This window comes from Vibrio sp. 10N.247.311.47, from assembly GCF_041467535.1.
GTDB lineage: Bacteria > Pseudomonadota > Gammaproteobacteria > Enterobacterales > Vibrionaceae > Vibrio > Vibrio crassostreae_C.
Window position 1 is genome coordinate 57,672 of sequence record NZ_JBFSUR010000010.1, and the last position, 57,671, is coordinate 115,342.

A 57,671-nucleotide genomic window follows, 5' to 3' on the forward strand; every position below is an offset into this window, starting at 1 on the left:
CCATCACAGAGGTTAACGGAACATTGAACGCATCAGCCGCCGCAATGGCATTTGGGTTAGGCGACATGACATTACCTGCTTTACCGCCGCCCACCATCGCCAAAAGGATCGCGGTTTTAGAAAGGTCTGCGCGGCGAGCAATAGCCAGTGCAATAGGAGAAACCGTGATAACGGCCACATCAACGAAAACGCCAACAGCGGTTAAAATCATGGTCGCAATGGCAAGAGCAAGTAAGGCGCGAGTTTCGCCTACTTTTTTGATGATGGATTCTGCAATCGAGGTAGCCGCCCCTGATTCAATTAGTACGCCGGCCAACACACCAGCGGCGAGAATTCGCATCACTGAAGTGACGATCCCTTGGGCACCACCTATCATTAACTCAACGGTTTCGGTGAGAGAAACGCCGCCAACCACGCCGCCAACCAAAGCACCGATGATCATGCCGTAGGTGGGTGGCACTTTTTTAAGAATGAGCGCGATAGCAACAATCAATGCTGAAAGTGCGCCAAGAGTTGAAACTTCAATCATGTTCTATTTCCCAGATAACGATGTGTCATTTTCGGCAAATATAAAGATATAGGGTTGGTAAGTCTTTGTCATTCTCTACAAATAAGTGCTCAAATCGGTCCTTTTAAATTGTGCAGTTGCACATTTTTTAGCTCGACCAGTGGAATAGATTTATTGCAATGTAGAGTTGAAATAGATCGTCTATATTGTTGATATTTAATGATGTTATTTGGTTTATCTTGTCTGTTCGATAGCGTAGCGTATTGCGATGGATATGTAGTTCGTTACAGGTGAGAGCTGAATCACAGTTCTGCTTTAAATATGTCTTCAAAGTTTTGATCAGTATCCCTTTACTGTCCTGTTGTTGAAGATGTAGGTAAGACTGCTCCAGTTGCTCACGAATCCATGGATCTTGTAACAGGCTACTCATAATGGCCGGCAGTCGATAGTCTTGATAGAAAAACATGTCTCCGGGGCGGTTACCGACACTGCGCATAGTGAGCTCAGCGGTATCATATGAGCGTGCTAAACCAGAAAGTCCGGTAAAGTAATCCCCAAGCGCAATCTTGATTTGAAACTTAGCTTCTTTCTTTATTCTTTTGAGTAGCAATTTCACGCGCTTGGCTTCTGCATCCTTGGACCAGCTGTTCCCTATCAGGGTTATAGGCTTGAGTACCACCACTTCGTTTTGTGAAACAGACAAGATACCGACTAAATTATCGCGCTCGGGATATTCAAGTAAATGTACTAATTGCTGTAAGTTTTCCAATGAAGGCGCAGTGTCTCCTATCGGTAACACCTTGACGATGGCGGCAATCCGCGGTTGTGCAAGGTCGAGATCCAGACGCTGTGCGATGGATTGCAGTTGCATGTCATTAAGCGTGCTACCTCGGATTAATTGCAATACCAATTCTTCACGATGCCTCTTATTCCATTCTACTTGAGACATAAGTACAGCTTGTTCAACAATAAGCTCAGCGGTCATCTTCACCAGCTCACCAAAATGATGAACTTGCTGCAGTGTCCCAGAAACCCCAATCGCCCCAATGACATTATCCTGAAATAGAATCGGTAAATTAACTCCAGGCTTAACCCCTTTTAGGTGTTCGGCAGTGGCTTCGTCAATATTAACGACTCGTGATTCGGTGATGGCAAGTACCGCTCCTTCATGTTTTTGGTATAAGCGAGTAGGATCACTGGATCCAATAATGCGACCTTTATTATCCATCACATTAATCGAGTGTGGGATGATCTTCATGGTTCGTTCGACAATTTGTTTGGCAATCATTTCGTTCAACTGCATAGAGCCCTCCTCTTCATTGACTGTGTAGGTTGGATCGTAACGATAAATTCGTCAATACGCTCGTTTCTGACAAGACAATGGTATACTCAGAAATAGTATCGCTTGAGTATTAATGCAGTATAGGTTGAGTTATGGAGTTTGAATTTACTAGAAACACTCTAATGGGTGAATACTATGTGAAATGCAGCATGGGCCATGAGATTGTTGGCCGTTGGCTTCAAGAAGAGATCGGTAAAGATAAGCAAAAATTAGATCATGTGATGGCGTTGATTGAGCAATCTCGACAGGACTTGAGCAATGAAGTGACGTTGCTTGGCAAAGAGATTAGCCTTGCGATTAATGAAGACGAAGTAACGATTCAAGAAAACGTGTTAGCGCATGAGCAAGAGATGGAAGAGGGCAGTGAGTTCGACTTCTATAACTGTGAAAGCCAAGCAAGCTGTGGAATCGACGATTTCGAACTGCTCATCGAACGCTGGATGGATTTTTTAGGTTACTAGTCCTAAGACCTATTTGTTAGTCATTCAGAGCTTTGAAGGCTCCGTTGCCCAAAACTGGAGCAATAAGAGCATCGCGCATTAAGATAGTGAAAAGGCTGCACCATGTTGGTGCGGCCTTTTTCGTTATTACGACCTTATTATCTTCATCTTATTTAAAATCAAGCACTTAACTTTTTGGCACGCTACTTGGATTGTAATAAGAGAATTAACGGATTAAGTAAGAATTTAAGGAACGAATATGAAATTAATAAATGCCATTGTTAAGCCATTCAAATTAGACGATGTACGCGAAGCGCTCTCTGATGTGGGTATTGAAGGTATGACTGTTTCTGAAGTGAAAGGCTTTGGTCGTCAGAAGGGACACACTGAATTGTATCGTGGTGCAGAGTACCAAGTGGATTTCCTACCAAAGGTGAAGCTAGAGATTGCTACCCAAGCTGAGAATGTTGACCGAGTTGTTGAAGCGATTAGCCAAGCGGCACACACCGGAAAAATCGGCGACGGCAAAATTTTTGTGTATGACCTAAGCCAAGCCGTACGAATTCGTACTGGTGAAATGGATGCTGAAGCACTTTAAAGAATTACAAGGACTGGAGACTTTAATATGGAACTTACAACAACAGTAACGGAACTACGTTACGCACTAGACACTTTTTTCTTCCTCATTTCAGGTGCGTTGGTAATGTGGATGGCAGCAGGCTTCGCGATGTTAGAAGCTGGCCTAGTTCGTTCAAAGAACACCACAGAAATTTTAACTAAGAACATCTGTTTGTACGCAATTGCTTGTACAGCTTTCTTAGTGGTTGGTTACAACATCATGTATGTCGACAACGGTGAAGGCGGTTGGTTGCCATCATTTGGTACTCTAATTGGTACACAAGGTGAAGGCGCAGATCACTCTCTAGAATCAGACTTCTTCTTCCAGGTAGTATTCGTTGCAACAGCAATGTCTGTAGTATCTGGTGCGGTTGCTGAGCGTATGAAGCTTTGGTCATTCCTAATCTTCTCTGTAGTACTAACAGCGTTCATTTACCCTGTTGAAGGTTATTGGACTTGGGGCGGTGGTTTCCTATCAGAAGCGGGTTTCAGTGACTTCGCAGGTTCAGGTATCGTACACATGGCTGGTGCAGCAGCAGCGTTAGCTGGTGTTCTACTACTCGGTGCTCGTAAAGGTAAATACGGTAAGAACGGTGAAATCTACCCGATTCCTGGTTCAAACATGCCACTTGCAACGCTAGGTACATTTATCCTTTGGTTCGGTTGGTTCGGTTTCAACGGCGGTTCTCAACTGATGGTTTCGGATTTTGAGAACGCAACAGCAGTAGGTCAAATCTTCCTTAACACCAACGCAGCAGCAGCAGCAGGCGCAATTGCAGCACTACTAGTATGTAAAACAACTTGGGGTAAAGCAGACCTAACAATGATTCTTAACGGCGCGTTAGCTGGCCTAGTAGCAATCACTGCAGACCCTCTATCACCATCACCTCTATTTGCTGTAGCGATTGGTTCGGTATCTGGTGCATTGGTTGTATTCAGCATTATCGCTCTAGACAAAGCTAAGATTGATGATCCAGTAGGTGCTATCTCTGTACACGGTGTATGTGGTTTCTTCGGTCTAATGGCTGTGCCACTAAGCAACGCTGATGCAACGTTTGGTGCTCAGCTAATGGGTGCAGCAGTCATCTTTGCATGGGTATTCGGTGCTAGCCTAGCAGTATGGGCGGTGCTTAAAGCAACAATCGGTATCCGAGTAACGGAAGATGAAGAACTTGAAGGTATGGACATGCACGATTGTGGTGTCGGCGCTTACCCTGAGTTTGTATCAGTAAAATAATCAACAGTCGTCGCCTAATCTGAATGGGTTAGGTTGGACAAAGAAAGCCCCGCAACTCTTGTTGCGGGGCTTTGTTGTATTTACGGTTGCACAATATATAAACACGAACGTTGAAGTTAGGCTCATTGTTTAAGGGGGAACGACAAGACACAAAGTTGAAATGGTTTGTTACAAAAGTGAGAGTTTGAATGGTCTGAGTAGACGGATTTTTTGTTGGTCGTCATTGTAATTATGTTAATGATGAATATAATAACGCAACTGATAGACATTATCATTTCGATATAAAGGATTTTACAATGAAGAAACTGCTAACACTTTCAGCTCTAGCGTGTGGTGTAATTGCTCCGACAGCAATGGCTGCGGAAGAAGTAAACGTATACTCTTACCGTCAACCTTTCCTTGTTGAGCCAATGTTCAAAGAGTTCACAAAAGAGACTGGTATTAAAGTAAACGTTAAGTTTGCTAAAAAAGGTTTAGCAGAGAAGTTAGCTCAAGAGGGTGAATACAGCCCAGCTGACGTTGTCTTAACTGTAGATATCAGCCGTCTATCTGAATTAACTAAACAAGGTCTAGTTCAATCTGTAGAGAGCGATGTACTTGAAAAGAACATCCCAGCTCAATACCAAGATACAGATAACGAGTGGTTCGCTCTAACAACTCGTACACGTAGCGTTTATTCTTCACGTGACCGTGTTGGTCGTCTAGGTGAAGAGTTCACTTACGAAGATCTAACTAAGCCTGAATTTAAAGGCAAAATCTGTACTCGTAGTGGTAAGCACCCATACAATGTTTCTCTAGTATCTTCGATGATTGCTCACAAAGGTGAAGCTGAAACGAAAGAATGGCTAGAAGGCGTAAAAGCAAACCTAGCACGTAAGCCTCAAGGTAACGACCGCGCGCAAGTTAAAGCGATTAAAGAAGGTCTATGTGATGTTGCTCTTGGTAACAGCTACTACCTAGGTAAGATGGTTAATGATAAAGAGCAAAAAGCTTGGGCTGACTCTGTTTACATTAACTTCCCTAACCAAGAGACTACAGGTACTCACGTAAACATCTCTGGTATGGCAATGGCTAAATACTCTCCAAATGAAGAGAATGCCGTTAAGCTGATGGAATTCCTATCTGGTGACACAGCACAAAGCATGTACGCAGAAGTGAACTACGAATACCCAGTGAAAGCAGACGTTAAACCTTCTGAGCTTGTTGCTTCATGGGGCGAGTTCAAAGCGGATACTATTTCTCTAGACGAAATTGCAAACCACCACGCGGCTGCAATCAAGCTATTAGACGAAGTTAAGTTCGATCTATAATTTATTACGGTAGGCTTCGGCCTAAGTAAAATGACAACCTCAAGTCGCCATTTTGGCTACTTGGGGTTGTTTGTTATTGGAAAATCACTTTTTGATACAAAGCACCCCGTTGATCCCTTGAGTTATTAGCATCTCACCTTGAAGTCATTAGAGTATATGGGTATAAATAACCCCACCATTAAAAGGATATGAGATGTATTTGCAAATGCATTTGTGTTTCATTAAGCCTCGTTGTAGTTAGGCGATGAAAGAAAAGAATTATTTATGGAACACCAGTAGCGGCATTATTGCTGTATTACTGGTTTTACCGATCTTAGCGATTTTTACGACGGCTGTTGGAGAAACAGATGAGCTATTTTCTCATCTGATGTCCACAGTGATGCCTACCTATGCCTACAATACGGTGGTTTTAGTCATAGGAACCATGTTCCTGTCTTTAGTTTTTGGTATTCCGTCGGCTTGGGTTATGGCAATGTGCCGTGTTCCGGGAGAGCGTGTTTTGCAGTGGGCACTCGTCCTGCCATTAGCAATGCCAGGCTATATTGTTGGCTATATCTTTACCGATTGGTTCGACTTTGCCGGCCCTGTTCAGGTTCTACTGCGAGATCTTACTGGGTGGGGACCCGGTGAGTATTGGTTCCCGGATATTAGAACCTTATCCGGCGCTATTATTGTTCTGTCTCTCGTTCTCTATCCTTATGTTTATTTGCTGTGCCGCGCGGCATTTATGGAGCAAAACGTCTCCTTATTACAATCTGCTCGTTTGCTAAAATGCTCGCCTTGGGAAAGCTTCCGTCGTATCTCCTTACCACTTGTTCGTCCATCAATGGCGGTCGGTTTATCGCTTGTTGCTATGGAGACCATCGGTGACTTTGGTACCGTGAGTTACTTTGCGGTAAATACTTTAACGACTGCGGTTTATGATACTTGGCTAGGCTACTCAAGCTTAACGGCAGCTGCGAAAATATCGGCAATCATGCTGGTTATCGTGATCCTACTGTTGAGCTCAGAGCGATACAGTCGCCGTAAGCAGAAGCTATTCCAGAATCAGTTCAGCAGCCGCGAAGATTTTCGTTACGACCTTTCTGGTTGGAAAAAATGGCTGGCACTATTCTGGTGCTGGGGATTAGTTTGCGTTGCGTTCTTATTCCCTCTTGGCCAGCTCATTATTTACGCCTACAAATATTTTGCTCAAAGCTGGACCCCTGAATTCAGAGAATATGCCATCAACAGCCTTTACGTTTCGGTAGCTGCTGCGATTATTGGCGTGATTATCGCGATGATTGTTAACTTTAATCAACGCGTTAGTCCGAGTAAGAAAAATCAGGCTTATATGCGTCTCGCTTCGATGGGCTATGCCGTTCCAGGCACCGTGTTAGCGATTGGGGTGATGGTACCTGTTTTGTTCATGGATCACTTGGTCAATGACATTGCGAAAGTGATGGAGTGGGGGCGACCTGGTTTGATCTTCTCTGGCTCCATGTTCGCGCTAATCTTTGCCATGGTCGTACGTTTCTCAGCAGTGGCAATTGGCAGTATTGAAAGCAGCTTGAGCAAAGTATCCCCTTCATTGGATATGGCTTCTAAAACCATGGGCTGCAATACCAACCAGATGTTACGTCGTGTTCATTTACCTTTGATTAAACGTGGCGCATTGATCGCTGGCTTACTGGTGTTTATCGAATCAATGAAAGAGTTGAATGCGGCATTGCTGCTGCGTCCTTTCAACTTCGAGACATTGGCGACTTATGTTTATAACTATGCCTCAGATGAGCACCTAGAATTGGCGGCGATGCCTGCTGTATTATTGGTGTTGGTGGGTTTAATTCCTCTGATCATCGTAAACCGTTCCTTGGAGCAGAAAAACTAATGAGTTGTGCATTATCAATTAAAGATCTGACTTGTAAGTATGAGTCGCAAACCATTTTGGAAGCGCTCTCGTTAGAAGTTGAGCATGGTGAAATTGTTTGTCTTCTTGGTGCGAGTGGCTGCGGTAAAACGACCTTACTGAAGGCGATTGCAGGCTTACTTCCATTAAGTAGCGGTGTGATGAGTTTGAACTGTCAAACCATTGATGATGGCGAGAATTGGTTGCCACCAGAGCAGCGTAACATTGGTATGATTTTCCAAGATTACGCCCTGTTTCCGCATCTGACGGTAAACCAGAATGTCGGCTTTGGCTTGAAAGACCTTTCTGAGCAGCAAAAGAAAGACAAAGTTCAAGAGATGCTGGAGCTGGTTCACTTAGGTGAGTTCGGTGACCGCTACCCACATCAACTTTCAGGTGGTCAACAGCAGCGTGTCGCTATTGCTCGTTCTTTGGCGTACAAGCCAGACTTGCTACTGTTAGATGAACCATTCTCAAACATCGATACTCAGGTTCGTCATGAGCTGATTTCTCAGATTCGCAAGATTTTTAAGAAGCAGGGTGTTACAGCTATCTTCGTAACTCACAGCCGTGAAGAAGCGTTCGCATTTGCAGATAAAATGGCAGTAATGAACCATGGTGTGATTGAGCAGTATGGTTCGGCATCTGAGTTGTATTTCCATCCTTCAAGTAAGTTTGTTGCAGACTTTTTGGGTGGCGGTAGCTACCTCAATGCACAGCGTATTTCGGAGCATGAATTTGAAACCAGTTTGGGTATGGTTGAAGCCAAACCGCAAACGGAGATTGAGTTCGGCAATACATGTGAGCTTCTGCTAAGGCCCCAGCATATCCAAGCAAGTTACGAGCAAGATAGTGCTATTTCGGTGCTAGAACAGCAATTTATGGGTGATCACTGTCGTTATGTAATCGAAGCGCATGGTCAGAAGTTATTAGCAACCTCGTCAGAAGCACTTGAAGTGGGTATGCCGGTCAACGTAAAAGTCGATACCAAAGGCGTATTGGCTTTTTAAAGAGATATAACGCGATACTAATCGTTACAAGAATCGCGATAAAAAAGCCCAGCACTTTAATCAAAGTACTGGGCAAGAGTTCTTCACTTATAGGCTTTAACAAGGCAGTGATTTGTTAAGTCCCATACAAAACTGCTGCACTCTATAAGCCTATAGAGAGAGGAAGTCTTTCACTTTTTGAAGAACACGTTCTGCAGTGTCTTTATCTTCCATTTCTGCGAAGATTCGTAGTAACGGCTCTGTTCCTGAGAAGCGAGCAATCACCCAGCCGCCATTCTTGAAGTACACCTTGGCACCATCTTCATAGCTTACTTTTTCAATTTCGTATTCAAATTCAGGCAGTTGCTTCTCGACGTAGATCTTAGTGTAAAGCGCTTCTTTCTCTGAAGGTTTAAACTTACAATCGCCTTCTGCGGTGTAGGCATAGCCATATTTAGAGTAAATCTCATCAAGTAATTCAGACAACTTCTTGCCTGTCACACTGATCATCTCAACCAGTAAGCTTGAAGCAAATACGCCATCCTTACCTTTGATGTGACCACGAATGGTTAAACCACCTGAACTTTCGCCACCAATCAGAGAGTCATCGGCCTCCATTTGTGAGCTGATATGCTTAAAGCCTACAGGAACCTCAAAGCTCTTCTCACCATGATCTGCCGCGACTTTATCCAGTAGATGTGTGGTTGCGATGTTACGAACGACAGAGCCCTTCCAACCTTTGTATTCCAGCAAGTAGTAGTAAAGTAGGAGTAGTACTTCGTTAGGGTGAATGAAGTGACCTTTCTCATCGATGATTCCCAAACGGTCGGCATCGCCATCAGTACCAATACCAATGTCATAGCCTTCTGCTGCAACTAAGTGCTTCAAGCGATAGAGCGTTGCTGCGCTAGGAGAAGGCATTAGGCCACCGAAGTCTGGGTTTTTACCATCGTTGATTACGTCGACATCACAACGACCGTTGATAAGAACCGTTTGCAGAGCGTTTTTCGCCACACCAAACATTGGGTCGATCAGCACGCGTAGATTCGCTTTCTTAATCGATTCAATATCGATGGCATTAATGATGGAATCAACAAAGGCGTTCATCGGGTTGATGATTTCGATCTCTTTGTCATTCAACGCTTGCTCGAAATCGACACGAATAATATCTTCGTTGGTCAGTGTTGCGATTTGCTGTTCGATCTTCTCTGTGATGATCTCATCAGCATCACGGCCACCTTCAATGAATACCTTGATGCCATTGTAATCGGCTGGGTTGTGAGAGGCGGTAATACACGCCGAGTAGGTGCATCCCATCTCTTTTGCTTGGAACATCACGATAGGTGTTGGAACAAACTTATCGATGAAGCTTACTTTGATGTTGTTCGCCGCAAGTACTTCTGCAAACCAACATGCGGCTTTATCGGAAAGGAAACGACGGTCATAGCCGATCACAAACCCATTCTTGGCTGCATCTTCGTTGTTGATGATGTTAGCGAGTGCTTGCGCTACCAAACGGACGTTTTCTCTAGTGAACTCCTCACCAATGAAAGCGCGCCAGCCACCTGTACCAAATTTAATCATTAGAAAATCCTTTTAGTCTCATTGTCTCAAGCCTGTAAAGACTTGAGACAAGAGCTGTTCGTTAAATTGCGTGACTAGCCTAGAACAACGACAACATCGTTCACGCTGCCTTCTGCTTGTACTGGGATTGCGCCTTCAACTGACTCACCATTGATAGTGATAGAGGCAACGCCTTTGCTTACTGCATTCGGGTTTTGCACTGTGATGTTGTAAGTAGCGCCACGCCATTGACGAGTAACCTCGAACTCTGGCCAATCCGTTGGGATACAAGGATCAACCGTTAATCCTTCGAAGCCAGTACGAACACCTAGAATGAAGTTGGTTACCGCAAAGTAAGCCCAACCAGAGGTGCCTGTTAACCATGGGTGGTTTGCACGGCCGTGGTCTTGGTGGTCTTTACCCATGATGAACTGCACGTACGAGTATGGTTCTGCGTAGCGTGTTTCAATCATGTCATTTTGGTTGTATGGGTTCAGTGCGTCGTAGAATTTCATCGCACGGTCACCACGGCCTAGCTTCGCTTCTGCCACCCAGGCCCATGGGTTAGGGTGAGAGAAGATTGCGCCGTTCTCTTTTACGCCTTGGTAAACGCGAGTTACGAAGCCGATATCATCGTTTGGTGTTGCAAATGATGGAGAATTTAGGTGTAGGCCGTATTCAGAGAATAGGTTCTCATCGACTGCGTCCATCGCTTTCTCACCGCGTTCTTGAGATACCGCACCAGATAGAACGGCTAGCGTGTTTGACTCAAGGTGTACACGACCTTCAGCTTGTTGAGCGGTACCGATCTTGTCGCCATTTTTAGTTAGACCACGGATGTACCAGCCGCCTTCGTCATCCCAAAGGTGCGTTTCACACGCTTCGCGAACGTTAGCTGCCATTTCAGTGTATTTCGCAACATCAGCATCGTTATTACGGAACTTAGCAAGATCTAGGAATTCTTGTAGCGCCCAGAAGTGTAGGAATGAAACCATTGAAGATTCACCACCACCTAGGTTCAAACAGTCATTCCAGTCAGCTCGAAGACCTTTACAGATACCCGTTTGACCCACGTATTCAGCAGAGAAGTTCAGTGCCGCTTTCATGTGTTCATAAACTGTCGCCTCGCCACCGTCTGCGTATGGAATCACTTCATCGAAGAAGTCGTGCTCACCGGTTTCCATTACGTATTTGATAATGGTCGGAACGATCCATAGGTGGTCATCAGAACATGTGTCTTCAATGCCGTGGATCTTGTCGTCATCTGACGGTGTTGGAACAACTGTTGGTGATTTTGATGGCTCAACGTCGGCTTTCTCTGGATCGAACCAGTCAGGATCGAACAAGTGTAGACCGTAGCCCGCTTTCACTTGGCCGCGAAGCAGGTCGATAATACGTTTCTTGGTCATTTGTGGGTTGGCATGGGGTACTGAAATAGCATCTTGAGCCGTATCACGGTAACCAAGACCAGTACGACCGCCAACTTCGATGAATGATGCAAAGCGTGACCAAACCACACAGGTTTCCGCTTGGTATAGCGTCCACGTGTTGATCATTGTGTCTAAGCCTTCGTTTGGCGACTTAACTTGGAATTTGTTGCAACGCTCGTCCCAGTGATCTTTGATGCCTTGGAAAGCGGCGTCTACGTTTGCTGTGTCTTGGTACTTCTCACGTAGGCGTTCACCGTTGCCTTTACCGATACCGAGTACATACGCAAAGCGAACTTCTTCACCGGGTTGAATCGTAAATTGCTTGTGCAGAGAACCACAATGGTTGTAACAAGTTTGAGCGCTGTTAGAACACTTACCGTTTTCAACCGCAATTGGATTTGCTTCATCACGGTACATACCAAGGAAGTTGTCACGTTGGCCATCGTAGCTGTCTGGTGAGAAAGTTGAAGCTAGGTAGTAGAAGCCTTCAAAGTCGTTAGTGTTGTAGTACAGGTCGTATTCCAGAACACCTTCTTGGTAAGACGTGCCCGCAGAGTACAAAGACATCTGATGGTTTTGATTGTCTGATTGAATATGGCTGAAAGAGAACTCAACAAACGAGAAAGTGCTGATAGTACGTGGCTTGTCAGTGTTGTTCTTTAATACAACGTCCCAAACTTCTGCATCTTCACCCTTAGGTACGAATAGCGTCTTGGTTGCGGTAATGCCGCTGTATTCACATTTGAACTTTGAGTATGACAGGCCGTGACGAACCTCGTAGTTCGCTTCATCTAGGCTCTTGGCCACTGGTTGCCAAGAGATAGACCAGTAATCACCCGTCTCATCATCACGCAAGTAAACATAGTGTCCAGGACGGTCAAAGGTGCCGTTTGGACGGAACTTAGTAACACGGTTGTATTCCGGAGAGTTGTAGAACGAGTAACCGCCCGCATTGTGCGAAATCACGGTACAAAACTTTTCAGTACCTAGGTAGTTGGTCCAAGGTGCTGGTACATCAGGGCGAGTGATGACGTATTCGCGATTGTCGTTATCGAAATAGCCGTATTTCATTGTCATTTCCTTTTTAACAAACTGCATCTATGCAGCTAATTTTTAAATAGTGATGCTGAGTCGTATCTAACTGAGCACCTTAATTTGAGTCAGCAACCACTCGATATGAGTGTCGCTTTGGTTTTGTTTTATTGAGCTTTCCAAGGGTTGCGATAGTCAACATTGAGTCTGTCGAGTAGCGGCAAGTGACCCTTTAGGCGAGACAGGTAATCTAGCCAGTTTCGGTTGTTTTTATGTGTCCAACATCCTTCAGCTAAAGCGCTAATTCTTGGAAATACCATGTAATCCATACGCTTTTGGTTGGTGACGATCTCACACCATAGAGCACACTGAATTCCGCGGATCCGCTTACGAATTGGGTCGGTGTCGGATATCTCAGCAAGTGCTTCGTAGGTATAAGCTTGTTCTAATGGGATAACGGCAGCCCAATCTACGCCCGGTTCTTCCGGTGCATAATCTTGGGTCATGTCGAGATAGGTAAACTGTGCAGGTTGCAACACCACATCAAAGCCTTGGCGAGCGCAATTGACAGCCGCTTCTTCACTGAGCCATGAGTAGATGATGGTCTCTTTACTCACTTTGTCGCCGTGCTGTGCTTCTTCCCAGCCGACCATGCGTTTGCCGAGTTGCTTAAGCTTGTTTTCGGCATAGCGGAATAGGTGACCTTGTAGGTCTTTGCTGTCTTGGTACTGGTGTTCTTTCATCAACGCTTGAGCAGCAGGGCTGTTGCTCCACACTCCCGGTGGCACTTCGTCTGCACCCATGTGAATTAATTCGCTCGGGAACAGCTCTGCGACTTCTTCAATAACTGCATCTAGAAATTGGTAAGTGCCTGGTAAACCTGGGTTTAGGACGTTGTCGTTGTAGTGCTGAATGCTTTTGTATTGAGTAGTGTCAGCTTGCTCTACCAACATGTCAGGCAGTGATTTGATTGCGGCACGGCAGTGTCCCGGAATATCGATCTCTGGGATCACCGTGATGCTGCGTTGCTCTGCATATTCAATGACTTCACGAATTTGTTGTTGCGTGTAGAAGCCGCCGTAGTTTTCCGCAATGTGGGTATATTGCGGCTCTAGTGCATGATCAGGGCCACGCCAAGCGCCAATTTCTGTTAGCTGTGGCAGGCTCTTTATCTCAATTCTCCAACCTTCATCGTCAGTTAGGTGCCAATGAAATACGTTGAACTTGTAGTGCGCCAGTTGATTGATTAAACGCTTCACTTGCTCTACTGAGTGGAAGTGACGAGCGCAGTCCAACATCATGCCGCGGTACTTAAAGCGCGGTTGGTCGGCTATCTTGCAACATGGTAGAGAGAAGTTCTCTGCGTCCAGTTGTTGAACTAGTTGAATCAAGCTTGCCACAGCGTGTGTAAAGCCCGACTGGCTGCCTGATTCAGCAATAATCTGTTGTGCAGTGATGGTCAGTTTGTATTCGGCTTCATCTAACGTCGGGTTGCTGCGAAATAGAATGTTGCCGCTTTCGTCTTTTGAAAGTTCAGCTGAAAGCGCGGTCGAAAGAGACAGCTCAAAGGTCGAGAGCAACTCTTGCTGGAACCAAGAGACTGCCTTATCAGCAAGATGAGATTGAACCTCAATTCTGCAGTCGTTATTTAGCGCGAAGTTACTTAGCGCGAAACTACCTTGCTGAAATTCGATCTGATTAGGCTGAGGAATCAATGCAATCTCAGCAGCGTTAACTTCAGGTATTTGATTGCGTTCACGGTATGGCGAAGCCAGTACTATGGGTGATATCGCGACAGGCAGTACCGATGTTTCTCCATCATTATGTGACTGGATAAAGGCATCGTTAAGGCCATCAGAATAGAAGCGGAATGGTGCGCTTTGAATACTGAATTCAAGGTAGTAATGGTTGTTGGCCTTTAACACTGACGAACTTGGTGTGAATGAGCAAAAGCTGCCAACTTGAGTCAGCTCTCCTTGCGATAAACTCTCTGGAAGGATGAAACGATCAAATGCAAAGTGCAGAGACCAATCTTTTACGTCGAGGTCACTTAAGTTATGTACCGTAAGGCCAAATCGGCAGTTATTTTTTTGTTCAGAAAGAACAGCTAAGTCGATGCGATAATTCATATAACTTCCCTGCTAAGCCTGTTGATACAAGTTGTGTTGTGGTTTTCCGGCAAACATCAATGCGCCTTCAATAGCGTCGAATTGAGGTTTAACGATCCATTGTTGTACTGGTGGTGATAGCCAGTTGAGAATACGCTCAGCGATACTTCCCATTAAGCACACCTTGTCAGCGCCTTTTCGATGCAGTGCTAAGACAAACATTTCGATATCAGCCGCGGTTTGCTTGAGCATATCGATAGCCAGTTCGTCACCTTCGTTAGCGAGTTGAAAAATAACTGGTGAGAATTGACCGTAATCCTTTGGAATAGCACCTTTTGACCATTCGACAATGGCATCCACATCATTATTAAAGTGATTCATCACATGTAGAGTCAGCGGGGTTTTGTTGCGAATACCGTCTTCTGCAAGCAAGACTTGTTGAATCAAACGTAAGCCCATGACTGCGCCGCCGCCTTGATCTGAAATCGGAAATTCACGACCGCCAACCACATGTTGCTCACCGTCTTTTAGGAAGATACCGCAAGAACCCGTACCACCGATCATGATTGCGCCGTCTTGGCCATTGTGAGCACCAATGCAAGCGCCATAAGCGTCGGTATTTAGTGTCATGCTTGCGAAAGGGTGTGGTTGAGCCATGAAGTCGAACCATGCTGATTTTTGCTCAGCGCCAGCCAGCGCTAGGCCAACATGCATATTTGAAAAATGGTCTGAGTTGAGTTGCCCTTGTTGTGCCGCTTTTGTGATGGCATCAATAATTGAGCTCATCGCAACATCAACACCCAAAAGGATGTTGCCACTGCCACTTTTCGCTTCACCAATCAGTTTGCCTTGAGCGTCACGAATACGAGCACGACAAGAAGTACCACCACCATCAATACCGACGTAGTAAAGAGTCATTATTATTGCTCCTTACGCTGAGCTAAGAAGTTGAACTGTGCAGCGGTTGCTAATAAGAACCACGCACCATGAGGGATCCATTGCTCACCCCAGCGCCAGTTTTGAAGCATGTCATCTTTTTGTGCTGGTGGATTGAACGCAATGTCTTGTTCATCTTCAAAACCAGCTGTGATGCCATTACAGATACCGCCTTTCGCATTGAAGAACCCAAGCTGAGGTAGGTAGTCTGGGTTGTTATGGCCATGACCATCGAGCATGCACATGTGGTATGGGTTGAGGCCCAAGATCCAATCAAGGCTATTTTGTGAAAGCTGGATTAAGCGCTCTTGAAGTTCGCTATCTTTAATGTGCGGTTGAACTAGGTAAGCCATGGTTGCGAGTGAGCCAAGGCGTGCGTTCTCGCCTTGCCACCAGTAACCGGTTTCGTTCTGTTGAGCGACGAAGAAGGCATCACGTTTATCACCATCGACAGATTTAACGTATTGTCTTGGATAGCCAAATGGGTTGGTGACTTTGTCGGTGATGTTGATTTCGAACTGACAAGCTTGTTCAACAACTGTGCGCGCCTGTTCTTTTAATTCAGCATCGGTTTCGTTGTCGATGTATTCACATAGTGCAATCACAGGAAGACCGGCTTCAGCTGCGTGAAAGTATGGACGAGAGCCATCAGAGTTTGCCGACCAGAAGTGCTCAAATGAATCATCGGATTGCTGACGAGAGATTAAACGAGTCGCCCAAGTTCTTGCTTCTGATAGGTATTGCTGGTCTTGTGTTACGCGATACAGCTCATTGGCTGCGAGTAGGGCGCAATACTCATCGATGATGTTCTCTTCACCATCGTTTAGATACTGGAGGTTATACTCTTTTAGATGCCAGTAACCCTTAACCGCCATTTCAAGGTATGTGTGGCTCGAGTAGCTACCAGAGATTTCAAGCTCAGAAGCTGCGGCTAATGCTGCGATAGCAACACCTGCACCTTGTCGGTAGCCCGCTTGTAAGTCCGTTGATTTATGACCTTCTTGAGTCGCATAAGCGCAGATATCGCGTTGGTTGATATCTTTGCTCCATTTGTCGAATACCGTCATATAGAAGTATCCGTCAGCGTCTTGCATACGCACTAAGAAGTCGGCACCGAACAGAGCCTCTTCCGTTAGACGAGTCATGGAGAATTTCGGGAAGTCTGGGTTATGGCCAGTCAAGCGTACGCTTTTTAGCATGTTCCAAACGACCATCGGAATTTGTTGTGGGTTTAGGTAGTTACCATAAGACAGGTGGCTAAAATACTTACTGACATCACCTGATGCGTCATACCATCCACCGTGGACATCGACGTATCGGTCGGTACCTAGAATTTGTGCTTGTCGATCTTTTTTGTCGAAAATCCCGCCACAGCGTTGTGACTTAAAGTAATGAAGCACATCAGAAAACGTGTGGTTCATTAATAGGTTGCTACCAATCTCAAATACTTCTGAACGCAGGTTGTCAAAACGTAGGTAGTAGTGACCAGATTCAGTGACTGAACTGAAATCAATAGTGAAGAATTGCCCTTGATGCCAATTTGCTACGCGGCCTTGTTTAACCACATCAAAATTTCCGACAGTCATATGGTTGTCAGCACAGACGAGTAGAGCCGTAGTGCTTGATAGGCGAGCTTTCTTAGTTTGTAGGATAGCTTGCTTCGGGCCTGTGGACTCATAGCCAATATGGTTGGTCAATAACAGCATCAATATTCTCCGACAGTCCTAGTTTCTATTGGCTAGGTACTTGAATGTTTTGGATATAAATAGTTAGGGTCCGAAGACCCTAACTTGGGTTTTATTGCTTAGCTTTCGTGTAGGTAACAGCGCACAAAGTGGTTATCAGCGAGCTGCGTAACCCCTGGTAGCTGCTCTTTGCACTTATCCATTGCGTGAGTACATCGGCCTGCAAATGGGCAGCCTGCTGATACTGGTGTCCACAGAGGAATCTCACCTTTGTTGCCTGCAAGTTGCTCGTGGATCGACTTCTTAGGATCTGGAACGGCCGAAACAAGCAATTGGGTGTATGGGTGCTGAGGGTTAGCAATCACGTCATCGGTATCGCCCCATTCCACCATGTGTCCCACGTACATCACCGAAAGGTCTTCAGCGATGTAACGAGCGGTTGCGATATCGTGAGTGATGTAAAGCAGAGACATTTGCTTCTCGAACTTCATCTCTTCCATCAGGTTCAAAACACCGGCACGAATCGATACATCAAGCATTGAAGTTGGCTCATCGGCTAGTACAACTTCGGCACCTACCGCGATGTTGCGGGCTAGGTTGACACGTTGACGTTGGCCGCCAGACAGTTGGTGAGGGTACTTCTTCGCCGTCTCTTTTGGTGGGATCAGGCCCACTTGCTCTAAAAGATCGTAAACACGTTCTTCTAGTTCTCTCTTATTGCCCGGGGTTACCTTCTTGTGGATCAACAGTGGTCGAGCAATGTGGTGGAAGATATTGTGTGTTGGGTTCAATGAACCAAACGGGTCTTGCCATACCATCTGCACACCTTCACGGTAGTGCATAAGATCTTTTCTGCTTGAGATCTCTTGGATATCACGACCTTTGTATTCGATCATGCCACCTGAAGGTGCGTACATTTTTGCGATCATTTTTGCGGTTGTTGATTTGCCTGAACCAGACTCACCAACCACTGCTAGGCCACGGCTTTTGTACATCTTGAATGACACGTCGTTAATCGCACGCATCATTGGGGTTTGAATGGTGGTACTGCTTATTGGGAAGTCTTTTACGACATTCTTGCCTTCTACCAATAATTGACCGAAATCTTTGCTCATAATTGTCTCCAGAATCCTTATTCGCTTTGCTTGTTTTTAGGCGGTCGAGCCGCCTTGTTCGTTATTCACGCTGAGTCAGCGTGCAAGCTATAGCTTCCTTTGTACTATTGGGTCACCGTACAGGTGGCAGTTAGACAAATGTCCCGGGTCGATAGAACGCAGCTTGGTTGGCACCTTGGTACACGTTTCATGTACACGGTCACAACGAGCTTGGAAACGACACCCTTCAGGGATCTCTAACAGGTTCAGAGGGTTACCCGGAATACCTGCTAACTTTGTCTTTGGCCCTGTCAGTGGAGGGAAAGAACTTCCCAACCCTTTGGTGTAAGGGTGGTAAGGGTTTTCTAGAATATCTTGAGAGTTAGCTACTTCGATTAGCTCACCTGAGTACATGATGCCGATGCGGTCAGAGAACTCGACCATCAATGACAAGTCATGGGTGATGAACAGAATCGAGAAGCCAAACTCTTCTTTCAGTGCATAGATCTTTTGTAGGATTTCGCGTTGCACAACCACATCAAGTGCGGTTGTCGGCTCATCCATAATGATCAGCTTTGGATTCAGTGCTAACGCGATAGCAATAACCAAGCGCTGACGCATGCCGCCAGAGAATTGGTGAGGATAGTCACTCAATCGGCTCGGGTGAATATCGACGATTTCAAGTAGACCTTCAGCACGCTGCTTAGCTTGCTCGCGAGTCATGTTGGTGTGACGCATGATTACGTCACAGAACTGCTCTTCCATCGGTAGTACTGGGTTGAGTGCGTTCATCGCGCTCTGGAATACCATCGACATCTCACTCCAACGGAACGACTGCATACGGTCATCACTGTATTCAAGGATGTTCTCACCGTTGAAGATAACCTCACCACCACTGATGTAAGCGGGCGGCTTATGAAGACGCATAAGAGAGAAAGCGACCGTTGATTTACCACAGCCAGATTCACCAGCTAGGCCGAATACTTCACCTGGAGCGATGTCGAAACTTACGTTGTTACACGCACGAACATCGCCTGACTCTGTGATGTAATCCACGCATAAGTTGCGGATAGAAATTAGTGGTTCAGACATGATTATTTATCTCCGCTCCAAAGTGCATTTTGTGGTGGTAGTTCTGGTTCACGTTCTTCTTTGTCTTGTGCTGCTAGTTTCTTCCAACGCTTCATGCCTTTGTGAGAACGCAGTTGCGGGTTAGCAATTTCATCGACCGCGAAGTTAAGTAGAGCAAGGCCAGTTACAAGTAGTGTCAGTGCGATACAAGGAGCCAGCAGTTCCCACCAAGCGCCAATCAGCATTGATGAAGAGGTTTGAACGTTGTAAAGCATGATGCCCCAGCTGATTGTGTTCGGGTCACCAAGACCTAGGAACGAGATGGTTGCTTCCATCATGATTGCGTACATCACCGAACCGATGAAGCTTGCGCCAACGATAGAGATAAGGTTTGGCAGAATCTCTACGAAGATGATGCGGAATGAAGATTCACCCAAAACTTCAGCGGCTTTTACAAACTCTTTTTCACGCAGTGCTAAGGTCTGGGAGCGAACAACACGGGCGCCCCAAGCCCAGGACATAAAGCCGATAACCAAGGTTATGGTGAGTGGCCCTGCCTCACCGATAAAGGCTGCTACTACGAACAGTAATGGGTATTGAGGGATTACCAGCATGATGTTCATTGCGGCTGTTAGAACGTCATCGACACGGCCACCGAAGTAACCTGCAGAAACACCAATAACAGTTGCGAGTAAACATACGGTTAGACCCGCACCAAAACCTACAGCAAGAGATACGCGTGCGCCGTATACCACTTGAGACCAAACGTCACGACCCATACGAGTTGTACCTAGTACGTGGTCTGCTTTTTTAGACATGATCAATGTACGACGGTCGTCTGCTAGATTTTGAGCAACCCAGCCATCAGGGTTAGTTTGTGCAGACTTCACCACGAAACCAGGATATTCGTGTGGGTTACCTGTACGCTTGTCTGGTACATGTTTGGTGATTAATGGAGCTGCAATCGCGCCAAGAATAAAAATACTTAGGATGATGACGCCTGTTAGGGCCATCGGGTTACGCCAAATGAGTTTTAGAAAGTCTTTCATGATTATTTACCACCCTTACGAAGACGAGGGTCAAGAACAACGTAAAGCATGTCTGCAACTAGGTTAAAGAACAGCATGAATAGCGTCATGATAAGCAGCTGACCTTGCAGTACTTGGTAGTCACGAGCGTTAATTGCGTTGAAAAGTACGCTGCCAAGACCCGGGTAGTTAAAGATGATTTCGATAATTAACTGACCACCGATTGCCATACCTAGCGACATTGAAAGGGCTGTCACACTAGGTAGCATCGCGTTACGAGCTGCGTAGTTGAATACCACTCGGTTTTCGCTCAGGCCTTTGCCTTTCGCCATGGTGATGTAGTCTTCGGCTAGTAGGTTGATCATGTTGTTACGCATGTTTACTAGGAAGCCACCAATTTGAACAACAGAAGCACAGAACAGTGGTAAGAAGGCGTGGTAAGCGACATCTTTAATGAATGCCCAGCTTGTCCAATCAGGTATAGTACCAGCGGTGTAGGCATACCCTGTTGGGAACCACTTCAAGCCAATTGCAAAGGTAAATAGTGCAATCATCGCGATAACAACTTGAGGAACGGCTTGTAGAATCAGCATCCCTGGCGTTACGAAGGCATCGTACTTACTGCCGCGTTTCCACGCTGCGAAAATACCTAGGATTGAACCAATCGAGAAAGAAAGAATAACTGCGGTGCCGGCTAAGAAAAGCGACCAACCGAATGCTCCACCCAACAGTGTGTTTACAGAAAGTGGGTAGAATTGAATTGATGTACCAAGTTCCCAGCTAAGAATGTTCTTCATGTACGCCACGTATTGAACTAAGTAGCCACCATCAACGAAGCCTAATAGTTCTTTCATTGCAGCAATACGCTCTGGAGTAACTTGTACAGAAGCGTTCGCAAACATCATGGTAACTGGGTCACCAGGCATTGCTCTTGGAATAATAAAGTTTAACGTCGCAGCAACTAATAGCGCGACAAAATAAAATGACAAACGTCTTAAAAAATAACCCATAACTCACACCTTACTCACCCAGATTGTTTCCCTGTTTCTGGATTCAGGTCGCTCCTAGCGAAATTTGGAACGAAAAATCCCCTGACGACTAGCGCCATACTTTCAATTGAGAGTGTGGGGATTTTTATAAGCGGCGTAAGAGGTTACGCCGCAAGGATTGAACGATTACTTATTTAACTGGTTTTAGGTCCAGTACATGAAGTAGACGCTCTGGAATACCAGCCCAAATGTTTGGACGGCCTTTTGGATTTTCTTCGTTCCACCAACCAGTGAAGCGAGTTGTGTTGTATTGGTACATGTAAGCACCAGACATCACAGGGATTGTCACTTGGTCTGCAGCGATGATTTGCTGGATACCGTGTGCAATATCTAGCTGTTCGTTCTTATCAGCTGTTTTGTAGAAGCTGTTTAGAAGACCATCTAGCTTGTCGTTTTTGTAGAAGTGCATTGCGAAACGAGGCATACCATCACCAGATTGTAGTGATGAGTTGTAAGCACTGTTCCAGTACGTGTATGGATCCGCACCGTGGAAGTAGTTTGTGTATGCTACGTCGTATGTACCTTCAAGCATTGCTTGGTTGTAAACAGAGAAGTCAGGTGTACGAGCTTTTGCTTTAATACCGATTTCGTTTAGCTGTTCTACCGCTAGTTGAACTGTGTTGTTGAAGTCAGTCCAGCCGTTTGGCGATTGAATCATTAGTTCGAAAGACTTGCCTGATGGAGTGTCAACAAAACCATCTTTGTTTACATCTTTGAAGCCAGCGTCAGCAAGAAGCTTCTTCGCGCCTTCAGCGTTGTAAGTGTTGAAGCCTTTGTACTTGTCATGAGTTTTTTCATCAGACCAAGCTTCAAACGCGTAGCCAAGACCCGATGCGAAATCGTTTACAGTACCGCCACCGTAGAATGCGATGTCGATGATAGTTTGACGGTCAAGAGCCATAGAGAAAGCACGACGGAAGTCAACGTTGCTCAATGCTTCATGCTTCGCAGCATCAGGGTGCTTGAAGTTAACGATGAATGCCTGTGTACCTGCTGGCGGGTACCAGTAGTGGTGTTTAGGGCTAGCTGCTGCGTATGTACGATCGATATCTGGAACGAAAGAAGACGTCCAGTCCATTTCACTGTTTACAACTTTACCTAGGAATTGGTCGTTGTTCGCAATTTGTGGAACACGTAGACAGTCAACATCTAGGTTGTCTGCATCCCAGTAGTTCGGGTTTGCACACTGGATGTATAGCTGCGCTGTAAACGTATCGATTTCTGTAAATGGACCAGAACCTACCGGGTTCTCATTGGTAAACGTTGATGGATCTTTAACGTCTTTCCAGATGTGCTTAGGTACTACAGGTACTTTAGCAATCTCGTAAGGTACGTTTGAGTTTGCTTCTGTTAGTGTGAACTTAACTTGGTTGTCGTTCAGTTTTTCTACAGAAGTTACCCAAGAGTTGATACCAGATTGGTCAAGCTCTGGCTTCTCTTTTACAAGGTTGAAAGAAAAAACAACATCATCAGCAGAGAAAGTTTCTCCGTCTGACCATTTAACACCCTTACGAATGTCGAAAACAACGCTCATCAGATCATCTGACATCTTGAAGTTTTCAGCTAGACGGAACACTGGAGTGTTACCGTGCATTTCGTTAAATACTACTAGCGGCTCATACATGAAGTCAGTTGTAGTATGTAGGTTAGTAGCACCAAGGTACGGGTTAAAGTTACGTACGAATGTAGTGTACTCTTTCGGGTGAACGGTCAGTTCACTGCGTTCTGCAGCGGTTGCTACTGATGCAAAACCTGTTGTAGCAGTTGCAATAATTGCTGTTGCTATTGCTGTTTTTTTTATATTGGCAAGCATAGCTGTTCCTTACTATTTGCTTTCATTTCACTAATGGATTGAATGTTATCTGTCGCTAAATTGTTTAGTAGATACACACTCTGGTTAAAGGCCTACCTCTTCTTCGTTGCTCCAGATTCATCGTTGATTCTGAGAAGTGGTAAGAGTGGCCTGTAGGCCTTTGGCAGGAGTAAGAAAACACCTTATCGATGAATTAATCAAACTCGTTTCCCGTCAAAAATGTTAAAAACACACAACCCCACGTCATTAACGTCAAAATAGGTTGCTTTGGTGGTTTTTCGTACGCAATTGTTAAAGTGATGTGACTCGCATTTGGTTTTGAGGTTCTTGCAGGTTGTAAGTGATCACTAACTTTAAAGGCTTTTTATTATAATGCCTTCCCCTACGTTGGTATAATTGTAGATCTCGGTCACTTGCCAGTTTTACGTTAAATTTCCCTAGAAAATTAAATCTGCCGTTCTGTTGTGACTCGCTTCTCAAACTGCAACAAAGAGTCAGATATGATTGAGAATAGAACGAAAAGTACTGACGGTTACGAGCTCACACTGTACGTAATTGGCGTGAATTCCTCCTTGTTTAAGGGCGTAAAAAAAGTGCGTTGCAAGCGATGGGATTCTACTTTTTGTGATTATTAGGCGTACAAAAAAGCCCACGCTAGGTGGGCTCCATTATTCAAAGTATCGTGATGTTGGTTCAGGGATTAACTGGTCAGTAGTTTCTGAAGTTTATCTCTTAGCATCTCAATATGGGTTCTTTCTGGCGTCTGTTCTTTACAGTGTTCCAGTATGAATTCGATTGAGCTCAGTACCGTTCGCCAGCGAGGGGTTTTCGGTAGGGTTTCTACGCGTAGGTATTTGTCTAGCGTTCGAGTTTGCAGCGTACTGCGGTCTAAGTAGACGCGCCACAAGCCACTCTTCTCGGCGAAAGCGAACTTGGTTTCACCAGTCACCGATTCCCAGTAGATGATGGCATTCGTCATCGCATCGACCAGTACCTCGCGCATTAACTCTTGCTTGTTTTTACCTTCACCGGTTGCCTTGTCAGCAAGACGAGTAAATTCTCCGCCAAGCTCCTTCAACTGTTGCAACTTATCTTTGTCGCCTTCAAAGGCATAACTAGAGAGAGCTTCAACCGCCGTTTCAAGGTTATTGATTCGGTTTGAGTTAACACCACCACCTACATTGAAGATATACATGGTGTCGAGCCCTGAGCCTTCAGGCAGCTTAAGGATGTCACTTGGTATGCGCTGACGTGTATCGTCTATATAGATATCAATATCACCGCAGTAGTGGGCTTGTTCTACCTTAAGGTATTTAGGCGCAATGATCTCGTCGGCCATTGAGCGTTTAAGTTGTTCTTGTCCGCGTCTGAATAGCTTCGCCGCAGCTTCGTTAGCAAAGCGAATACGTTGGTCGTCACGAATACAGATGATGGCTTCAGGTGCCGATTCTAGTTGCTCTAATAAGCGGCCTTGAGTTTCTAACAAGTTAGCCTCAACCATCGCTCTATGTTTGAGCTCGAGTTGCAGTTGGTCGTTTTCAAGGCGTCTTTGTTCAGCTTTGCTTGCTGATAGATGTGCTGTAATTCGAGCCGCTAGTTCTTGTTTGTTGAACGGTTTAGACAAGTAGTCATTGGCGCCAGCTTCGAAACCTCGAACACGGTCTTCTGCTTGGTTGAGTGCCGTTAGCATGATGATTGGCAACTGAGCATGATCGTATTGCTTACGCAGTGCTTCACAAACCTGATAGCCGCTCATTCCTGGCATCATGATGTCGAGTAGAAGCAGCTCTGGCTTCTCTTTCTCAATCAGTTCAATGGTTTCAGGGCCATCACATGCAGTACGTACTCGATAACCTTCTAACTTCAAGAAGCTGTCTAATACTCGCAGGTTAACCGGCTCATCATCGGCGATAACCAATAACGGGCCATCTGGGTTTTCACTGATAACACTGTTTTCTTGTTGGCTGTTATCAATTAAATCAGGCGCTTGGAAGTGCGAGTAGTGACCTGATTCGTTGTAACTGTCTAACTCATCTTGAGTAGCTAGGGGCAGGGTAAAGCTAAACGTAGTGCCGAGCATTGGTTGGCTACTAACGTACAGTGAACCGCCCATTAGCTCGATCAACTGACGACTGATCGATAATCCAAGCCCTGCACCTTGGCGGTAGTTACTCGCATCTTGGCCTGCTTGAATCAATGGCTCAAAGATGTGCTCAAGGTACTCGGCCGGTATACCTTGGCCAGTATCGACAACTTGTACACGAATGTTGTCATCGATAACGCTGGCAGAGATAACAATTTTACCTTCTGAGGTGTACTTGATGGCATTGCCGACCAAGTTATACATCACTTGCTCAAGTCGTTGAGGATCCGATGAAACCAGACCTAAATCACTTGGGACTTGGTTAATAATACGGATTGGCTTATTGCCCAATAGGTGATGAGACAACTCTAGGACCAAGCTGGTGGCTGCCGACAAATCAACGGCTGATTTCTTAATATCTAAGCTGCCATAGCGCATCTTGTGATAATCAAGCAGATCATCAACCAAGGTCGCCAATCTCTGACCGCTATTGATGATGATATCCAACTGATATTTCTGATTAGCAGGAATAGGGCCGTTCGCTCCAGATATCAACGCTTCAGCGATACCCACCATGCCATGCAGTGGTGTTCTCAATTCATGTGAAGTAGTCGCTAAGAACTCATCTTTGAGTTTATTTGCCAGTTGTAACTCTTCGTTTTGCTTTTGAATGGTCTTAAGGTTGTCCTCAAGCTCATCGTTTTGGCTTTTGATGAGCTGCATTTTTTCACGAATAGATCGCTGCATTCTTTCGAAGCTCACCGCGAGTCGGCCTATCTCATCTTTGCGCTCGGTATTGATCATGGTTTCATCGAGATCACCCGCCGATACTTTTTCGGCAGCCCACGTCAGTTTAAGCAGTGGGGATGTGATGAAGTTAGACAGATAGTGCGATGCAACGACTACCAGAATGATCGCCGTTAGCATCACGATCACGAAGATCTTTTCTAACTGATGAATACGGGCAAACGCCTCTTTCTCTGGCAGCTCTACGACAAGAGCCCATGTTGCGTATTTCAGCTCAATTGGCGTATATGCCGCGATGATCGCTTGATCTAGGGTGTTGTCGAAGGTGCCAACCGCTGTTTCGCCAGCCAATGCTTTATCGACAACATCTAGGCTCAAGTTGATAGATTCTTGTGAATGAGCAAGGCTACGCGGCAGGTGATCATCACCTACAAGCAGCGTTTGAATATTCGAACTCTTGTTGAGATCCGCAATCAACTTAGTAATGCCGTTGATTGGTAGCCTAAACATCGCGTAACTGTGTAGGTAGCCTTGTTGAACGATAGGTGCGCCTAGCCATGCGGTCTGTTTGCCATTCTCGTCTTTAAAGTCAGAAACGATAACCGGCGTGTAATCTTCGTTAGATTTGCGTCGGTCGGTTACGTCTTTGGCTAGTCGTTGAAAGGTAATACCTAGGTTGGAGTCCTTGTATTTTCCTGTCAGCAGATTGGTGCCGTAATCGTCATTTTTAAAGACGGAATAAGCGACGTTACCGTTGATATCAACTAAGAGAATATCGTCAAAATCAGAGCGTTTAAGCAGTTCTAGGTAAGCATTATGGTAGCGCTTGTGGAGCAGGCGATAACGCTCGCTGCCAATAAAGCTGCTGGATTCAGGGAGGATCGACGTTTTGATTTGATCGCCAGAGCCTTGAATATAGCGCTGCTGTGCATTACTGCGTGCCTCGTCAATATCTAACCCCAATCGTTGAAATGCATTGATCAAACCATAAAATCGCCCGCCACTGGCATTGGCCAATTCTGAGCGAACAAAGCCCATCACTTGGGATTCTTGAGCTTGTAGGTAATCGACAATTTGCTGCTGCTTAGTATCACGAACCGAAACAAGGTGTGAGGTGCTTTGTTCCTGGAGATCCTGACTGTGCGATTGGAGGAAAAATATCGCGATAAGTGTCACAGGGGTAATACTGAGGACAAGAAATGCCAGCATTAGGGTATTTTGAAGGCGCTTAAACTTCTGCTTACGATAGAATCTAAACATAAATTGGGTACTACTTTCCTTTGATGTACTGCTAAAAGGGGCGAAAACAAGTACAGAGAATAGAATTAACGGGTTCCAATTTAACGAAATTAACGAGTTTTTTTACTTTGACAAGTAAGTGGTATTTAAAGCGTGTGCAAAAGCTCATTTTTATAGAGTTTTGACAAAAATATGAACAGACAGCGCAGATAATGACCCTGCGCTGTGCTAGAGAGGTTATTTGTTTGCGTGATAGATCGCGAATTTAGTGGTCTTATTTAGAGTCGCGCATTTTCCAAACGCTTGTTCAATAATTGGAATGTATTTTAAGAAACTATTCGCAACAATAATCATCTCACCAGAACGCTTCAAATGCTTAGGAGCCTGAGAAAGTAAGGTCTCAGTCGCGCTGTAGCTAGTGTCTAAACCTGAATGGAATGGTGGGTTACTGATGATGAACTGATAGTCTTCTGCAGTATCAGAATAGACATCGGATGCGAAGACTTTACCCGTTAAACCATTCGCTTCTAGCGTTGCTTGGCTTGATGCCACGGCAAATGCACTGATGTCGCACATTTCTAGCTCGATATCTGGGTTACGAGATGCCATCACCGCGCCCAATACGCCTGCACCACAGCCAAAATCCAGTACCTTGCCTTTTAGTTTTGGCAGAGTATCCAACAGAAGTTGGCTACCGACATCGAATTGACCGTGACTGAAGACGCCAGGAAGGCTTTTTACCGTAAGTGATTGCTCACCAATGTTAACCGTGTAGGTCTTAAACCAGTCTTGCAGGTTGAACGCTTGTGGTTGCTCGAAGCATTGACCCCAATAGAAAGAGCAACGACGCGCTGAATCGTATTTAACAACTTTGCCGTAAGGAGCAAACATCTTCTCGATGCTTTTCACGCCTGAACGGTTTTCACCAACCACGACGATCTCGGTATCTTTGCCTAGCTTGGCAAATAGCATCGCCAACAAAAATTCCGCTTCCGCTTTGGCTTTTGGCCAGTACAACATCACTAAGTCGGCTTTGGTCTCTTCGGTAAACTCCGCACCATAGAAACGTTGGATGGTGTTGTAGCCTTCTAATTGACGGTAGTAGCTGTAATTAGAAGTAAACACAGAGACAGATTCACAATGCTTCGCTAACTCAACAGGGAACAAGTCTTCTGCCTCACCGGCAACTAAAACATGTTTGCCTTCAAAGTAGGCGAGTTGGCGTTGAGCAATCTGGCTTGGTGCAATATAAGCTGACATAGGACACTCTGTTGAATCGTTAGCAAAAAATGAGGGCGGATTTTCGCATAATCCGCCCAAAGCTTGAAGTGTTTAATACGGGTTCGCCAATCAAGTTGACGTCAAGTTCGTTAACTCTTGTCTTGCTGGTTTAAAAAGTCCTTAAACTCTTCATCGTAGATGTTGAATAGGACAATGGTAATCGCAAAAATCAATGGTCCGTAGATAAGACCAATTAGGCCAAACAGTTGAATACCACCCAATAGTGAGAAGAAGATCATCAGGGTATTCATGCCTGCACTGCCTTGCATTAGCAGCGGACGCAGAAGGTTATCAATTGAACCAACAATCGCTACACAGTAAACCGTTAGGAAAATCGCCCACGTGGTATCACCAGTTAGGAACAAGTAGGTTGCTGCTGGAATCCAGATTAATGCGGTACCCACAACTGGGATGAAAGAGGCAAAGCCCATCATAGTACCCCAGAATAGACCTGGGAAACCGGCAATCCACATACCTAAACCGCCGGCAAAACCTTGCGCGATTGCGGTTAAGAATGAGCCCATTACTGCTGATTTAGATACTTGTTCTATCTCTGTTAGAAGTTTGTCTTCTTGGCTACGAGACAGCGGCAGAATATGACGAACCACACTGATGATTTTGTCATGATCTCTTAATAAGAAGAACAAAACGAACAGCATCAAGAAGAAATCCATCAAGAAATTGGTTGCGTCACCTAAGATTTTGGCACTGATACCAACTAGCTTAGAACCAAAGCTGGTCGCAAACTCACCGACTTTTTGTGCGATGGCTTGGGGATCAATGTTGTCGAAAGGCAGGTAGTTATTCACAAATGACAGCGCTTTGACCACTAACGGATGAGCAAACAGAGTCTGAATGCCACCGTGGGTCACCCATTGGTAAGTATTCTGAGAGAACAGAGAACCTTGCTGAACAATTGCTGCGAATACTGCCAATAAAGGGATAACAATAATGAAGGTCAGTATGATACAAGACAGCAGAGAGACGATGTTTTCTTTATTCGGGAGCTTTTTTTCAAGCCACTCATGGATTGGGAACATCAATAGTGAAATGATAAAGGCCATCACGATAGAGTTAACGTATGGCTCGATAAGCAAGTAACAAGCATAAGCCGCCGCGAGTAGGGCAATGATGATCACCCAGTGGCTGGAATTGATTTTGAGTTTTTCTGACACGGTAATGGTCTCTATATTTGCGTTCTGAGTTTATAATGGCTGCAAAACAGAGAGTTAGCAATGAGGAGTTTTGATAATGGGATGCTGTAATAAAGATAAGAAATGCCAAGACGAAGAACAGCAAACAAAAAAAGAGATCCCTTGGTTCAGAATGTTCCTTGGTACCTTGATGTTGTTGGTTTTCCTTTTCTGGGAACGTTAATGCTTTTGGTTCAGCTTTAGCCTTAGTCGACGGCTAAATAAGCTGTCATATTTGTGGCTGGTGAGCGCGATATATAAAAAAGGGCTGCATTTAATGCAGCCCTAAATTCAATCGGTTAGCGACTTATAAAGTGCTTTCGATTATTTGCTTTCAGCAGCAATGATCGCAAGAGAGCGGTCAGCAGCTTCTAGTGTTGCATCAAGTTCTTTTGAACCATGAGCAAGAGAAGTAAAGCTTGCTTCGAATGCTGAAGGTGCAAGGTAAACACCGTGATCTAACATTAGGTGGAAGAAGCGCTTGAAGCGTTCTACATCACACTTAGTTACATCTTCGTAGCACGTCACAGTTTCTTGGTCAGTGAAGAAGAAACCAAACATACCGCCAACTTGATGAACTAGCATCGGGATGCCGTGCTTGTCAGCAAGTTGCTTGAAGCCTTTTGCCAACTGCTTAGTTTTTGAAGCTAGACGCTTTTCGTTGCCTTCTTCTCGTAGAAGGTTCAAACATGCGTAGCCAGCAGCCATTGCAACAGGGTTACCTGAAAGCGTACCCGCTTGGTAAACAGGGCCAGTTGGTGCGATGTATTGCATCACGTCTTTACGACCACCGAAAGCACCGACAGGCATGCCGCCGCCAATCACTTTACCAAGACACGTTAGGTCTGGCTTGATGTTGTAGTAAGCCTGAGCACAACCTTCAGCAACGCGGAAACCTGTCATTACTTCATCAAAGATTAGCAATGCACCTTCTTGATCACAGATTTCACGTAGACCTTCGTGGAAGCCTTCTACAGGAGGGATACAGTTCATGTTACCCGCTACTGGCTCAACGATGATACAAGCGATCTCGCCTTTGTTTGCTGCGAAGATTTCACGTACTGAATCTAGATTGTTGAAGGTTGCTGTTAGCGTTAGTTTCGCAAAATCAGCCGGTACGCCTGGAGAGCTTGGTTGACCTAAAGTCAGTGCGCCAGAACCAGCTTTTACAAGTAGGCTGTCTGCGTGGCCGTGGTAGCAGCCTTCAAACTTAAGAATTTTGTCACGACCAGTGAAGCCACGAGCTAGACGAATCGCGCTCATTGTTGCTTCTGTACCTGAGCTCACCATACGTAGCTGTTCCATTGATGGAACCATCTCAGATACCAGTTCAGCCATTTTGATTTCAGTTTCGGTTGGAGCACCGAAGCTAAGGCCGCGTTGAGCTGCTGCAATAACTGCGTCACGAATAACCGCGTGGTTGTGACCAAGGATCATTGGACCCCAAGAGCCAACGTAATCGATATACGCTTTACCATCAGCATCAAAAATAAGTGGGCCATCAGCGCGTTCAACGAAGATTGGAGAACCACCTACGCCATTGAATGCACGAACTGGAGAGTTTACGCCACCAGGAATGGTTTGCTGTGCTTTTTCGTACAGCTCTGCTGATTTGGTCATTGATATATCCTCTTTTGACTGTCGGACCAATTGGCACGCATTGTACCTATCCCTAATCCAACTAGGAATGCTTTCGCCCAGATAATCACCCGAATCTGGTTGTTTTGTGTGGTTACACGTTTTAATTGTTAGATATTGGCGAGTTTACAGCAGTAAAAGGACCGATCCTGTGGTGAATACTTGAACGTTTCAGTCAGGTATTAGATAATCACCAGAATATAAGAAAATACTCAACAACTATGGTCTCGAATTAGATTTGTATCATGTTGTTTTTGACACAGGTAAGAGAGGTTGTCGTGAGCGAAGTAAATATCCCATTGTCTTTTTCTGATGCAGCAGCTACACGCGTACAAACGCTAATTGCTGAAGAAGAAAACCCAGAACTAAAACTGCGTGTATACATTACAGGTGGCGGTTGTAGTGGTTTCCAATACGGCTTCACATTTGATGAAAAAGTAAATGATGGCGACACTACTATTGTAAACAGCGGTGTTACGCTGGTTGTTGACCCAATGAGCCTACAGTACTTAATGGGCGGCATGGTTGATTACACTGAAGGCCTAGAAGGCGCACGCTTCTTTGTGAACAACCCGAACGCGACAACAACATGTGGTTGTGGTGCATCATTTAGCGTCTAACGTGAACTGAAAGGTAGCTTGAACTGAGATCTACATTAGAAATATTTTAAACGCTGAGCTCATGCTCGGCGTTTTTGTTTTTAAGAAATACATCATATAAAACAGACAGTAACTCGACCTATTATAGCCATATACACCAAGAGGTATTTGGGCGGGGAATGTGTAATCTTTATTTCATCTACCTGGCTTATAGTAAACGCCATATTTTTTAAACTGTCGATAGAGTCCAACTTCGTTGGGTGTGGGTCTGTTAAGGTTACCGCTGTGCATCAGGATGTTGCATATGACAGTGTTAAGCTAATTAGCGCGCCTTAATAACATCGGACAAAAGGATTTGCTATGCCCACTCTATTTTCTAACTCTCCACTTTTTCAGAAACTGAAGCAGCCGTGGTTGGTTTCTCTGATTCTAGTTGTGCTGTTGTCGATTTGGCTTGGTTTAGGAGTGGGGCAAGCGGAAGAGTCGTCTGAGAAAAAAGTGACAGAAATTCCGTTGGCGAAGGTCTCTTTTCAAACATTTACTTCATCACCGACCTTTAAAACGATTGATCTCTATGGTCGAACGGCGCCCGATAGACATGCTCGTTTGGGGGCTGAAGTTGCGGGCAAGGTTGTTAGATTGAACGTTGTTAAGGGCGATGCGGTTAAAGTTGGACAAGCCATTGCTCAGATTGATAAAGGCGATTTAGAGATCCAGTTGGAGCGAGCATCTGCGTTATATCGTTTGAAGCAAAAAGAATTTAAAGCAGCACAGTCTTTGAAGAAAAGAGGGTTGCAAGGCGAGATAGCCTATACCATCGCAGAGGCTTCACTAACGGAAGCAAAGGCCATGAAGCGCAATGCGGAATTGGCTTTAAAGAATACTGTGATTACTTCGCCTTTTTCGGGTGTGGTTCAAGATTTGATGGTGGAGCTCGGTGATTTCGTTAGTGTTGGCGATCCTGTTGCTGGCGTGATTGACCTCGATCCTTTGGTTATTGAGGCGGATGTCAGTGAGCGTCATATCCAACATTTGCTAGTCAATCAATCTGCTTTGGTTCGTTTGTTAGGGCGAGAAGAAGCGGAAGGCCGTTTACGCTATGTTTCTCGTATCTCTTCTGTTGCTACTAATACCTTCCCAATAGAGATTGAAATCGATAATTCCAAAGGCCTATTACCTGCAGGTGTCAGTGCAGAAGTAACCCTCAACCTAGAAACAAGAGATGCAATCAAGATTACACCTGCCATGCTGGCACTGGATGAGGCAGGTAACCTTGGGGTCAAAACTTTGGTTTCAGTCGATGACTCACCAACCGTGAAATTTGTAGGCATTCAGCTAGTAAAGGCAGAGCAAGATGGAGTTTGGCTCACAGGACTTGGACAACGCGTCGATATCATCACAGTAGGCCAAGGGTTTGTGCGTGATGGTGATTCGGTGATTGCTGTTGAGCAAGGCGCTGCACTCTCTAACGCAGCCGCAGAGTAGGAGATAACCGATGTATTCTATTATTGATGCAGCCTTGTCTCGCGCTCGAACAATGCTCTCCCTTTTAGCGTTAATCCTTGTCGCCGGTGTCGTCACCTATATCACGATACCTAAGGAATCGAGCCCAGACATTACCATCCCAATTATCTATGTTTCGGTCGGGCACCAAGGGATCTCGCCAACGGATGCAGAACGTTTATTGGTTCGACCTATTGAGCAAGAGCTTAGGTCAATCGAAGGCGTAAAAGAGATGACAGCAACCGCAGCAGAAGGGCACGCCTCTGTGGTGTTAGAGTTTAATGTTGGCGTCGATCTTACTAAAGCGATGGCTGATGTTCGTGACGCTGTTGATCTGGCTAAGCCCAAATTGCCAGAAGATAGCGATGAGCCGACTGTAAATGAAGTTACCCTCGCTTCTGAGCAGCCTGTGTTGTCAGTGGTTCTGTTTGGTACCGTGCCTGAGCGTACCATAGTACAAATCGCTCGAGAGCTCGGAGATAAACTCGAAAGCTATCGCCAAATCCTTGAAGTCGATATTGCGGGCGATCGCGATGACATCGTCGAGATCATTGTCGATCCGCTGTTGATGGAGAGTTACAGCCTAGATCAAGCGGACATCTATAATCTGATTGCTTTGAATAACCGAGTGGTGGCCGCAGGCTTTGTTGATACAGGCTACGGGCGTTTTTCGGTCAAAGTCCCTTCTGTGTTTAACTCTTTAAAAGACGTACTAGAGTTGCCTATCAAAGTGGATGGTAAACAGGTAGTGACCTTTGGCGATGTGGCTACAGTTCGTCGAGCGTTTCGAGATCCTGAAAGCTTTGCCCGTTTAGATGGCAAATCCGCAGTTGTCTTGGATATCAAGAAACGTGCGGGTGAAAACATCATTGAAACCGTTGAGTTAGTCAAAGCGGTAATGGCTGGTGCTCAGCAGCAAGCCGAGTGGCCAAATAACCTATTGGTCAAATACACTTGGGATGAATCTAAAGATGTGAAGATCATGCTTAATGATCTGCAAAACAATATCTTATCCGCCATTATTCTGGTGGTGATCGTTATCATCGCGATTCTTGGTGTGCGTACCGCTTTGTTAGTGGGTATTTCCATTCCAGGCTCATTCCTAACCGGGTTATTGGTTCTTTCGGTGTTTGGCTTAACCGTCAACATCGTGGTGCTGTTCTCGTTGATCATGGCGGTTGGTATGTTGGTCGATGGCGCAATTGTGGTGACCGAGTTTGCCGACAGGCGAATGCAAGAAGGTGAAGGGCGTAAAGCCGCTTACCGAGATGCAGCGAAACGAATGGCGTGGCCAATAACGGCATCAACGGCTACAACCTTGGCTGCATTTGCTCCGTTACTGTTTTGGCCGGATGTAACGGGCGAATTCATGAAGTTCCTGCCATTAACGTTGATTGCAACCTTAACCGCTTCATTGATTATGGCGTTGTTGTTTGTGCCTGTACTCGGTGGTTTGATTGGTAAACCTCAATACGTATCGCCCAAAAGCCAAGCGCGAATGGTGGCACTGCACAACGGTGATTTCTCACAGGCTACAGGCTTAACCAAAGCGTACTACCACACGTTGTCGATTGCGATTAAGCATCCCTTTAAGATTCTTTTCAGTGCCATATTACTTGCGCTTGCGGTGGGTTTTACTTATTCCAAAGCGGGTCTAGGTGCAGAGTTCTTCCCAGAAGTGGATCCGCCATTCTTTAATGTCAAAGTTCGCTCCCATGGTGATCTTTCTATCCAAGAGAAAGATGTCATCATGCGTGATATTGAGTTGATGATGCTCAATCATGATGAGTTCGATACCGTTTATACGCGTACTGGTGGTGATGATCAGATTGGTTTGATCTCGATTACCCCTGTTGATTGGCAATACCGTCGCAGTGTTAAGGCGATCATTGAAGAATTAAAGGTGCACACCGATCAATACGCAGGGGTCGAGATTGAATATAAGTTTCCAGATGCAGGGCCTCCGGTTGAGAATGACTTAGTGATTGAGCTGTCGGCCAAAACTCCTGAGCAGCTCAATCAGGCTGCAAAAATTGTAAGGAACTGGGCGGATGGCAATCAGGCGCTGACCAATATAAGTGATACCGCGAGTAAAGATGGCATCGATTGGAAAGTGGATATTCGCCGAGATGATGCTGCGCGTTTTTCGGCTGATGCGACCTTGGTGGGTAATACGGTTCAATTCGTCACTAACGGGCTAAAGATTGGCGATTACCTCCCAGATGATTCTTCAGAAGAGGTCGATATCTTGGTGCGCTACCCTAATGATAAGCGTGATATCGGGCGCTTCGACCAGCTTAGGGTGAAAACGCCAGCAGGTTTAGTACCTATTACTAATTTCGCTCAGATCGTTCCCGACCATAAGCAAGACACCATTAAACGCCTTGATGGCAAGCGTGTGGTGAACATCATGGCGGATATGGAAGAAGGGTATAACCTTGCTCTCGAACTACCAAAGATCGAACAAGCATTGAGTGAGCTAGGGCTGCCGAGTAGCGTGGAATTTCGCATCCGTGGTCAAAACGAAGAACAAGAAAACTCGTCAGCCTTTTTACAAAGTGCTTTCTTGGTTGCTTTGGCGGTAATGGCTTTGATTCTGATTACTCAGTTCAATAGCTTCTATCAAGCGTTTTTGATTCTGAGTGCTGTATTGTTTTCGACCGTTGGCGTGTTCGTTGGCTTACTGATCTTCCAACGTCCGTTTGGCATTGTGATGTCGGGAATTGGGGTAATAGCGCTCGCCGGCATAGTCGTGAACAACAACATCGTGTTGATTGATACTTATAATCAGCTCATCAAAAGAGGCTTGGACAAGCGAGATGCGATTCTAAGAACCGGTGTTCAGCGTTTAAGGCCAGTAATGCTCACGACGGTTACGACTATCTTAGGTTTAATGCCGATGGTGTTAGAGATGAACATCGACCTGATTAATCAAAAGATAGAGTTTGGCGCGCCAAGTACACAATGGTGGTCACAGCTTGCGACCGCTATTGCTGGTGGTTTGGCGTTTGCCACGGTGCTGACTTTAGTATTAACCCCTTGTTTGTTAATGCTTGGACGGAACAACAAACCTGAAAAACAGTAGCTAGTTGTGGTATGTGAGCATAAAAAAGAGCGCCTTGATGGGCGCTCTTTGCATTTTTCTATTTTGCAGTGAAGCTACAAACGCCTAGTTAGTCGCTAGTAACTGACCGTATCGCTCAAGGTTTCTTAATCGAATCTCTGAGTTGGCAATAAAGGTTGCTTTTGCTTTACCAGTTAACGACTTGGATTGAGGCAATTTCACGGTACGCGCATTTTTATGTACGCCATTAACCAAGAATTCATAATGTAAGTGCGGGCCAGTCACACGGCCTGTACCGCCCAAAGTACCAATGGTTTGGCCTTGTTTTACGCGCTGACCGGTTTTCACCATACGTCGCTTCATGTGCAGGTACTTGGTGATGTAGGTGTTGCTGTGGCGGATGAACACGTAGTTACCATTGAATTGGTTGTAACCTGACTTCTGAACAATACCGTCACCGGCTGCCCAGATAGGCGTGCCAACAGGGGCTGCGTAGTCAGTACCGCGGTGAGCTCGAATCTTACCGGTTACTGGGTGTCTCCTGGTAGGGTTAAAGTTCGATGTTACGCGACGAAAATCAATTGGTGAGCGCAAGAACGCCTTCTTCATCGCACGACCATTTTCATCGAAGTAGTTGCCGCTTTTATCATCCAATACCGCGGTAAATGAATCGCCTTGGTTTTTGAACACGGCTGCCATGATCTTACCGCGACCAACTACTTCACCTTCAACCACTTTCTCTTGGTATAAGATTTTGAAGCTGTCGTTCTTACGAATATCTAACGCAAAGTCGATATCCCAACCGAAGATGCCGGCCAGTTCCATAATTTGGTTTGCGGTTAAACCTGCGCTGACGCCAGCGTTCCAGAAGTTAGAGGTGATGTTGGCTTCGGCATAATTGTATTGGTATACCACTTCTTTTTTGTCGAAACTTGATGAGAAAGAATCGCCAGATTTAGTGATCTTGAAGCTTTCAAACGCACTAAGTTGTCGTTTTAACTGAATAAGGTCGTTGTTTTCATCAAAGCCGAACTGCAAGACATCACCAGGTCTTAGGTTAGACAGCTGCTTCTTAATATCATTATTGGTATTGAGTAGCGTGATCAGCAGACGGTATGAGAGGCCAATACGTTCAAATAAAACAGAGGTGCTTTCGCCAGAGCGAACGGTGTATTTCTCCCAATTGAGCACTGCCGTCGGTGGAGCGTCACTTGAGCTAATAAGTGCAGAGGCATTGATAGTCAGTGGGTAATGTTTTCCCACAACTAAAGCGCCCGAATCGTCACGCAAACTGTTGACGTCGGGGAGTAAGAAAATCGCGACGAAAATTATGGCACTAAAAAATGCGATAAAAGCCCGGTGCAAAATAGGAAGGCGTGCAAAAATAGACAACATGTTCCGGTTCGTTCTGTAAATATTATGAAAATCGACGACGGAATAGTGTAACTGGTTTCAAAATACATCGCTATTCAAGTAAGATGTCTAATTAATGTATTTTTGCCAAATCTGTGGGAGTGAACAAGAATGGCGAGTATTGAAGCTGCACTAGCCGAGATCAAACGTGGCGTAGAAGAACTGATTCCAGAAGACGAACTGATTGCAAAACTAAAAGAAGGTCGTCCTTTACGCATTAAGCTGGGTGCCGATCCAACAGCTCCAGATATCCACCTAGGCCATACGGTTATCTTTAACAAGCTTCGTGCTTTCCAAGAGCTTGGTCATGAAGTGACATTCCTTATCGGTGATTTCACTGCAATGGTTGGTGACCCATCAGGTAAAAACTCAACACGTCCACCGCTAAGCCGCGAAGACGTATTGAAGAATGCTGAAACTTACAAAGAGCAAGTATTTAAGATTCTAGATCCTGCGAAGACGCAAATTCGTTTCAACTCTGAATGGCTATCTGAGCTTGGCGCTGAAGGCATGATTCGTCTTGCTTCTAACCAAACTGTTGCTCGTATGCTTGAGCGTGATGACTTCAAAAAGCGTTACGCTGGTGGTCAACCGATCGCAATCCACGAATTCATGTACCCACTTCTACAAGGTCACGACTCTGTTGCACTAGAGAGCGACGTTGAGCTTGGCGGTACTGACCAGAAGTTTAACCTTCTAATGGGTCGTGAACTGCAAAAAGCAGCAGGTCAAAAACCACAAGCGGTACTAATGATGCCACTACTTGTTGGTCTAGACGGTGTTAAGAAGATGTCTAAGTCTGCGCATAACTACATCGGTATTAGCGAAGCACCAAGCGAGATGTTTGGTAAGATCATGTCTATCTCTGACGATCTAATGTGGAGCTACTACGAGCTGCTGTCTTTCCGTCCTCTTGAAGAAGTTGCGGAACTGAAAGCTGGCGTTGATGCAGGTAAGAACCCGCGTGACGTTAAAGTGCTTCTTGCTAAAGAGATCATCGCTCGTTTCCACAGTGAAGCAGATGCTGAAGCCGCTGAGCAAGAGTTCGTTAACCGTTTTGCTAAGAACCAAGTTCCTGATGAAATGCCGGAGTTTGAATTCGAAGCAGGCCTGCCAATTGCGAACGTTCTAAAAGAAGCGGGTCTTGTAAACTCGACTTCTGATGCGATGCGTATGATCAAGCAAGGCGCTGCTAAGCTTGAAGGCGAGAAGATTGAAGACAGCAAATTCGTGCCTGAAGCAGGTACTGCCGTTTACCAAGTAGGTAAGCGTAAGTTTGCTCGTATTACTATTAAGTAATAATGCACATCAATAATTGAACCAAAGGCATCCACGGATGCCTTTTTTATTGACTTAAAATTGACGAAACTTTGAAACGCCTATTGCTACACTATGCGCGCTGTCAAATTGACAGTAATTCTGGAGATTTTTATGAACAATACCGACCATCCTCCTAGTTTGAATGGAGAAGAATGACCTGTCTCGGTATTGATCTATTGTCCTGCCGTTCAGGTAGGGTATCTTTGTTTTCCCCCGCATTCTTTTCCACACACTAGATTCTAACAAGTAGACACATCAGTAGCTTTCAGCTCTTGGTGCGCTTAGCTGTACGCTCTTGGTGTATTAGCTATAGGCTATTTGTTTTGATGGTCGTTACCTTTGCCAATCGGGAGATTCGCCATGACGGTAATGAACAACACTTTTTTATCTATTGAAGCTCTGTACTCAGAGCAAGACATCCAAGCTGTATCGAATGCATTTCAGCAATACGGGCGTGAGCAGCAAGTTAGGCTTCTCAACTGTATGCCGCTTGAAGATGCAGTACTTGTATTAGGGCAATGCTCTCTAAGTACGATTCAAGCTCTACTTAGTGAGTTAGAGGAGCAAGGCTTTGAAAAGCGTTCGCGACATCTAGCTCACCAACTAGGGCTAATCTATTCAGAGGTTGAGCCTCAACAGGGTTACCTTTCTACAGGTGTATTAAGCCATGTTAGACAGCGTATCGGTTGGATTATTGCGCTGGCACTGCTAGGTATCGTTTCTGGTCTTATCATCGCTCAGTACGAAGATATCCTTAGCCAACTGGTACTGCTAGCTATCTATATGCCAGTTATCGCTGCAGCGGGAGGTAACACGGGAACACAAGCCGCTACTTTGGTGATTAGAGCCTTAGCCACTGGTGAATTGAAAAAACGTCAGTGGGCCAATGTTCTATGGAAAGAGTTTAGAGTGGCTATTTGTTTAGCACTGGCGATTGCCGTGGTAATGATTGGACGTATCTTGCTGTTCAGTGAAAACCAGTCTACTGGTGGTTACGACATTAACATGATTGCCTTTGCTATCGCTGTTGCTCTGTTTATTCAGGTGACAATATCGACGGTTCTTGGCGGCGGGTTGCCTATCGTGGCTCGTTTGTTCAAGTTGGACCCTGCAGTGCTAGTGAGCCCAGTGCTTGCTTCCATAGTTGATATCTCAGGAATGTGGATCTACTTCACTGTGGTTAACTCATTCCTCGGTATCGCTTAGCTCCTATAAAAATAGGCACCTATAAAAATAGCTAAATACATCTGAGAAATAAAAATGGCGCTGCAGATTGAAGGTCTTCAGCGCCATTTTTATTGTTTGAGTAGAAGTTTACACAGAGCCAAACATTACTTCGATTTGCTTTGTGTTTGACTGAACTCAACTACATCTTTGTAGAAAGCACGCTCAAACTGGGTGATTGGAGCCTCTACCGGTCTGTCTGGATCTTGCTCTTCAGGGAAGTAATCACGAATAAACTGCACAAACAAAGAGTTTGGTTTCCCGGACTCATCTAAACCATATCCCGCCATGTTGTACGTTCCGTACAAAGAACCACTTTTGGCTGTGATGTTGCCCTGAATCGGTGCTTTTCTCATGCTTGGACGGTACTTGAGCGTTCCATTTACACCTGATGTAGGCATAGCCTCAATCAGGTTGAGCTGTTGATCGTTTTCCCAGATATAACGAAGCACTTGAGCCATGGTCTGTGACCTCATTCGGTTGTTTCTGGATAACCCTGAACCATCGACGAGCTGCGCTTTACTGAGGTCAATATTAGCCTTGGTCAGCAGTATCTGCTTTATCGCTTCAGTACCGTTATTGAAGCTACCCGGTTGGACATAAAACGTTGCACCCAGTGTTTTGGTTAGGTTGTCTGCTATTAGATTGTCTGATTTTTTCAGCATGGTATCGAGCAGTTCAGGAAGCTTTTCTGAGTTGTGACTAGCGACTAACGTGGTTTTGTCTGCTTTCGCTTTTTTACCAATAATCACATCACCTTTTACTTCTATTTTCAGTTCTTTGAGAAGCGATGTCACGACTTGATAGGTGTAAAGTTCTGGATTTTGAATCGCGAACTTGAGTGGCAGTGGCTTTTTACGCTCAACCAAGCAACCAGAGAGCTTGTAAGCGTTATCTGGTGTGGTGATGAGTTCCAAGTCGCATTGTGTCGCCTTCTGCCCAGAGCGAGTTACCGTGGCAGCGGTGGTCGTCACGTCTATCGGATAGTGAGCGGGAATATAAACGCGAGTGCTGCCATTACCTTTTGTATAAATAGAGGCTTGTGCGCAGTTGCTGTCCAAGGTCATTGCACTAGAAGGCGCGCTGTAACAAACGCCTAAAATGTCCCAAGGCCAACCCACCGCGCGTTGATAGCCCGTATAAGTCGAGTTATCGAGATACAGGTTACCGTTAATGGTTTTAGATTGTGATTTAGTATATTGAGCTAAAAGCCTTTTTAACTGCTCTCTTTGTAGCGTCGGGTCGCCGCTGAATGAGAGCACAACATCTTTATTAGAACGAGCAATGCTAGTCGTATAGTGAAAGTCATCCCCTAATTCCAACTTCGCTGCTAAAGCTGTGACCAGCTTTAAAGTACTGGCGGGAGGGTAGAAGCCATCACTGTTGGAATTCATTTTGTATGAATCGCCTCTCAGGGATTCCAAAATTACACTGGTGCTACTGCCATCAGGCAGTTTATCTAGAGGGGGGTAAGCGAAAGCGTTAACTGAGAAAGCGCTAATGGAAAAACTACATACAAGTAGTGTGGATAGAAGGCGCATAGAAGATTTCTTGGATGGCTGATGTTTTCAGTATACAGATATAAAAAACGCCCGCTAGATAGCGGGCGTTTTGATTCTCAATTAACTAATTAATCAATTAGATAATCAGAATTAGAAGTCGTAACGTAGACCTAGAGCGATTTCGTCTTCAGCGTCAGCTTTAGATGCATTACCGTTTACTAGAGATGTACCGCCGATCTTGTCACCTTCAGAAATTAGGTTGAAGTTGTACGAGATGTACGTGCGGAAGTTAGGCTTGAAGTAGTAAGTTGCATCGATTGCAACGTTATCTGCAGAAGTCTCATCGTTAGTTTCTGCGTTGTTGTACGTTAGAGTAAACGCAGTTTTATCTAGCGTGTACGCAGTTGCAAATTCGTAACCTGTGTAATCTACAGTACGGCGTAGAGTGTCAGCTTCTTTCTCACCGTCAGTGAATACACCTGCAAAGTATAGAGCTTCAGTGCGGAAAGATGCCGCTAGCATGTATTCGTTGTCTAGGTCTTGATCAGCGTAACCCGCACCTAGCTTGAAGCCAGAATCGCCGATTGCGTAGATACCAGATAGAGAGTAACCATCTTCACCGTTGTCGTCGTAACCACTGTCAGTTGCTGAATCTGTACGATCTGCAAAGCGGTAGCTTGCTTTTACGCTTAGGTCTTGGAATTGACCTTTGTAAGAAAGCATGTTGTCTGTACGGTCTGCTGCTGCAAGTTTGTCTGCTGCGGAATTACCGTGGTAAGACATGATATCAGTGAAGTCTGTGATAACGCCTAGAGCGCCGTCGTTCTTACCGTATGTCACTTCTCCGAATGTACCGCCGATACCAGCGTAAGCGTAACGGTTGTCTAAACTGTCTACCGTAACTTTTTCGCCAGATGTATTTAGTACAGTTTCTGGGTTAGAAACGAATTCGCCTTCGTAGAAACCAACGCCGTATAGGCCATCTTGGATTTCAACTTTACCTAGGAAGTTTAGACGCACACGAGAGTTGTCTTGAGCTGCACCATCTTTTAGAGATAGACGAGCTTCAGCACGGCCACCGATTTCTAGAGAAGTGCCGTTTGAGCTGTATACAGATGTACCTTCGATACCACCAGCTTGTTTACCGTCCGCTGCCACTGCGTTAGTAGCAAGAGCTGCAGCAGATACAGCAAGCGCGATCATAGTCTTGTTCATGTTATTATTTCCTAATTACTGTCCATAGAAGTTTTATCAAGGATTTGAACCCTTTTGTGTATTGCCTGTATTAATCAGGCTTCATAATCATGATTAGAACAGAAGTCTGAAAAATGCCAGTGCAATCCATGGGTTACTTTTTACCTCTAAAGTTCCATGGTCAGTTAGTAAAATGATATAAAACTAAAAAATGAACACTGTTTTATTATATCTCTTGTTGATTAAGTGTTTGTTTTAAATTGATTTTTATAAAAGTGTGATCTGTGTTTATTTTGTTTGTTTTTTGTTTTTTTAGGTATTTAATTCTCAACTTATTGATGGGGAGATTATTATTCATTTTTGTGATGTCTGTAATTTAGACCTAGATAAAGCTTTTATAACGCAAAGTGGAATAAAGGTGATTTAGCCATAAAGTTTGTTTACACTAAGCCAAATCGTTTTGTTTCTATCACCCAATAAATACGTTGGGTGTATTTATGTTGGCCAAAGAAAGCTTTGGCATAGAGGTAAAAAATGGAAAAGGTTCCAATGACAGTACGTGGCGCTCAGCAGCTACGTGACGAATTAGATCGCCTACTTAAGCTACGCCCTGTTATCTCAGCCGCTATTGGTGAAGCACGTGAACTAGGTGACCTGAAAGAGAATGCTGAATACCACGCCGCTCGTGAAGAGCAGGGTATTTGTGAAGCTCAGATCCGTGATATTGAATATAAGCTATCACTGGCTCAGATCATCGATGTAACGCAAATGGATAATACGGGCAAGATTATCTTTGGTACGACAGTGACACTGATTGATGTGGATACCGATGATGAGTTCCGCTACCAAATCGTTTCAGAAGACGAAGCAGACATCAAAACGGGTCGCATTTCTGTGAAATCGCCAATTGCTCGCGGTCTTATCGGTAAAATGGAAGGCGACGAAGTCATGATCTCTACCCCTGGTGGTGACAAAGACTTCGAAATCGACAAAGTAGAATATATCTAATTGAATTTTCTTTGTTTCTGATAAGTAAAAAGGTCGCTAAATGCGACCTTTTTCGTTTCTCACGCTACACTAAAAGATAAGCGCTGTGGCTTCCTATTAGTGAAGTTAGCTTATATCAAACTCGCTTATTTACGTGGAATCTCGATTTTACGTGCTTCTGACTGGCGGAACAGTACTAGAACTTTACCGATAGTCTGTACTTTCTCAGCTTTAGTTTCACGTACAATTGCATCGATAATCAGTTGCTTAGTCTCACGGTCTTCTGATGCAACTTTAATCTTGATCAGTTCGTGGTGGTCTAGAGCTAATTCGATTTCCGCTAGAACAGCTTCAGTAAGTCCATTTGCGCCCATTAGCACAACAGGTTTTAAACTGTGAGCTAGGCCCTTTAGATGCTGCTTTTGTTTGGTACTTAGGTTCATTACGCGGCCAATTTTCTTTACTATTAGGGTTGAAAAAACCTATTTTAACGCCATCTAAAGCTGAAGACTATAATTTATTCAGCAATTAGTACTTTCCTCCAATTTAGGTATCCAATGAGCAAACAGAAACACTCGGCCAGTTCAGGCCGTTGGTTGAAGGAACACTTCGACGACAAGTACGCAAATGAAGCAAGAAAGAAAGGCTATCGTTCACGTGCTTATTTCAAAATGGAAGAGATTCAAACGAAAGATAAATTGCTGTCTCCTGGGATGACCATTGTGGATTTGGGTGCAGCACCTGGCGGTTGGTCTCAATATGCTGCTAAGATTGTTGGAGACAACGGACAAATCATTGCGTGTGACTTGTTACCAATGGATCCGATTGCTGGTGTTAGCTTTTTACAAGGCGATTTCCGCGAAGAAGCTGTGCTAGATGCCTTGTTGGAACGTATACAACCAAACATGGTTGATGTCGTGATGTCAGATATGGCACCTAATATAGCAGGCAACAATTCTGTGGATCAGCCAAGAGCTATGTATTTAGTTGAATTAGCTTTGGATATGTGTCGACAAGTTCTAGCTACCAATGGTAGTTTTGTTGTAAAAGTATTCCAAGGCGAAGGGTTTGACCAATACGTTAAGGACGTCCGCGAGATGTTTAAAACAGTAAAAGTTAGAAAACCCGACTCTTCTCGAGCTCGATCTCGTGAAGTGTTTATCGTAGCCACTGGTTACAAAGGTTAACGATTCTCTTCCAAGAGTGAGAGTTAACAACATGGCTACAGGTTACAAACTGTAGTACCCTACCTTTAATTACAATTAGTTATCGAGAGGCTTACACCTTGAGTGACATGGCAAAAAATTTAATTCTGTGGCTTGTTATCGCGGTAGTGTTGATGTCGGTATTCCAGAGCTTCGGCCCTGGGGAAAGTAACGGCAGAGCAGTAGATTACACCACGTTTGTACAGGAAGTTGGCCAAGGCCAGATTCAAGACGCACAGTTCAATAACAGCGAAATCACTTTCACACGTCGTGGTGGTGGTTCTAAGTATGTAACTTACATGCCTGTTTATGATCAAAAGCTACTTGATGACTTAATTAATCAAAACGTAAAAGTTCAGGGTACACCACCTGAAGAGCAGAGCCTGCTTGGCACTATCTTCATCTCATGGTTCCCAATGATCTTACTGATTGGTGTATGGATTTTCTTCATGCGTCAAATGCAAGGCGGCGGCGGCGGTAAAGGCGCGATGTCTTTCGGTAAGAGTAAAGCTCGAATGATGAGCGAAGAACAAATCAAAACCATGTTTGCTGATGTTGCTGGTTGTGACGAAGCAAAAGAAGACGTGAAAGAGCTTGTGGACTACCTTCGTGACCCAAGCCGCTTCCAAAAGCTAGGTGGTAAGATCCCGACAGGTATCCTGTTGGTTGGTCCTCCTGGTACGGGTAAAACATTGCTTGCAAAAGCGATTGCCGGTGAAGCGAAAGTACCGTTCTTTACTATCTCTGGTTCTGACTTCGTTGAAATGTTTGTTGGTGTTGGTGCATCTCGTGTGCGTGACATGTTCGAACAAGCGAAGAAAGCGGCACCTTGTATCATCTTTATCGATGAAATTGATGCTGTAGGTCGTCAACGTGGCGCTGGTGTTGGTGGTGGTCACGATGAACGTGAACAAACACTGAACCAAATGTTGGTTGAGATGGATGGTTTCGAAGGTAACGAAGGTATTATCGTTATCGCTGCGACTAACCGTCCAGACGTACTAGACCCTGCATTACTTCGTCCTGGTCGTTTTGACCGTCAAGTTGTGGTTGGTCTACCGGATGTACGTGGTCGTGAACAGATTCTTAAAGTACACATGCGTAAAGTGCCACTATCAGGTGATGTTGAACCGTCGCTGATCGCTCGTGGTACTCCAGGCTTCTCTGGTGCAGATCTTGCGAACCTTGTGAACGAAGCGGCGCTATTTGCTGCTCGTGGTAACAAGCGCAATGTATCTATGGTTGAGTTTGAACTTGCGAAAGACAAAATTATGATGGGTGCAGAGCGCCGTTCAATGGTTATGTCTGAAGAAGTGAAAGAGTCAACGGCTTACCACGAAGCGGGTCACGCAATTGTTGGTCGTTTGGTACCTGAACACGATCCAGTGTACAAGGTGTCAATCATTCCACGTGGTCGTGCGCTTGGTGTAACTATGTACCTACCTGAGCAAGACCGCGTAAGCATGTCTCGCCAACATCTAGAATCAATGATCTCTAGTTTGTACGGTGGTCGTCTTGCTGAAGAACTTATTTACGGTAAAGACAAAGTGTCAACTGGTGCGTCTAACGATATCGAACGTGCAACTGATATTGCTCGTAAGATGGTTACGCAGTGGGGCTTCTCTGAGAAATTGGGTCCTCTTCTTTACGCAGAAGAAGAAGGTGAAGTTTTCCTAGGTCGCGGCATGAGCCAAGCTAAGCACGTTTCTGATGACACGACTAAGCTTATCGATGAAGAGATTCGTATCCTTATCGACCGTAACTACGATAGAGCTAAGAAGATTCTTGAAGATAACATGGATATCATGCATTCGATGAAAGACGCTCTAATGAAGTTCGAAACGATCGATGCAGGTCAAATTGATGACTTGATGGAGCGTAAGCAAGAGATTCGTGATCCAGCTGGTTGGGGTGATCAGGTAAAAGCTGAACCTACAAAGGAAGAAGCAAAACCTGTAGCTAAGGCAGAAGAAGCTAAAGCGGAACCTAAAGCTGAAGAGTCAAAAGTTGAAGAAGTTAAATCTGAATCAGATGATGCTCAAAACAAAGATTCTTAATCGCTAAACTATCAATTAAAACCCTGAGTACGCTCAGGGTTTTTCTGTTTATAGCCTATGGTGTTTTTCCCTTTAAGATCGGCCTTCCATGATATTAAAAGCAAAGAATAAAACTCTCGTGTTAGATCGCCCACATGTGATGGGCATCCTCAATGTCACCCCTGACTCTTTCTCTGACGGTGGGAAATTTAACTCACTTGATAATGCCTTACAGCAAGCTGAACGCATGGTTCAAGCGGGCGTTAGCATTATCGATATTGGTGGTGAGTCAACTCGACCTGGCGCTCCTGATGTTTCGTTAGAAGAGGAGCTTGCCCGTGTCATTCCTGCTATTAAAGCCATTCGTGCCAAGTTTGATGTGTGGATCTCGATAGATACCAGTAAAGCGGAAGTGATGCGCCAAGCTGTTGAAGCGGGCGCTGATTTGATCAATGATGTGCGCGCTTTGCAAGAGCCTGGAGCATTACAAGTCGCCGCTGATGCTAATGTTCCGATTTGTCTGATGCACATGAAAGGTCAGCCGAGAACCATGCAAGCTAACCCAAGTTATGATGATGTTCTTCAGGATGTAGAAGCATTCTTGCAAGAAAGGGTAGAAGCGTGTGAGGCGGTGGGTATTTCAAAAGATCAGCTGATCCTTGACCCTGGCTTTGGCTTTGGGAAAACCATTGAGCATAATTACCACCTATTAGCGCACCTTGAAAAGTTTCATTCGTTAGGCTTACCTGTTTTAGCGGGGATGTCGAGAAAATCGATGATCTTTAAATTGCTAGACAAGGTTCCGGCCGACTGCATGGTCGCAAGCGTCACTTGCGCGACGATTGCCGCGATGAAAGGCGCACAAATTATTCGCGTTCATGATGTCGAGGAGACACTGGAAGCGATGAAAATAATCGAAGTGATGAACAACAATCACTAAATATAATTAAGGAAAATCACTATGTCTGATAAAAGACGTTATTTCGGCACAGATGGTGTGCGTGGCAAAGTAGGCCAGTACCCGATTACACCTGATTTTGTTCTGAAGCTTGGCTGGGCTGCGGGTCGTGTTCTTGCGAAGCAAGGCACAAAGAAAGTCATCATTGGTAAAGATACTCGTATCTCTGGTTACATGCTTGAGTCAGCGCTAGAAGCTGGCCTTGCTGCTGCTGGTCTTCAGGCTACGTTTACTGGCCCAATGCCAACACCTGCTGTGGCTTACCTAACTCAAACCTTCCGCGCTGAAGCCGGTATTGTTATCTCTGCATCACACAACCCATACTACGATAACGGTATCAAGTTCTTCTCTTCTGAGGGAACAAAACTGCCGGACGATATCGAGTTGGCAATTGAAGCAGAGTTGGATAAAGACATCGAATGTGTTGATTCTTCAGAGCTAGGTAAAGCAGTACGTTTGAACGATGCGGCTGGCCGTTACATCGAGTTCTGTAAAAGTACGTTCCCACATAAAATGACATTAGCTGGCATGAAGATCGTTATCGATTGTGCACATGGTGCGACTTACCACATTGCGCCTGCTGTATTTAAAGAACTGGGTGCTGAGGTCGTTGCGATTGGTGTTGAGCCAAACGGTACTAACATCAACCACGAAGTCGGTGCGACGGATGTACGTGCTCTGCAAGCAAAAGTGCTTGAAGAAAAAGCGGCATTAGGTCTTGGCTTTGATGGTGATGGTGACCGTATCATCATGGTTGACGAGCTAGGCAACAAAGTTGATGGCGACCAAATCGCTTACATTATTGCTCGTGATGCACTGCGTCGCGGTGAGTTGAAAGGCGGCGTTGTTGGTACACTAATGACCAACCTGGGTATGGAAAACGGCCTTAAGCAGTTAGGTATTCCGTTTGTACGTGCTGCTGTTGGTGACCGTTACGTAATGGAACAGCTTCTTGCTAAAGGCTGGAAGATCGGCGCTGAAAACTCGGGGCACGTTATCCTACTAGATAAAGTGACGACGGGTGATGCTATCGTTGCTGCTCTGCAAGTTTTGGCTTCAGTTGTTGATAGCGAAATGACACTGAATGAGTTGTCTCAGGGCATGACGTTGTACCCTCAAGTTCTAGAAAACGTTCGTTTCAGCGGAGATTCAAACCCACTAGAAGCCGAAGCGGTAAAAGCAGCGGTTGTTGAAGTAGAAGCAGAGCTTGGCGAGAAAGGCCGTGTACTATTACGCAAGTCTGGTACCGAGCCACTACTGCGTGTCATGGTTGAAGGCGAAGATGCAGAGCTTGTTCAAGCATCAGCGCTTAAGATTGCAGATGCAGTAAAAGCAAACTGCTAATTTAACCTTTTACTTAGCTGGCGCAGCGAATAGCGCTTGTGATTAGAAGTGGTTGACTTATATCACGGTCAAAAGATATAACGGTCAAAAGAGACATAAATGAGTTTTGTGTCGCTTTTGACCTTTTTTTGACCATTCACTTGGTAAAGGCTTATTTTTTAGCAAATTCTCCTTGTCAGCCATCGTCGCATTCGCTAGTATTGCTCGGCCTTCAGTTAGGAGGTCGCTAGCCTTGTTCTTAAAAATAGTTTTTTGAACGGCGCTGGCTCAACAATTAGGAACATAGGTGGAAAAATGTTTACAGTTCTACTTGTGATTTACCTGTTGGCAGCGCTTGGTGTAATTGGCCTAGTGTTGATTCAACAAGGTAAAGGCGCAGATATGGGAGCCTCTTTCGGTGCTGGCGCTTCAAACACTGTGTTTGGTGCTGGTGGCTCAGGAAATTTCCTTACCCGAATGACTGCAATTTTTGCAACTACATTTTTTATCCTTAGCTTAGTGCTTGGTAATATGTCTACACATAAAACTGAGTCACAATGGATTGACCCGACCCAAGGTCAGGTGATTCAACAAGCTGATGATGCAGTGAGTGAAGTTCCGGCGCAAGGCGACGAAATTCCACAATAATCTGTAAAGATTTGATGCCGAGATGGTGAAATTGGTAGACACGCTAGCATGAGGTGCTAGTGCCTTAGGGTGTGAGGGTTCGAGTCCCTCTCTCGGCACCATGTTTACAAACTTGTAAAACATCTTGTTGGGCGTATAATGCTCGCAAGTCGGACGCGGGATGGAGCAGTTTGGTAGCTCGTCGGGCTCATAACCCGAAGGTCGTCGGTTCAAATCCGGCTCCCGCAACCAATTTCAATGCTATTATATAGCTTGTATTGGTAGCAAGTTTGCACAGTGTGAACCTCACTGTGAGTTAGGTGCGATATCGAATGTGATGGCACTTAACATATAAGGGTCCAGCAACAAAAACCCCGGCTTATACGGGGTTTTTTGTTATCTAAGCATTTGTAAATGTATTTAGATAATGTTTGCTTGGAATTTAAATTGGGCTTTGAGCCCTTTTTTTGTTTCTGGAGTGGTTAAATGACTGGTTTAGAAAGACAACTTACTGAAATGCTTGACGCTCCAGTAGCAGCATCAGGTTATGAGTTAGTTGGATTAGAATTTATTCGTGCTGGTGAGCACTCAACGCTACGTATTTACATCGATTCACCAAACGGTATCAATGTAGATGATTGCGCTGAAGTTAGCCACCAAGTAAGTGCCGTAATGGACGTTGAAGATCCAATTTCAGTGGCTTATAACCTTGAAGTGTCTTCACCAGGTTTAGAGAGACCACTGTTCAAAGCAGAGCATTACCAACAATTTATTGGTCACGAGGTAAGCATCGTTTTGAAAATGGCTGTCGGCAACCGTCGTAAATGGAAAGGTGATATCCAATCTATCGAAGGCGAGACAGTGAAAGTATTGGTTGAAGGACAAGAAGAAGAATTCGTCCTGAGCAATATTGCGAAAGCTAACCTGATCCCTAAATTTTAGTTCTCCTAGAGAGAAGAGCTTAAGAGGCTAGATTAATGAACAAAGAAATTTTGGCGGTAGTAGAAGCTGTTTCAAATGAGAAAGCAGTTCCTCGTGAGCGTATTTTTGAAGCGCTTGAAATCGCGCTTGCAACGGCAACAAAAAAGAAAAGCGAACTAGAAATTGAAGTTCGTGTTGAAATTGACCGTAAAACGGGTGATTTCGAAACTTTCCGTCGTTGGGAAGCTGTTGAGGAAGTTGAATTCCCAACAAAAGAAATCTCTATTGAAGCTGCAAAGTACGATGACCCAGAGATCGAACTTGGCGGTTTCATTGAAGATGATATCGAATCAGTAACGTTTGACCGTATTACGACTCAAACGGCTAAGCAAGTTATCGTACAGAAAGTACGTGAAGCTGAACGCGCTCAAATCGTTGAGCAGTTCATCGATAACGAAGGCGAGCTAGTAACTGGCGCAGTTAAGAAAGTTAACCGTGACACTATTATTCTAGACCTAGGTAACAACGCTGAAGCGGTAATCCTTCGTGATGACCAACTTCCTCGTGAAAACTTCCGTCCAGGTGACCGTGTTCGTGGTCTTCTTTACGCAGTTAAACCAGAAGCTCGTGGTTTCCAGCTTTTCGTTACTCGTTCGAAGCCAGAAATGCTAGCTGAACTATTCCGTGTTGAAGTGCCTGAGATTGGTGAAGAGCTAATTGAACTTAAAGGTGCTGCACGTGACGCTGGTTCTCGTGCTAAAATCGCTGTGAAAACAAACGACAAACGTATTGACCCAGTTGGTGCGTGTGTTGGTATGCGTGGCGCACGTGTACAAGCTGTTTCTAACGATCTTGGTGGTGAACGTATCGATATCGTTCTTTGGGATGATAACCCGGCTCAATTCGTAATCAACGCAATGGCTCCTGCTGATGTTGCTTCAATCATCGTTGATGAAGACGCACACTCTATGGATATCGCTGTTGAAGCGGATAACCTAGCACAAGCGATTGGCCGTAGCGGTCAAAACGTACGTCTAGCGTCTCAACTTACTGGTTGGGAACTGAACGTAATGACTGTTGCTGATCTTGAGAAGAAGCACCAAGAAGAAGCAGTTGCCTCTATTGAAAACTTCATGAAGCACCTAGACATTGAAGAAGACTTTGCTCAAATGCTTGTTGAAGAAGGCTTCTCTACGCTTGAAGAAGTAGCATACGTTCCTGTGAACGAGCTTCTTGAAGTAGACGGTCTAGACGAAGGTATCGTTGAAGAACTACGTAACCGCGCAAAAGACGCACTGACTACTCTAGCGCTAGCGAAAGAAGAAACTTTCGACGGTGTTGAGCCTGCTGAAGACTTACTTGCACTTGAAGGTCTTGAGCGTGAAATGGCTTACAAGCTAGCAGCAAAAGGCGTTGCGACACTGGAAGACCTAGCTGACCAAGGCGTTGATGAACTAGAAGGCATCGAAGACCTAACTGCAGAGCGTGCAGGCGAGCTAATTATGGCTGCGCGTAACATCTGTTGGTTCGGCGACGAAGAATAATTCAGCAAGGAGAGAAAGCGGTATGACACAATTAACAGTTAAAGCACTGAGTGAAGAGATTGGTACGCCAGTTGACCGCTTAATTGAACAACTTGCTGATGCAGGCATGAAGAAAGCAGGGTCGGATCAAGTGACTGATTCAGAGAAGCAAACATTGCTAACGCACCTTAAAAAGGAGCACGGCGATACTTCAGGCGAAACAGAACCGACTCGTTTAACTCTTCAACGCAAGACCCGCAGCACGCTAAGTGTTGCCGCTGGAGGCGGTAAGAGTAAGGATGTTCAAGTAGAGGTACGTAAAAAGCGTACTTACGTGAAGCGCAGCACTATTGAAGATGAAGCGAAACGTGAAGCTGAGGAAGTAGCTAATCGTGAAGCGGAAGAGAAAGCACAACGCGATGCTGAAGAGCAAGCGAAACGTGATGCTGCAGAGAAAGCACAGCGCGAAGCCGAAGAAAAAGTAACACGTGAAGCGGATGCAAAACGTGAAGCTGAAGAGAAGGCTCAACGCGCACAAGCTGAAAAGGCTAAAAAAGACATGAATTCAAAAAATGCAGACGCTAACGCACAAGCGAAAAAAGAAGCGGATGAACTTAAAGCTCGTCAAGAGCTAGAAGCAACTCGTAAAGCAGAAGCTGAAGCAGCTAAGCTTGTTGAAGAAGCTCGTAAGTTAGCAGAAGAGAACCAAGAACGTTGGTCTGAAGAAGAGAAGAAGAAGAAAGAGCAAGAGAAATCTGCGGATTACCATGTGACTACTTCTACTTACGCTCGTGAAGCTGAAGATGCGGCAGATAAGAAAGATGAGAAAGCACCTCGTCGTCGCAAGAAGAAAGCAGCTCCTGCTAACCAACCTGCAAACAACCGTGGTGGTCGTAACCAGCGTGGTCGTGGCGGTAAAGGTAAGCTTGCTAAACCAACTTCAATGCAGCAAGGCTTCGATAAGTCAGCAACTGTTGCTAAATCTGACGTTGCTATCGGCGAAACTATCGTTGTTTCTGAACTGGCTAGCAAAATGTCAGTTAAAGCAACTGAAGTTATCAAAGTAATGATGAAGATGGGCGCTATGGCGACTATCAACCAAGTGATCGACCAAGAAACAGCACAACTTGTTGCTGAAGAAATGGGTCACAAGGTAATCCTACGTAAAGAAAACGAACTTGAAGAAGCAGTACTAGCTGACCGTGATAGCGATGCTATCGCTGAAGGTCGTGCTCCTGTTGTTACTATCATGGGTCACGTTGACCACGGTAAAACTTCAACACTTGATTACATTCGTAAAGCACACGTTGCTTCTGGCGAAGCTGGCGGTATCACGCAGCACATTGGTGCTTACCACGTAGATACTGACAACGGTATGATCACTTTCCTTGATACTCCTGGACACGCGGCGTTTACCGCTATGCGTGCTCGTGGTGCTCAAGCGACAGATATCGTTGTACTTGTAGTTGCAGCAGACGATGGCGTAATGCCACAAACAATCGAAGCAATCCAGCACGCGAAAGCGGCAGGCGTTCCTCTGATTGTTGCTGTGAACAAGATCGATAAAGAGGGTGCAAACCCAGACAACGTTAAGAATGAGCTAGCTCAATACGACGTTATCCCTGAAGAATGGGGCGGTGAGAACATCTTCGTTCACATCTCTGCAAAACAGGGTACAAACATCGATGGTCTTCTAGAAGCTATCCTTCTTCAGTCTGAAGTTCTTGAACTTACAGCGGTTAAAGAAGGCATGGCGTCTGGTGTTGTTGTTGAATCTCGTCTTGATAAAGGTCGTGGTCCAGTTGCAACAGTACTAGTACAGTCTGGTACTCTAAACAAAGGCGATATCGTTCTTTGTGGTCAAGAGTACGGCCGTGTTCGTGCAATGCGTGATGAAAACGGTAAAGACATCGAAACTGCAGGTCCATCTATTCCTGTAGAAATTCTAGGTCTTTCTGGTGTTCCTTCGTCAGGCGATGAAGCGACTGTTGTACGTGATGAGCGTAAAGCACGTGAAGTTGCGAACTACCGTCAAGGTAAATTCCGTGATGTTAAACTAGCTCGCCAACAAAAAGCGAAACTAGAGAACATGTTCGCGAACATGACGGCTGGCGAAGTTGCTGAGCTTAACGTGGTACTTAAAGCTGACGTTCAAGGTTCTGTAGAAGCGATTGCTGACTCTCTACTGAAACTGTCAACTGACGAAGTGAAAGTGAACATTGTAGGTTCTGGTGTTGGTGGTATTACTGAAACTGATGCAACGCTTGCTGCAGCTTCTAACGCTATCATCCTTGGTTTCAACGTTCGTGCTGACGCAACTGCGCGTAACACGGTTCAGAACGAAAACCTAGATCTACGTTACTACTCAATCATTTACCAACTGATTGACGAAGTTAAACAGGCGATGGGCGGTATGCTTGCTCCTGAATTCCGTCAAGAGATCATTGGTCTTGCACAAGTTCGTGACGTATTTAAGTCGCCTAAACTTGGTGCAATCGCTGGTTGTATCGTGACTGAAGGTACGATTAAGCGTAGCAACCCAATCCGTGTACTTCGTGAAAACGTTGTTATCTACGAAGGTGAACTAGAGTCACTTCGTCGCTTTAAAGATGACGTTCAAGAAGTTAAGAACGGTTACGAGTGTGGTGTCGGCGTTAAGAACTACAACGACGTTCGCGTTGGTGACCAGATCGAAGTATTCGAAATCGTTGAGGTTAAACGTACTCTAGACTAATCAGTCTGTACGACTCGACATATTGACTAAGGTTACTAACATTACTAGTAAAGGTAATAAGTAATCGGTTGTTGAATACACCATGGGGGGCTGGTTATTACCAAGCCCCCCATCTTTCTAAGTGAGAAAAGAAAATGTCAAAAGAATTTAGCCGCACACAACGTGTGTCTCAGCAGCTTCAAAAAGAGCTTGCGCTTATCCTACAACGTGAAGTTCGTGACTCACGTATTGGTATGGTAACTATCTCAGACGTAGAAGTGTCTCGTGACCTTGCTTACGCAAAAGTGTTCGTGACTTTCCTATGTGTTGGTGAGCAAACACCGGAATCATGCCTTAAAGCTCTTAAAGAGCATGAAGTGCCAGTTCGTATGGCTCTTGGTAAGCGTATTCGCCACCGTCTAACGCCTGAAGTTCGTTTTACTTACGACAACACACTAGTAGAAGGCATGCGTATGTCTAACCTAGTAAGTGAAGTTCTGAACGACGACAAGCGTAAGCAAGAAGAAGCTGGCCGCACTGACGAAACTCAGTCTAAGGGCGAAGAGTAATGGCTCGCCGTCGTAAAGGTCGCCCTATCAACGGGGTAATTCTATTAGATAAGCCGACTGGTATTTCGTCTAATGATGCACTGCAAAAAGTAAAGCGTATTTACTTTGCAGAGAAGGCAGGGCACACCGGTGCTCTGGATCCTCTTGCGACTGGCATGCTGCCAATTTGTCTTGGTGAAGCGACGAAGTTCTCTCAGTTTCTTCTAGATTCTGATAAGCGCTACGTTGTTATCGCTAAGCTTGGTGAGCGTACCAATACCTCTGACTCTGATGGTGAAGTGGTAGAGACACGTGATGTTAACGTGACTCAAGAACAGCTTGAGCGTTGCATTGCGAGCTTCAAGGGTGAAACCGATCAGATACCATCAATGTTTTCGGCATTGAAGTATCAAGGTAAGCCTTTGTACGAATACGCACGTGCAGGTATTGAGGTTCCTCGTGAGTCTCGTAAGATCACTGTGTACTCTATTGAACTGCTTCGCTTTGAAGGTGATGAAGTTGAAATGGAAGTGCATTGTTCGAAAGGCACATACATCCGCACAATTACCGACGATCTTGGTGAGATGCTAGGTTGTGGTGCTCACGTGACCATGCTTCGTCGTACAGGTGTCGCGAAGTACCCATACGAGCGTATGGTGACTTTGGAGCAGTTAAACGAGATCTTAGAGCAAGCACAGGCGCAAGAAATTGCACCGAAAGAGCTGCTTGATCCACTGCTGATGCCAATGGACACTGCCGTTGAAGACTTACCAGAAGTAAACCTGAACGCGGAACTGACTGACCTAGTTCAGCACGGTATGCCAGTTCAGGTTGCTGGTGCGCCAACTGAAGGCACGGTTCGTATGACAAGTGGCGAAGAGAAGCTGTTTGTCGGCGTAGCTCAGATTGCTGAAGATGGCCGAGTTGCACCGAAGCGTTTGGTTGTTTTCAGAGATGAAGAGCCACAAGCTTAGCGCTTATATCGAGTCAGATCTTAGCGGTTTGCCTTGAAAAGCGAGCAAATAAGATAGAAAGCGAACGCCTAATTCAGGTGGTTCGCTTTTTTCGTTTTTAATGGGTTCGATTGTTATTGCACCAACTGACAAACTTCCCTATAATCCTCGGCTCGCGTAGCGGCTGAATCAGAGATTGGCTGCTACAAATATAAACTTACTCTTATCAGGAGAGAATTATGTCTCTGAATGCAGAAACTAAAGCAGCAATCGTTGCAGAATACGCACAATCTGAAGGCGACACAGGTTCACCAGAAGTACAAGTAGCACTACTTACTGCTTCTATCAACCACCTACAAGGTCACTTCAAAGCGCACAAACACGATCACCACAGCCGTCGTGGTCTACTACGTATGGTTTCTAGCCGTCGTAAGCTTCTTGATTACTTGAAAGGCAAAAACCTTGCTCGTTACCAAGACCTAATCAAGCGTCTAGGCCTACGTCGCTAATAGCGATGTCTGCAAAGACAGTTTGAAGAAAAGGAGCATTTATGCTCCTTTTTTTGTGCCTGTAAGAAAATGCTAGGCTGGATGCTCAGAATATCATCTGGCTTTTTCTGATAGGAAATATATCTCCTAATAAAAATAGTTTATACTACGCCCGCCTATAGCGTTTTCAGCGTTTGGCAATCAACCTCTCAAGAGATTACAGTCACAGATGTCGGCCAATAGGTCGC

General features: G+C 45.1%; 44 protein-coding genes and 2 tRNA genes (1 of these 46 only partly in view). 26 read left to right on the forward strand and 20 right to left on the reverse strand.

The genetic code is table 11. From position 1 onward, the window contains the following. Together AB6E51_RS08965 and AB6E51_RS08970 are read right to left on the reverse strand one after the other, a co-directional pair. Positions 1-529: the start of a GntP family permease gene (locus AB6E51_RS08965; protein WP_017059423.1), read on the reverse strand. It extends 737 nt beyond the left edge of the window; only the first 529 of its 1,266 coding nucleotides appear in the window; the start codon lies at positions 527-529; its stop codon lies off the left edge, out of view. Positions 530-656: 127 nt separating this feature from the next. Continuing rightward, complete coding sequence (locus AB6E51_RS08970) at positions 657-1,811, reverse strand: sugar diacid recognition domain-containing protein (protein WP_017066809.1); 1,155 nt, start codon at positions 1,809-1,811, stop codon at positions 657-659. A gap of 131 nt (positions 1,812-1,942) precedes the next feature. On the opposite strand from AB6E51_RS08970, the gene AB6E51_RS08975 reads away from it, so the two are divergent. From AB6E51_RS08975 to AB6E51_RS09000, 6 genes are all read left to right on the forward strand, one after another. Further along, positions 1,943-2,311 carry a YacL family protein gene (locus AB6E51_RS08975; RefSeq protein ID WP_019824378.1) on the forward strand — a complete coding sequence of 123 codons (369 nt, stop codon included), beginning with the start codon at positions 1,943-1,945 and terminating at the stop codon, positions 2,309-2,311. Between the two features lie 238 nt (positions 2,312-2,549). After that, positions 2,550-2,888 (forward strand): P-II family nitrogen regulator, encoded by a 339-nt coding sequence (gene glnK, locus AB6E51_RS08980; protein ID WP_004738200.1) that lies wholly within the window; start codon positions 2,550-2,552, stop codon positions 2,886-2,888. Between the two features lie 27 nt (positions 2,889-2,915). Continuing rightward, positions 2,916-4,145 (forward strand): ammonium transporter, encoded by a 1,230-nt coding sequence (locus AB6E51_RS08985; RefSeq protein ID WP_017059420.1) that lies wholly within the window; start codon positions 2,916-2,918, stop codon positions 4,143-4,145. A gap of 296 nt (positions 4,146-4,441) precedes the next feature. Next, a complete protein-coding gene (locus AB6E51_RS08990) occupies positions 4,442-5,455 on the forward strand; it encodes a Fe(3+) ABC transporter substrate-binding protein (protein ID WP_017059419.1) in 1,014 nt (337 codons plus the stop codon). A gap of 244 nt (positions 5,456-5,699) precedes the next feature. Then, positions 5,700-7,325 carry an iron ABC transporter permease gene (locus tag AB6E51_RS08995; RefSeq protein WP_017059418.1) on the forward strand — a complete coding sequence of 542 codons (1,626 nt, stop codon included), beginning with the start codon at positions 5,700-5,702 and terminating at the stop codon, positions 7,323-7,325. Continuing rightward, positions 7,325-8,353, forward strand: a complete 1,029-nt coding sequence (locus AB6E51_RS09000; RefSeq protein ID WP_065584918.1) for an ABC transporter ATP-binding protein — start codon at positions 7,325-7,327, stop codon at positions 8,351-8,353. Before AB6E51_RS08995 ends, AB6E51_RS09000 begins: the two co-directional genes overlap by 1 nt. Positions 8,354-8,503: 150 nt before the next feature. Here AB6E51_RS09000 and AB6E51_RS09005 read toward each other — a convergent pair whose 3' ends face one another. The 13 genes from AB6E51_RS09005 to AB6E51_RS09065 form a co-directional block, all read right to left on the reverse strand. After that, on the reverse strand, positions 8,504-9,916 hold the full coding sequence (locus AB6E51_RS09005) for a phosphoglucomutase/phosphomannomutase family protein (protein ID WP_371724358.1): 1,413 nt from the start codon (positions 9,914-9,916) through the stop codon (positions 8,504-8,506). 74 nt (positions 9,917-9,990) lie between these two features. Continuing rightward, positions 9,991-12,396 carry a GH36-type glycosyl hydrolase domain-containing protein gene (locus AB6E51_RS09010; RefSeq protein WP_017066806.1) on the reverse strand — a complete coding sequence of 802 codons (2,406 nt, stop codon included), beginning with the start codon at positions 12,394-12,396 and terminating at the stop codon, positions 9,991-9,993. 128 nt (positions 12,397-12,524) lie between these two features. Then, entirely contained in the window at positions 12,525-14,486 is a 1,962-nt protein-coding gene (locus tag AB6E51_RS09015; protein WP_372057932.1) for a beta-N-acetylhexosaminidase, read from the reverse strand. A gap of 12 nt (positions 14,487-14,498) precedes the next feature. Beyond that, positions 14,499-15,383, reverse strand: a complete 885-nt coding sequence (locus AB6E51_RS09020; protein WP_102331935.1) for an N-acetylglucosamine kinase — start codon at positions 15,381-15,383, stop codon at positions 14,499-14,501. 2 nt (positions 15,384-15,385) lie between these two features. Then, entirely contained in the window at positions 15,386-17,107 is a 1,722-nt protein-coding gene (locus tag AB6E51_RS09025) for a glycoside hydrolase family 9 protein (RefSeq protein WP_372057931.1), read from the reverse strand. Positions 17,108-17,205: 98 nt separating this feature from the next. Further along, positions 17,206-18,201, reverse strand: coding sequence for an ABC transporter ATP-binding protein (locus tag AB6E51_RS09030; RefSeq protein WP_136973785.1), 996 nt, complete (start codon positions 18,199-18,201; stop codon positions 17,206-17,208). A gap of 87 nt (positions 18,202-18,288) precedes the next feature. Beyond that, positions 18,289-19,272, reverse strand: coding sequence for an ABC transporter ATP-binding protein (locus AB6E51_RS09035; protein ID WP_048605693.1), 984 nt, complete (start codon positions 19,270-19,272; stop codon positions 18,289-18,291). Between the two features lie 2 nt (positions 19,273-19,274). Further along, on the reverse strand, positions 19,275-20,300 hold the full coding sequence (locus tag AB6E51_RS09040) for an ABC transporter permease (RefSeq protein ID WP_017056648.1): 1,026 nt from the start codon (positions 20,298-20,300) through the stop codon (positions 19,275-19,277). A 2-nt stretch (positions 20,301-20,302) separates the two neighbouring features. Continuing rightward, the gene (locus AB6E51_RS09045) at positions 20,303-21,289 is read right to left on the reverse strand and encodes an ABC transporter permease (protein ID WP_017059409.1); all 987 of its coding nucleotides are present in this window, start codon (positions 21,287-21,289) and stop codon (positions 20,303-20,305) included. Between the two features lie 169 nt (positions 21,290-21,458). Beyond that, complete coding sequence (locus tag AB6E51_RS09050; protein WP_017056650.1) at positions 21,459-23,141, reverse strand: ABC transporter substrate-binding protein; 1,683 nt, start codon at positions 23,139-23,141, stop codon at positions 21,459-21,461. A 700-nt stretch (positions 23,142-23,841) separates the two neighbouring features. Continuing rightward, positions 23,842-27,231, reverse strand: coding sequence for a response regulator (locus AB6E51_RS09055; RefSeq protein WP_017063266.1), 3,390 nt, complete (start codon positions 27,229-27,231; stop codon positions 23,842-23,844). Between the two features lie 216 nt (positions 27,232-27,447). Beyond that, complete coding sequence (gene rsmC, locus AB6E51_RS09060) at positions 27,448-28,470, reverse strand: 16S rRNA (guanine(1207)-N(2))-methyltransferase RsmC (protein WP_017066801.1); 1,023 nt, start codon at positions 28,468-28,470, stop codon at positions 27,448-27,450. A gap of 110 nt (positions 28,471-28,580) precedes the next feature. Next, positions 28,581-29,666: an AI-2E family transporter gene (locus AB6E51_RS09065; protein WP_017066800.1), complete on the reverse strand. Its 1,086-nt coding sequence runs from the start codon at positions 29,664-29,666 to the stop codon at positions 28,581-28,583. 76 nt (positions 29,667-29,742) lie between these two features. Between AB6E51_RS09065 and AB6E51_RS09070 the strand changes: the two genes are divergently transcribed. Beyond that, positions 29,743-29,868: a hypothetical protein gene (locus AB6E51_RS09070; RefSeq protein WP_004734537.1), complete on the forward strand. Its 126-nt coding sequence runs from the start codon at positions 29,743-29,745 to the stop codon at positions 29,866-29,868. 140 nt (positions 29,869-30,008) lie between these two features. Here the strand turns inward: AB6E51_RS09070 and hemL are convergent, their stop codons facing one another. Continuing rightward, a complete protein-coding gene (hemL, locus tag AB6E51_RS09075; protein WP_010436060.1) occupies positions 30,009-31,304 on the reverse strand; it encodes a glutamate-1-semialdehyde 2,1-aminomutase in 1,296 nt (431 codons plus the stop codon). Between the two features lie 296 nt (positions 31,305-31,600). Between hemL and erpA the strand changes: the two genes are divergently transcribed. The 3 genes from erpA to AB6E51_RS09090 all read left to right on the forward strand — a co-directional run bounded on the left by erpA (position 31,601) and on the right by AB6E51_RS09090 (position 36,509). Beyond that, entirely contained in the window at positions 31,601-31,942 is a 342-nt protein-coding gene (gene erpA, locus AB6E51_RS09080; protein WP_004734539.1) for an iron-sulfur cluster insertion protein ErpA, read from the forward strand. 339 nt (positions 31,943-32,281) lie between these two features. Then, positions 32,282-33,406 carry an efflux RND transporter periplasmic adaptor subunit gene (locus tag AB6E51_RS09085; RefSeq protein WP_102331938.1) on the forward strand — a complete coding sequence of 375 codons (1,125 nt, stop codon included), beginning with the start codon at positions 32,282-32,284 and terminating at the stop codon, positions 33,404-33,406. Positions 33,407-33,416: 10 nt separating this feature from the next. Then, on the forward strand, positions 33,417-36,509 hold the full coding sequence (locus AB6E51_RS09090) for an efflux RND transporter permease subunit (protein WP_372057930.1): 3,093 nt from the start codon (positions 33,417-33,419) through the stop codon (positions 36,507-36,509). 84 nt (positions 36,510-36,593) lie between these two features. Here the strand turns inward: AB6E51_RS09090 and AB6E51_RS09095 are convergent, their stop codons facing one another. Next, the gene (locus AB6E51_RS09095; protein WP_065584911.1) at positions 36,594-37,883 is read right to left on the reverse strand and encodes a peptidoglycan DD-metalloendopeptidase family protein; all 1,290 of its coding nucleotides are present in this window, start codon (positions 37,881-37,883) and stop codon (positions 36,594-36,596) included. Positions 37,884-38,012: 129 nt separating this feature from the next. Here AB6E51_RS09095 and tyrS point away from each other — a divergent pair, with 129 nt between their 5' ends. Both tyrS and AB6E51_RS09105 read left to right on the forward strand, forming a co-directional pair. After that, positions 38,013-39,200, forward strand: a complete 1,188-nt coding sequence (gene tyrS, locus AB6E51_RS09100; protein ID WP_017059402.1) for a tyrosine--tRNA ligase — start codon at positions 38,013-38,015, stop codon at positions 39,198-39,200. Positions 39,201-39,581: 381 nt separating this feature from the next. Further along, positions 39,582-40,427 (forward strand): magnesium transporter, encoded by an 846-nt coding sequence (locus AB6E51_RS09105; RefSeq protein WP_372057929.1) that lies wholly within the window; start codon positions 39,582-39,584, stop codon positions 40,425-40,427. Positions 40,428-40,552: 125 nt separating this feature from the next. Here AB6E51_RS09105 and dacB read toward each other — a convergent pair whose 3' ends face one another. Next, positions 40,553-41,986, reverse strand: coding sequence for a serine-type D-Ala-D-Ala carboxypeptidase (gene dacB / locus AB6E51_RS09110; RefSeq protein ID WP_372057928.1), 1,434 nt, complete (start codon positions 41,984-41,986; stop codon positions 40,553-40,555). Between the two features lie 111 nt (positions 41,987-42,097). After that, positions 42,098-43,162: a porin gene (locus AB6E51_RS09115; protein ID WP_372057927.1), complete on the reverse strand. Its 1,065-nt coding sequence runs from the start codon at positions 43,160-43,162 to the stop codon at positions 42,098-42,100. Between the two features lie 513 nt (positions 43,163-43,675). Between AB6E51_RS09115 and greA the strand changes: the two genes are divergently transcribed. Next, positions 43,676-44,149, forward strand: coding sequence for a transcription elongation factor GreA (gene greA / locus AB6E51_RS09120; RefSeq protein WP_017059397.1), 474 nt, complete (start codon positions 43,676-43,678; stop codon positions 44,147-44,149). A 125-nt stretch (positions 44,150-44,274) separates the two neighbouring features. Here the strand turns inward: greA and yhbY are convergent, their stop codons facing one another. Then, entirely contained in the window at positions 44,275-44,571 is a 297-nt protein-coding gene (gene yhbY, locus AB6E51_RS09125) for a ribosome assembly RNA-binding protein YhbY (RefSeq protein ID WP_004738252.1), read from the reverse strand. 114 nt (positions 44,572-44,685) lie between these two features. Between yhbY and rlmE the strand changes: the two genes are divergently transcribed. The 13 genes from rlmE (at position 44,686) to rpsO (ending at position 57,444) form a co-directional block, all read left to right on the forward strand. Then, a complete protein-coding gene (gene rlmE, locus AB6E51_RS09130) occupies positions 44,686-45,315 on the forward strand; it encodes a 23S rRNA (uridine(2552)-2'-O)-methyltransferase RlmE (RefSeq protein ID WP_017059396.1) in 630 nt (209 codons plus the stop codon). Between the two features lie 107 nt (positions 45,316-45,422). Further along, entirely contained in the window at positions 45,423-47,390 is a 1,968-nt protein-coding gene (ftsH, locus tag AB6E51_RS09135; RefSeq protein ID WP_372057926.1) for an ATP-dependent zinc metalloprotease FtsH, read from the forward strand. Between the two features lie 88 nt (positions 47,391-47,478). After that, positions 47,479-48,309, forward strand: coding sequence for a dihydropteroate synthase (gene folP, locus AB6E51_RS09140; protein WP_017063276.1), 831 nt, complete (start codon positions 47,479-47,481; stop codon positions 48,307-48,309). A gap of 21 nt (positions 48,310-48,330) precedes the next feature. Then, on the forward strand, positions 48,331-49,671 hold the full coding sequence (glmM, locus tag AB6E51_RS09145; RefSeq protein ID WP_017059393.1) for a phosphoglucosamine mutase: 1,341 nt from the start codon (positions 48,331-48,333) through the stop codon (positions 49,669-49,671). Between the two features lie 294 nt (positions 49,672-49,965). Further along, complete coding sequence (secG, locus tag AB6E51_RS09150; RefSeq protein ID WP_017059392.1) at positions 49,966-50,298, forward strand: preprotein translocase subunit SecG; 333 nt, start codon at positions 49,966-49,968, stop codon at positions 50,296-50,298. A gap of 16 nt (positions 50,299-50,314) precedes the next feature. Further along, positions 50,315-50,399 (forward strand) — tRNA-Leu (locus AB6E51_RS09155). A gap of 53 nt (positions 50,400-50,452) precedes the next feature. After that, a tRNA-Met gene (locus AB6E51_RS09160) sits at positions 50,453-50,529 on the forward strand. Between the two features lie 234 nt (positions 50,530-50,763). Continuing rightward, a complete protein-coding gene (gene rimP / locus AB6E51_RS09165; protein WP_004738265.1) occupies positions 50,764-51,219 on the forward strand; it encodes a ribosome maturation factor RimP in 456 nt (151 codons plus the stop codon). Between the two features lie 35 nt (positions 51,220-51,254). Then, a complete protein-coding gene (nusA, locus tag AB6E51_RS09170) occupies positions 51,255-52,742 on the forward strand; it encodes a transcription termination factor NusA (RefSeq protein ID WP_017059230.1) in 1,488 nt (495 codons plus the stop codon). 22 nt (positions 52,743-52,764) lie between these two features. After that, positions 52,765-55,455, forward strand: a complete 2,691-nt coding sequence (gene infB / locus AB6E51_RS09175; protein ID WP_017059231.1) for a translation initiation factor IF-2 — start codon at positions 52,765-52,767, stop codon at positions 55,453-55,455. A gap of 134 nt (positions 55,456-55,589) precedes the next feature. Next, the gene (gene rbfA / locus AB6E51_RS09180) at positions 55,590-56,003 is read left to right on the forward strand and encodes a 30S ribosome-binding factor RbfA (protein ID WP_017065964.1); all 414 of its coding nucleotides are present in this window, start codon (positions 55,590-55,592) and stop codon (positions 56,001-56,003) included. Beyond that, positions 56,003-56,956, forward strand: a complete 954-nt coding sequence (truB, locus tag AB6E51_RS09185) for a tRNA pseudouridine(55) synthase TruB (protein ID WP_017059233.1) — start codon at positions 56,003-56,005, stop codon at positions 56,954-56,956. Before rbfA ends, truB begins: the two co-directional genes overlap by 1 nt. Positions 56,957-57,174: 218 nt before the next feature. Next, positions 57,175-57,444, forward strand: a complete 270-nt coding sequence (gene rpsO / locus AB6E51_RS09190; RefSeq protein ID WP_010436144.1) for a 30S ribosomal protein S15 — start codon at positions 57,175-57,177, stop codon at positions 57,442-57,444. Positions 57,445-57,671 lie beyond the last annotated feature (227 nt).

Bases quoted from the DNA above. Each gene is read 5' to 3' on its own strand.
- AB6E51_RS09015 (WP_372057932.1), bottom strand. From the start codon at position 14,486: ATGAATTATCGCATCGACTTAGCTGTTCTTTCTGAACAAAAAAATAAC.
- ftsH (WP_372057926.1), top strand. From the start codon at position 45,423: ATGGCAAAAAATTTAATTCTGTGGCTTGTTATCGCGGTAGTGTTGATG.
- AB6E51_RS09040 (WP_017056648.1), bottom strand. From the start codon at position 20,300: ATGAAAGACTTTCTAAAACTCATTTGGCGTAACCCGATGGCCCTAACA.
- yhbY (WP_004738252.1), bottom strand. From the start codon at position 44,571: ATGAACCTAAGTACCAAACAAAAGCAGCATCTAAAGGGCCTAGCTCAC.
- rpsO (WP_010436144.1), top strand. From the start codon at position 57,175: ATGTCTCTGAATGCAGAAACTAAAGCAGCAATCGTTGCAGAATACGCA.
- AB6E51_RS09000 (WP_065584918.1), top strand. From the start codon at position 7,325: ATGAGTTGTGCATTATCAATTAAAGATCTGACTTGTAAGTATGAGTCG.
- rsmC (WP_017066801.1), bottom strand. From the start codon at position 28,470: ATGTCAGCTTATATTGCACCAAGCCAGATTGCTCAACGCCAACTCGCC.
- AB6E51_RS08975 (WP_019824378.1), top strand. From the start codon at position 1,943: ATGGAGTTTGAATTTACTAGAAACACTCTAATGGGTGAATACTATGTG.
- truB (WP_017059233.1), top strand. From the start codon at position 56,003: ATGGCTCGCCGTCGTAAAGGTCGCCCTATCAACGGGGTAATTCTATTA.
- rimP (WP_004738265.1), top strand. From the start codon at position 50,764: ATGACTGGTTTAGAAAGACAACTTACTGAAATGCTTGACGCTCCAGTA.
- AB6E51_RS09115 (WP_372057927.1), bottom strand. From the start codon at position 43,162: ATGAACAAGACTATGATCGCGCTTGCTGTATCTGCTGCAGCTCTTGCT.
- AB6E51_RS09095 (WP_065584911.1), bottom strand. From the start codon at position 37,883: ATGTTGTCTATTTTTGCACGCCTTCCTATTTTGCACCGGGCTTTTATC.
- AB6E51_RS08995 (WP_017059418.1), top strand. From the start codon at position 5,700: ATGAAAGAAAAGAATTATTTATGGAACACCAGTAGCGGCATTATTGCT.
- AB6E51_RS09030 (WP_136973785.1), bottom strand. From the start codon at position 18,201: ATGAGCAAAGATTTCGGTCAATTATTGGTAGAAGGCAAGAATGTCGTA.
- tyrS (WP_017059402.1), top strand. From the start codon at position 38,013: ATGGCGAGTATTGAAGCTGCACTAGCCGAGATCAAACGTGGCGTAGAA.
- AB6E51_RS09035 (WP_048605693.1), bottom strand. From the start codon at position 19,272: ATGTCTGAACCACTAATTTCTATCCGCAACTTATGCGTGGATTACATC.
- AB6E51_RS09090 (WP_372057930.1), top strand. From the start codon at position 33,417: ATGTATTCTATTATTGATGCAGCCTTGTCTCGCGCTCGAACAATGCTC.
- AB6E51_RS09020 (WP_102331935.1), bottom strand. From the start codon at position 15,383: ATGACTCTTTACTACGTCGGTATTGATGGTGGTGGTACTTCTTGTCGT.
- folP (WP_017063276.1), top strand. From the start codon at position 47,479: ATGATATTAAAAGCAAAGAATAAAACTCTCGTGTTAGATCGCCCACAT.
- AB6E51_RS09105 (WP_372057929.1), top strand. From the start codon at position 39,582: ATGACGGTAATGAACAACACTTTTTTATCTATTGAAGCTCTGTACTCA.
- glmM (WP_017059393.1), top strand. From the start codon at position 48,331: ATGTCTGATAAAAGACGTTATTTCGGCACAGATGGTGTGCGTGGCAAA.
- greA (WP_017059397.1), top strand. From the start codon at position 43,676: ATGGAAAAGGTTCCAATGACAGTACGTGGCGCTCAGCAGCTACGTGAC.
- AB6E51_RS09005 (WP_371724358.1), bottom strand. From the start codon at position 9,916: ATGATTAAATTTGGTACAGGTGGCTGGCGCGCTTTCATTGGTGAGGAG.
- AB6E51_RS09025 (WP_372057931.1), bottom strand. From the start codon at position 17,107: ATGCTGTTATTGACCAACCATATTGGCTATGAGTCCACAGGCCCGAAG.
- dacB (WP_372057928.1), bottom strand. From the start codon at position 41,986: ATGCGCCTTCTATCCACACTACTTGTATGTAGTTTTTCCATTAGCGCT.
- AB6E51_RS08990 (WP_017059419.1), top strand. From the start codon at position 4,442: ATGAAGAAACTGCTAACACTTTCAGCTCTAGCGTGTGGTGTAATTGCT.
- infB (WP_017059231.1), top strand. From the start codon at position 52,765: ATGACACAATTAACAGTTAAAGCACTGAGTGAAGAGATTGGTACGCCA.
- hemL (WP_010436060.1), bottom strand. From the start codon at position 31,304: ATGACCAAATCAGCAGAGCTGTACGAAAAAGCACAGCAAACCATTCCT.
- AB6E51_RS09070 (WP_004734537.1), top strand. From the start codon at position 29,743: ATGGGATGCTGTAATAAAGATAAGAAATGCCAAGACGAAGAACAGCAA.
- AB6E51_RS09010 (WP_017066806.1), bottom strand. From the start codon at position 12,396: ATGAAATACGGCTATTTCGATAACGACAATCGCGAATACGTCATCACT.
- AB6E51_RS09085 (WP_102331938.1), top strand. From the start codon at position 32,282: ATGCCCACTCTATTTTCTAACTCTCCACTTTTTCAGAAACTGAAGCAG.
- nusA (WP_017059230.1), top strand. From the start codon at position 51,255: ATGAACAAAGAAATTTTGGCGGTAGTAGAAGCTGTTTCAAATGAGAAA.
- glnK (WP_004738200.1), top strand. From the start codon at position 2,550: ATGAAATTAATAAATGCCATTGTTAAGCCATTCAAATTAGACGATGTA.
- AB6E51_RS09045 (WP_017059409.1), bottom strand. From the start codon at position 21,289: ATGGGTTATTTTTTAAGACGTTTGTCATTTTATTTTGTCGCGCTATTA.
- rlmE (WP_017059396.1), top strand. From the start codon at position 44,686: ATGAGCAAACAGAAACACTCGGCCAGTTCAGGCCGTTGGTTGAAGGAA.
- AB6E51_RS08970 (WP_017066809.1), bottom strand. From the start codon at position 1,811: ATGCAGTTGAACGAAATGATTGCCAAACAAATTGTCGAACGAACCATG.
- AB6E51_RS09055 (WP_017063266.1), bottom strand. From the start codon at position 27,231: ATGTTTAGATTCTATCGTAAGCAGAAGTTTAAGCGCCTTCAAAATACC.
- AB6E51_RS08985 (WP_017059420.1), top strand. From the start codon at position 2,916: ATGGAACTTACAACAACAGTAACGGAACTACGTTACGCACTAGACACT.
- AB6E51_RS09050 (WP_017056650.1), bottom strand. From the start codon at position 23,141: ATGCTTGCCAATATAAAAAAAACAGCAATAGCAACAGCAATTATTGCA.
- rbfA (WP_017065964.1), top strand. From the start codon at position 55,590: ATGTCAAAAGAATTTAGCCGCACACAACGTGTGTCTCAGCAGCTTCAA.
- secG (WP_017059392.1), top strand. From the start codon at position 49,966: ATGTTTACAGTTCTACTTGTGATTTACCTGTTGGCAGCGCTTGGTGTA.